The following is a 55334-nucleotide window of genomic DNA, read 5'->3' on the forward strand; positions in this document are numbered from 1 at the left end:
CCCGCCTCGAAGGGCGTCACGATCCGGACCGTCTGGTCCGGATAGTCCTCGGCGGACTGGGCGAGAGCCGGCGCGGCCTGCAAGGCGATGAGCGATATTGCTAGCCCGGCGATATGATGGCGATATGAAAACATGACTTCCTCCCTTTATGCGTCGGGAGTTTAGTGAGCCGGTTTTGCGGGCGCAAAGCGTCATTTTCGATAGTAGTATGCGCTGGCGGCATACTGGAACCGGGCGCGCGGATGCGCGCTCTCCTGCCGCACGAGGATGTGCCAAGCTTACTTCGCCGCGCGTTCGCGCTCCCGCGCCCGCAGCGTCGCGCGAACGTGGTCCGGCGTCAGCCTGGGCGCCAGGAGCTCTATGAAATCGAAGATGAAGCGTCGGATATAGGTGTCGGTCCGCAGGGTGACGTAGCTGGTGCTGGCCTCGAAGAGATGGCTGGCATCGCGCGCGCGGAGCGCCCTGTCGTGCGTCGGGTCGAAGGCGTCGGTCGCCATGACGGCGATGCCGAGGCCCATCTCGACATAGGTCTTCCCCACGTCGGCATCCACGGCGTTGAAGAGGATCATCGGCGAGATCCCCTTCTTCTCGAACGCATCGAGGATCTTCCATCGGCCGCTGCGATGCGGATCGTGCGCGATCATCGGATATTTGGCGATGGCCTCGAGCGTCAGGGTCTTGACCCGGAAGATGGGGTGGCCTTTCGGCGCGATCAGGCTGCGCGTTATCTGATAGCAGGGCATCCGCAGGAGGCTCGGAAAGGGCCGCATGGTCTCCGTGCCGACGGCGATGTCGGCCTTGCCGGTCTCGACCGCCTCGCAGATCTCCGTCGGGTTGCCCTGCAACAGACCGATGCGCACCAGCGGATGGCGCTGGACGAAGCTCTTGATGACGCGCGGCAGGATATATCGGGCGTGCGTATGGGTCGTGGCGATCGTCAGCGTCCCGCCTTCCTGGGCGCCGTAGTCCTCGCGGATGTTCTTCAGGCTCTGGACTTCGTTGAGGATGCGCTGGGCGATCTCGACGACCTCGCGGCCCGGATCCGTCAGGCCGGTCACGCGGTTCCGGCTGCGCTGGAAGATCGAGAAGCCGAGTTCGAGCTCCAGCTCCTGGATCTGCTTGCTCATGCCCGGCTGGGAGGTATTCAGCGCCTCGGCGGCGGCCGAGATATGGTTGCCCTGCCGGTTGACCTCAACGACATATCGGAGTTGGCGAAGCTGTACCATGGGCGTGTCCTGCGGTGATGACCTCACGCCCAGTCTATGCGGCCCGCACCGGCGTCGTCATGAAAAATATGGGGCTTTTCACAGGACGCCGGCCGCCTTCCGTCAACCCTCCTCGATCGCCTGGTCCTTCTGCTGGCGAACCAGCGGAACCACCATCAGCGCCATGAGGCCGAACGCGATCGCCAGGAAGACGGCGCTGAGGGGCGAGGTGACGAAGACCTCGGGATTTCCGTGGGATTGCAGCAGGGCGCGACGGAAGTTCTCCTCGATCATCGGCCCGAGCAGGAAGCCGAGGATGAACGGCGCCGGCTCGCAGTCCAGCTTGAGGAAGATGTAGCCGAGCAGCCCGAAGAAGGCGGCGAAGGCGACGTCGCTGGCGCTCATGTTGACCGTGTAGATGCCGATGCAGGAGAACACGAGGATGAGCGGATAGAGCCAGCGATAGGGCACCTTCAGGAAGGAGACCCAGAGCCCGACCAGCGGCAGGTTGAGGATGACGAGCATGACATTGCCGATCCACATACTGGCGACCAGCCCCCAGAACAGGCTGGGATGCGAGGTCATCACCTGTGGTCCGGGCGTGATGCCGTGGATCATCAGCGCCCCGAGGAGCAGGGCCATGGTCGCGCTACTGGGAATGCCGAGGGTCAGCGTCGGGATGAAGTGCGTCTGCGCGGCCGCATTGTTGGCCGATTCCGGCCCGGCCACCCCTTCGATCGCGCCCTTGCCGAAGCGGGACGGATCCTTGCTGAGCTTCCTTTCGAGCGCGTAGGACGCGAAGGAGGCGATGGTCTGCCCCGTTCCCGGCAGGACGCCGAGGATGGAGCCGATGCCGGTGCCGCGCAGGATCGGCTTCCACGAGGCCTTCAGGTCCTCCCGCGTCGGCATGAGGTTGGTCACGCGCGCCGTCAGGACATCGCGCTGCAGCGAGACGCCGAGATTGACGACGATCTCCGAGAAGGCGAAGAGGCCGGCGGCGACGACGACGAAGTCGAAGCCCTCGGCAAGGCCGTCCATGCCGAAGGTGAAGCGGTCAATGCCGGAATTGACGTCCGTTCCCGCCAGGCCGAAGACCGCGCCGCAGAACGCCATGCCCATGCCCTTGACCAGGGAGCCGCGCACGAGGGCGGACGAACAGATCAGCGCCATGAACATGAGGGAGAAGTACTCCGCCGCGCCAAACTTAAGCGCCACGGCGCCGAGCGGCGGCCCGACGAAGGCGATGAGCAGCGTGCCGATGCAGCCGGCGACGACCGAGCCGATGGCGGCGATGGCCAAGGCCGGCCCCGCCCGCCCCTGCCGCGCCATCTGGTATCCGTCGATGCAGGTGACGGCCGAGGAGGATTCCCCCGGCAGATTGACCAGGATCGCGGTGGTCGAGCCGCCATAGGCGGCACCGTAGTAGATGCCGGCGAGCATGATCATCGCCCCCTCGGGCGGAAGGCCGAAGGTCAGCGGCAACAGCACGGCGATCGTCACCAGCGGCCCGACGCCCGGCAGGACGCCGATGAAGGTGCCGAGCAGCACGCCGGCGAAGCAATAGGCAAGGTTCATCGGCGACAGGGCGACACCGAAACCCAGCGAAAGATGCTGAAGGAGTTCCATCACCAGGGCCTCAGCTTGAGGGGAATGTTCAGTCCGTAGACGAAGATGCCCACCGCGATCAGCGTCATCGCAAGAACCATGACGGCGAGTTCGCGCATGCTGCCCTCCCGTCCCGCCAGGCGGCTGATCAGGACGAGCGCCACGACCGCGACGATGAGACCGCGCGACTCGATGAGCAGGCTGAAGACGAAGACGGCGGCAAGGATGAAGGCGAGCGGCCGGATTTCCCAGCTCGTCACGCTTTCGGAAGCCTCCGGATGAAGCGTCGAGCGGACGACCATCGTCAGGCCGATGAGCGTCATGATGGTTCCGAGGATCGCCGGGAAGTAGCCGGGGCCCATGTTGCCGGCCGTTCCCATGTCGTAGCTCTGCCCCAGCACGATGGTTCCAAGCCCGATCGCGCCGAAAAGGGCGCCGCTCAGGAAATCTTTTGTGATGTGAAGCTTCATTCTTCCTCCCCGTCCCGTGACATCGCGATGCCGGGGCGTCCTCCCGCCCGGCGCTGCTGTCACAGGCGCCTTTTCCGCATTCCGCAGCGAGCCTTCGCCGCCACGGACGATCTCAACTCGCTTTCGCCTTCACCGCTGCACGAACGGATTGGCCGACGGCGCACCGTAGTTCATCCAGACGCTCTTGACCTGCAGGTATTCCTTGATCATCTCCGCACCGTTCTCCCGGCCCACCCCGCTCTGGCGATAACCGCCGAAGGGCGACATGTAGCTGGTCGCGCGATAGGTGTTCACCCAGACGGTGCCGGCCTTCAATGCCTCCGTCATGCGCACCGCCCGGCCGATATCCCTTGTCCAGACCCCGGCCGCAAGCCCGTACATCGTGTCATTGGCGATCCGCACGGCATCGGCCTCGTCCTTGAAGCGGATGACGGAGAGGATCGGGCCGAACACCTCCTCCTGCGCGATGCGCATCGTGTTGCGCACGTCCTTGAAGATGGTCGGCTCGACGAACCAGCCGTCGCCGCATTCGGGACGCCTGCCCGGCTCGCCGCCCATCACCAGCGTCGCCCCCTCGCCGAGGGCGACGTCGATATAGTTCAGCACCTTCTCGTATTGCGGCCTGGTCGTGACGGGGCCGACCTGCGTCTCCATCTTAGCGGGGTCACCCATGCGGGCCGCCTTTACCGTCTCGACGAGGCGGTCGAGGAAGGCGTCGTGGATGGAATCCTCCACCAGGAGGCGGGAGCCTGCGAGACAGGTCTGGCCGGTGGCCGCGAAGATACCCGCGATGGCACCGTTCACCGCCTCGTCCAGATCGGCATCCGCGAATACGATGTTCGGCGATTTCCCGCCGAGTTCCATCGTCACATGCTTCATGGTCTGCGCTGCCGCGGCATAGATGCGCTTCCCGGTCGCGTCCGATCCGGTGAAGGCGACCTTGGCGACCTTCGGATGCTCCACGAGGGGCGTGCCGACCTCGTTGCCGAAGCCCGTGACGACGTTGACGAGGCCGCCCGGCGCGCCGGCCTCCTCGATGATCTTCACGAATTCCAGGACGGAGGCGGAGGTGAATTCGGACGGCTTGATGACAACGGCATTGCCGGCCGCGAGCGCCGGCGCCAGCTTCCACGCCGTCAGCATGAGCGGCGAGTTCCACGGCGTGATGATCGCCACGACGCCGAGCGGCTCGTAGCGCGTGTAGTTGAGATAGCCGCGTTTATCGAGCGGGATGACGGAGCCTTCCACCTTGTCGGCGAGCCCGCCGTAGTAGTGGTACCAGTTCGGCATGTAGCGCATCTGCGCCAGCATCTCGGCCATCAGCTTGCCGTTGTCGCGCACCTCGATGGCGGCGAGATGCTCGGCGCGCTGCGCGGCGAGGTCGCCGATGCGGCGCAGCAGCGCGCCCCGCTCGCTGGCCGTGCTCGAAGCCCAGGGGCCGGCGGTCACGGCCGCGTGGGCGGCTTCGACGGCCCTGTCCACGTCCACAGTGTTGCCGCGCGCGACCCGTGCCCAGGGCTTACCGGTGAAGGGGTTGTACGTATCGAGCCATTCGTCGCCATCGGGATCGACGAACCTGCCGTCTATGTAGTGCTGAAAATCCTGCATTCCGGTCTCTCCCGTCATCGTCATACACCCGGCTCGTTCGGCGAAGCCCACTTCGCGTGCTCCGACACCGTGCCCTTGAGAAGCCTGTCGATATCGAGCGCGCCGTGGGCCGGGTCGGGCAGCAGTTCGTTCAGCGTGCCGTTCTCCATCGACAGGGCCTCCGCGCGCTCGCGCTGCAGCGCCCTGGCGAGGACCTGCTCGGCCAGCAGGCGCGGCACGACGGCGATGCCGTCGTCATCGCCCACCACGATATCGCCGGGCGAAACGATGACCCCGCCGACCTCAACCGGGACATTGATTGAGCCGGGTGTGTTCTTCTGCGGCGCGCGCGGCGACACGCCCCGGGAAAAGACGGGAAACCGGTCGCGGCGCAGCAGCGCCACGTCGCGCACCGTCCCGCTCGCGACGACGCCGACGCCGCCCCGGCCGCGCACCTGCAGGGCGCTGCGATGGCCGAAACAGCCGCTTTCGGAATCGCCGGCATCGATGACGAGCACGTCGCCCGGCTGCATCATCTGCACCGCCTTGTGCGTCATGATGTTGTCGCCGGGAAAGCAAAGCACCGTGAAGGCGGATCCCACCAGGGCGATATTCTCGAAGATCGGCCGGATATCGGCCTTCATCGCGCCATGGCGGCCCATCGCATCGCTCAGGGTGGACGTCGGCACACCCTTGAACCTGTCGATCAAGCCGGACGGCGCCCGCTGGAAATCATGATAGATATGGCCATACATGGCCTTCTCCCCTTAAAAGTTCTTCATGCCGTCCGCTCAGGCCCGCTCCGCCACGAGCGTTTCGCGAACACCATCAAGAAAAGCCCGCGCCGGACCGGCGACGAACGCCTTCACGTGAACGTTGACCCAGCGCAACCCCAGGCGGCGATAGTGCTCGACCATGTGCAGATCGCCCTGAACATTCATCCCTGCCACGCGTCCGGCCCGCTCTATCGTGCCGATGGCATCTTCGACCGCCTGCCGCACCTTCGGATGGTCGGGCTGCCCCTTGAGGCCCATCGATTGGGCAAGGTCCAGCGCGCCGATGTAGAAGACGTCGACGGCCTCGGACATCAGCATCCTCGGCAAATTGACGAGGGCGGCTTTCGATTCGATCATCGCCACGAGCAGCGTCTTGCCGTGGTCGCCTTCCCATTGCGTGATGCCACGGGCGATTGCCGCCAGTCCGGCGGGCGTATCCACATGCGGCGCCTGGATGCCATCGACGCCACAGCTCAGGTATCGGTTGATCAACCCGATCTCATGGGACCAGGGGCGCACGATGGACGCCATTCCCGATGCGCGCGCCGCCCGGGCCAGATCCTCAACCGCCTGGAAGTCCGTGCCGGCATGTTCGCAATCGATGAAAACCGCATCGAAGCCGAGGCCGCCGACGAACTCAACGAGGCGCGGGGTCGGAAAATCCGTGTTACAGACCGCGACCGTTCCGCCGCCCTTCAATCGGTTTTTCAGATCGTGGCTCATCGGCTTGCCCTGGCCAGATTCGCGGTCGTCGCACTTTCCGCAACGAAGCGCGCGAATTCCGTATGATCGGCATTGGGTCCGTTCCAGGCGCGCGCTTCCTCCCACAGGTCAAGGCAGGCACGGCCGAGGGTGGCGGGAACCTCGCAGGCGTCGGCCACGTCCATGGCCAGCTTGAGGTCCTTGACCATCAGTTCAAGCGCGAAGCCGGAATCATAGGCATGGTTGAGAACGTACTGCTTGAACTTGTTCTCGGTGCTGTTGTTTCGCCCGGTCGAGGCGTTGAGCACATCGATGACGACCTCGCCATCGATGCCGAAGCGTTCTGCGACGAGGAGCGCTTCGGCCACCGCCGCCAGACCGGCGGCCGAAACGTAGTTGTTGAGGACCTTGATCGCGTGACCCGAACCCAGCGGCCCGATGTGGAAACGCTTTCCCATGGTCGCAAGAAGCGGATCGAGGCGGTCGGCCAGCGCGCGGTCGCCACCCACCATGATCGACAGCGTCGCAGCGATGGCGCCCTTCATGCCCCCGGAGACGGGCGCGTCGAGCAGGCCGATTCCGAACACACCGAGATCCTCTCCGAGTGCGCGCGTGCCCACCGGTGCGGACGAGCTCATGTCGACGATCGCCGTGTCCGCCCGCATGCCCCGCACCAGACAGTCGCTCCCGGCACCGTCGCCGAGCGCGACGTTGCGCACGATCCTGCCGTCCGGCAGCATCAGCACCACCACATCCGATCGCTCGCCAAGCTCGGCGAGCGAGCGGGCGCTGCCGCATCCGTGCTCCGTGGCGAAAGCGTCCGCCTTCTCACGATCCACGTCATAGATCGTAACCTGCCAGCCGCCGGCAATCTGATTGGCCGCCATAGGCCGGCCCATGTTTCCGATGCCGACGAAACCAACCCTCGTCGTGCCCTTTGAAGCGGTCACCACAGTCCTCCCTTTATAAGTCCTTGCCAGCGGGCCAGCGCCGGAACTACATGGCCGATACCTTCGCCGTCCTGACGCTTTCCCTGGTCGCCCGCGCCGCGATGGCGGCGTTGCGCCCCGCGATGCGGCCGAAGACCGCGCCACTCATGAGGCCCGTCGCACCCGGATAGTTGAAGTAGAAGAGGCCCCCGACCAGTTCGCCAGCCACATAGAGGCCGGGGATCGGCCGTTCGCCACCGTCGATCGCCTGTGCGTCGGTGGAGATGCGCAACCCGCCGAAGGTGAAGGTGATGCCGCAGGTCACGGCATAGGCTTCGAACGGGCCGGTCTCGATGGGGTTCGCCCAGTTGGACTTGGGAATGTCCAGGCCTTCGGTGCGCCGCCCGTCCTTCACGGTGGGGTCGAAGGGCACGTCGCGCGTGATCGACGCATTGTAGTCGCGCACCGTCTTGAGGAAGGTCTCCCGGTCGACATCTCCCATCCTGTCGACCAGCTCCTCCAGCGTATCGGCGACCACGCGGGTCACGCGGCGGGTCTTGTATTCCGGCCGCAGGAGATGAACGACGGTCGAGTCGAAGATCTGCCAGGCGAACTGGCCGGGCTGTTCGAGAATGACCTTGCCGTATTTCGCATAGGTGTAGTTGCGGATATCCGCACCCTCGTCCAGGAACCGCTTGCCGGCCGCATTCACCATGATCGACCAGGGATAGCTGTCGCGCTCATAGTCACCGGTGACGGAGAGGTCGCCGAAGTCCTCGGCATAGCGCTCCCAGCCGACGGCATGGCAGCCGGACCAGTTGCCCTTGGGCTGTGCGCCGACCTTCAGCGCCATGTCGAGCCCGTCGCCGGTGTTGAACTTGCTGCCCCGCACCTTGGCGAGGTCCCAGCCCGGGCCGAGATACTTGGTGCGCCATTCACTGTTCGCCTCGAAACCGCCGCAGGCCAGCACCACCGACTTCGCCCGAACCTGTTGCGTCACGCCGTCCAGCTTGACGACAACGCCCTCGACGCCGGCATCCGAGCTGATGAGCTCGCGGGCCCACGCATTGTAGCGCACGTCGATGCCCGCCTTCTTCACAGCCGCGTAGAGCGAGTCGACAAGCCCCTGCCCGCCGCCCCAGGCCGCAAGCGTCGCGCCGCCCCAGAACTTGAACTTTCCATCGACCTTGAAGGACTGGCGGCCGAACTGCGGATAGAACTTCACCCCCTGCTTCACCATCCAGTGCATCGTGGCATTGCTCTGGCGGACGAGAATCTCGCAGAGATCGGGGTCGGTACGGTTGTGCGTGATGCGCGCCATGTCGTCGAAGAACATGTCCTCCGTATAGCTGCCGAAATCGCTGTCCATTTCCTCGGGCGTGAGATCGGGGGAGAGGGCCCGGATGTCGTCCGAGCCCGTATAGGCAAAGCGCATCAGGCCTTCGGTATAGGAACTGTTCCCGCCACGCTCCTCCTCCGAAGCCCGCTCAAGAACGAGCACGCTGCCGGCGCCATTCTCCCGCGCCGACAAGGCTGCGCACAGCGCTGCGTTGCCTCCTCCAACAATCACAACGTCATACTCGATCTCACTCATCGGCCGCTCCATAACTCCATCCTCGAACTTTCGTGCTGGCTCCTTCCTAGCAAAGTCGTTGAGCGAATTATCAGACTATCTGGTGCTTCTAGTATTCCGCACCGACATACTGGAGATGACCTTCCGTGATCATGTGCAAACGATGCGACCGCTCCGGATCGCAAGGGCGTTATCCTTTGCTGCTGCAGCGGCAATGAGGTCGGAAGGACGACGGGGCAGACATGGAATACGATCGTCAGATTCCCATTGACAATCGATATCTCAAATATATCCTAAAAATATATTTTATGAGGGAGCACCCTTTGAAACCCTTCTCCGCCGGCAGGATGCGTCTCAGCGACGTCGCCTATCACGGCCTGCGCAACGCCATCATCAAGGCGGATCTGCTCCCGGGTTCGCCGATCGACGAGAAGGAATGCATGGAGCAGCTCGCCGTCGGCCGGACACCGCTGCGGGAAGCGCTGCAACGGCTGGCGCAGGAGGACCTGCTGCTTGCGGTTCCCCAGCGCGGCTATTTCGTTTCCTCCACGTCGGCCACCGATTTCTTCCAGCTCCAGGAGTTCCGCCTCCAGGCAGAAGTCTGGGCCGCGCGGCTGGCGGCGACGCGCATCAGCGACGTCCAGCTCGATCGCCTCGCCGCGCTTATCGAGGAAGCACGCGCGGGCGTCGAGGCACGCCGCATGGAGATCGAATGGCATCTCGGCATCGACGAGGAGATGCACAAGCTGATCGCCGAGGCCTCCGGCAATGCCTATCTCGCGCAGGCGCTGACGCGTCTCTACGCCCTTTCGGTCCGCAGCCTTTACGTGTCGCGCATGCCGGTGGCGCTGCTCTTCGAGGATCTGAAGGACATGGTGGTGATCCACGAAGCGCTTGCGAGCCGCGATCCCGACAGGGCCGAAGCGGCGATGCGGGCGCACCTTTCCGTCAGCGCGACCAACCTCATCCGGCCGGTGGAGCCGGTCCGCCACAACCGCGTGGAGGTGGGGAAATGACCGCCGCGCGCCGAGGCAACCTCGTGACGCTGGCGCTTCTCGCCCCGTCCCTCCTCAGCGCGGTCCTTCTCCTGGTCATCCCGATCCTGATCGTCATCGCCTTTTCCTTCGCCGAGCAGGATACCTATGGCGGCGCCAGGTTCGGCTTCACATTGACGAGCTACCGCGAGCTCTTCCAGACGATCTACCTGCCGATCTTCACGAATTCGCTCCAGCTTGCGGCGGTCTCGACCATCGTCTGCCTGCTGGTCGGCTATCCGATCGCCTATTTCATCGCGTTGCGCGCCGGGCGCTATGCCGGCCTCCTGCTCGCGTTGCTCCTCATCCCGTTCTGGATCGATTTCATCGTGCGCATGTCGGCCTGGATGGTTCTGCTCGGCCGCGGCGGCACGATCAACAGCGCGCTTCTCGGCCTCGGCCTGATCGAACAGCCGATCCGTATGATCGGCACCTATCCCGCCGTGCTGGTCGGCATGCTCTACGCCTTCCTGCCGACGACGGTCCTGCCGATCCACGCCGCGCTGAACGGCCTCGACAAACGCCTTCTGGAAGCCGCCGACGATCTCGGCGCGACGCCGCTGCAATCCTTCTGGCGCGTCACCTTCCCCCTGTCGCTGCCCGGCGTCATGGCGGCGATCCTCTTCGTCTTCGTGCCGGCCATGGGCGTCTACGCCATCCCCGTCCTGCTCGGCGGCGGCAAGAGCATCATCCTCGGCAACCTCATCGTCCAGCTCTTTCTCGACTTCCGCAACATCCCGCTCGGCGCTGCCGTCTCCGTGGTGCTGCTCGCCATCTCCTCGGTCATCATCGTCTGCTACATGCGCGTGCTACGCTCGGTCGAGGAGGCACGGGCATGAGGAAGGTGCTCGCCCTCTACGTTCCCGCCGCCACGGTCGTCGGCTATATCTTCCTCTTCGCGCCGCTCATCGTGCTGGTGGTCTACGCCTTCAACGCCGGCCGCTCGACGGTGGTCTGGGAGGGCTTCTCGCTCGCCTGGTTTACGGAAGCGCTGCGCGACCGCAGCCTCCGGGCCGGCTTGCAGGTGAGCGTCATCGTCGCGATCGCCTCGGCGGCGCTTGCGACCGTCATCGGCGCAAGCGCGGCACTCGCCGTTGTTAAGCGGCCCTTCGCCGGCAAAAGCCTGTTCTCCACGCTGGTCATCGCCCCGCTCGTGCTGCCGGAAATCGTGCTCGCCGTCGGCCTGCTCGTCGCGACCGTCTGGACCGGCATTCCGCTCGGCTACGGCACGCTGATCGCCGGCCATGTGCTGGTGTCGATCCCCTTCAGCTTCCTCATCGTGCGCGCCGCGGCCTCCGGCCTCGATCCCCGCCTCGATGAAGCCGCCGCCGACCTCGGCGCCAACGGCAGCCAGGCCTTCCTGCGGGTGACGCTGCCGCTCCTTGCGCCCGCCATCCTCTCGGCCTTCCTGCTCTGCGCGGTGATCTCCTTCGACAATTTCGTCGTCTCGACCTTCGTCTCCGGGGTCGGTTCCACGCCGCTGCCGATCCAGATCTACGCCATGCTGAAGACCGGCCTCACGCCGAAGATCAACGCGCTCGGCGCCATGCTGATCGCCGTCAACGTCATCGTCATCCTGGTCGTCATGGGCCGCTATCTCAAGACGATCCGCAAACAATCATAACCACCAACCAAAATGGGGAATGCGACAATGAAAAACTGGAGAAGCCTGCTTACATCGGTCAGCCTGATCGCCTTCGCATCGGGAGCCTCGGCCGCCGAACTCAACATCTACGCCTGGTCCGGCGAAGTGCCGCAGGAAATCGTCGACGACTTTGCGAAGGAGACCGGCATCACCGTGACCTTCGACACCTACGATTCCAACGAGACGATGATGGCCAAGCTCTCGGCCGGCGCGAGCGGCTACGACCTCATCGAGCCGAGCCAGTACACCGTGCAGGTGCTCGCCAAGCAGGGCCTGCTGCAAGAACTCGACCACGCGAAGATCCCGAACCTCGGCAATCTCGGCGCGCCGTTCAAGGAAGTCTCTTACGATCCCGGCCAGAAATGGTCCGTGCCCTATATCTGGGGCACGACCGGCTTCGCCTACAACGAGGACTGCGTGAAGACCCCGCCGACGAGCTGGAAGGCACTGTGGGACCCGCAGTATGAAGGCCGCATCTACATGCTCGACAACATGCTGGCGGCCTATATCGCCGGTCTCCAGGTGAACGGCTTCAAGGCCGGCACCACCACGCCGGCGGAAATCGAGAAGGCGACGCAGTCGCTGATCGAGCAGAAGAAGGTGCTCGGCGGCTACAACAGCACCAATTTCGGCGACCTCGTCGCCTCGGGCGAGGCCTGCATCGTGCAGGGCTGGAACGGCAACATCGCCCAGGTGATGGCGACCAATCCCAAGGTCAAATATGTCGTGCCGGATGAGGGCGGCTCGATGTGGATCGACGGCTTCGCCATTCCGAAATCGGCGAAGAATGTCGAGGAAGCCTACAGGTTCATCGACTACATCATGCGCCCCGAGGTCGCCGCAAAGGCCGCGAATCTCTCCAAGTCGGCGACCGTGATCGACAAGGCCAAGGAGCTGTTGCCGAAGGAAGTGGTGGAGAACACCGCCATCTATCCGCCGGAAGACAAGCTGATGAAAGCGGACTTCATCCTCGATGTGGGCGACGCGACGAAACTCTACCAGGACGGCTGGACCAAGGTGAAGACCGCCCAGTAACGCGCCGGCGGCCGGATGCGGACCTCCGGCCGCCCCTTCTTCCCTCATGAGCTGCGAATGATATGCCGCCTGACACCATGACAGAGACGGCCGGCGCAAGCCGCGCCGCCATCGAGCTGATCGATATCCGCAAGGCCTTCGGCTCCGCCGGCGGCGAAACGACCTATGCGGTCGACCGGATGAGCCTCGCCATCAGGGCGGGCGAGTTCTTCACCTTCCTCGGCCCCTCCGGCTGCGGCAAGACGACGACGCTGCGCATGATCGCCGGCTTCGAGGAGCCCACGTCCGGGCGCCTGCTTTTGGATGGCAAGGAGGTGACCGGCGTTCCGGCCCACCAGCGCAACGTCAACACCGTGTTCCAGAGCTATGCGCTCTTCCCGCACCTGAATGTCGGCGAGAATGTCGGCTTTGGCCTCTCGGTGAAGGGTGTCGCGAAGGACGAGATCCGCCAGCGCGTCAAGGCCGCGCTCGAAAGCGTGCACATGGCCCACGCCATCGACCGCAAGCCTTCGGCGCTTTCCGGCGGCCAGCAGCAGCGGGTGGCGCTCGCCCGCGCGCTGATCAACCGCCCCTCCGTGCTGCTGCTCGACGAGCCCTTCGGTGCACTCGATCTGAAGCTGCGACGGGAGATGCAGATGGAGGTGAAGGAGATGCAGCGCAAGCTGGGCATCACCTTCATCTTCGTCACCCACGACCAGGAAGAGGCGCTGACCATGTCGGACCGCATCGCGGTCATGAACAACGGCGTCGTCCAGCAGGTCGGAGGACCGGCCGATATCTACGAGCGCCCCGCCAACCGCTTCACCGCCGGCTTCATCGGCGACATGAACCTCATCGATGCGCGCGTCATCGCACATGACAGCGACCGGCTTACCGTGGACGCTGCGGGCGGCCGGTTCGACCTCCCCAGCACCCTGCCGCTGCAGCCGGGCGATCCGTGCACGCTCGCCATCCGCCCGGAGGCGCTGCATTTCGTCGAAGGGGAGGCCGGTGGCAGGGTCCGCTTTTCCGGTGCGGTGAGCGAGGCCGTCTATATCGGCACGGACACCGTCTACGGCCTGACGCTCGCCGACGGCGCACGCCTTAACGCCCGCGTCCGCAACGGTGACGGCCAGCCCATGCCGCGAACCGGCGCGCCGGGCACGCTCGCCTGCGCGCCCTCCGCCATCAGACTTCTCACGCAATAGGACCTTTCTGCACCATGTCGATCAAATCCTACCGGATCGCCGACCCTGCGCCGCAGCTCGATACCGGCCTCCTCGCCCGTTTCGCCCGCGTCGAGGCGGCGACCGTCGGCCACTACCTGCATGACCGCTTCATGCGCAACGACCTTCGCCCGCTGATCGACGGCGTGCGGGTGGCGGGCACGGCGCAGACGGTGTCGATCCCCGGCTCCGACTCCACCCTGCTCTACCACGCGATGGACCGGGTGCGGCCGGGAGACATCCTGGTGATCGACCGGGCGGGCGACGAGCGCCATGCCGCCTGGGGCGGCTTCATGGCGGCGGTCGCGAAGGAGCGCGGCCTTGCCGGTGTCATCGTCGACGGCATGATCACCGATCCGGCGGCGATCCGCGAGGCCGGCGTGCCGACCTGGGCGCGCGGCGTCTCGCCCATCACCACGAAGCTGCTCAATCTCGGCGGCGGCTACAATATTCCGGTCTCCTGCGGCGGCGTCACCGTCAATCCGGGCGACGCGGTCCTTGCCGACGACTGCGGCATCCTCGTCCTTCCGCCCGCCGAGGTGGCGGGCATTTCGGATATCGCGCTCGCCGACCAGGAGGACGAAGGAACCTGGGTGGCCCGCATCCGTGCCGGAGCCAAGCTGCAGGATCTCGTCGATATCGCCGGCATGATCACCGAACGGCAAGAGAAGGATGGAGCCGCCCATGGCTGACATATTGAAGAATCTCGCCGTCTGGCTCTCGACCCCGCATCAGGCGATGATCGAGATCGCCCATGACATCGGCTATCGCCATGTCGTCCTCGACATCGAGCACGGTCTCTTCGACCTCGAAGCGATGGACCGCATTATCGCACTCGGCAAGGCGCTCGGCATGACCATGCACGCCAAGGTGCTGGGACCCGAAGCGATCCCGATCCAGCAGGCGCTCGACATGGGGGCCGACAGCGTCATCATCCCCCATATCGGCGATGCCGGGCACGCGCGCCGCGTCACCGCCTCCGCCAAGTACCCGACGCTCGGCACGCGCAGCTTTTCCGGCACCCGCCCCGCCCGCTACGGCGGTGTGAAGCCGGACTATTACGACAACGAGAACGCCAAGACCCGCTGCTATCCGATGATCGAATCCGCCGCAGCGCTACAGGATGTCGAGGCAATCCTGGCGCTCCCGACGGTGGACGGCCTCTTCGTCGGCCCAAGCGACCTCTCGCTCGATTCCGGCCGCGGTGCCTACCGCAACACGGACGCCGACAAGGCCGATCTCAAAAAGATCGCGGACGCCGCAGCAAAAGCGGGGAAACCCTGGATCATGCCCGCCTGGTCGCGGGCCGAGCGTGCCTTCGCGCAAGACCTTGGCGCGAGCCTGATGGTCGTGGCCGACGAGTACGGCTCGATCTGGATGGGCCTCGAAGACGCCGCCAAACCCTGACATCGATTTTCCGAACGGACACTTGCCATGAACGAGACCATTTCCTGCGGCAGCCGCCTGATGCAGATCCTGAAGGCCTATGGCGTCGACACCGTCTTCGGCATGCCGGGCGTGCACACGCTCGAAGCCTATCGCGGCATGGAGGCCGCCGGAATCCGCCATATCGGCGTGCGCCACGAACAGGGCGCCGGCTTCATGGCCGACGGCTATGCCCGAATGTCGGGCAAGCCGGGCGTCTGCATCCTGATCTCCGGCCCCGGCGTCACCAATGCCGCAACGCCGATCGGCCAGGCCTATTCCGACAGCGTGCCGATGCTCGTCATCACCTCCGTCGCCGCCAACAAGGATCTCGGCATGGGCCGCGGCACGCTGCACGAGATCACCGACCAGTCCGCCGTCACCCGTCCCCTCACCGCCTTCTCCGAAACGGCGGGCAGCCCCGAACAGGTGCGCGAATACATCGCCCGCGCCTTCGCGCTCTTCGACAGCGGCCGCCCGCGCCCCGTCCATCTCTCCATCCCGCTCGATGTCTTCAAGGCGCCGGACGACAAGCCGGCGAGCCGACGCACCACCGCCCGCCGCCGCGCGCCCGACGCCGCGCAGGTCGAGGCCGCCGCCGCCATCCTCGATGCCGCCAAACGGCCGGTGATCCTTGCCGGCGGCGGCGCGGTCTCGGCCGCCGCCGAGGTCAAGGCGCTGGCGGAGAAGATCGGCGCGGCGGTGGTTCCCACCATCGCGGCCAAGGGCATCCTGCCCGACGACCATCCGCTTGCGCTGGAGGTGACGGTTGACCGCGGCGCGACCCAGGCTTTCGTGCGCGAGGCGGACGCCGTGCTGCTCGTCGGCACCGAGCTTGCGGAACCCGACATCTGGCTCGACGGCCCGCTGCCCATGGACGGCAGGCTGATCCGCATCGACATCGACCCGGCGACGCTGGTGCGCGACTACGACGTGGACGTCGCCATGGAGGCGGATTCGAAACTGGCGCTGGCGGCCATCGCCGAAAAGGTCGCGCCGGCCGAGGGCTTCAGGAATTCCAACGCCATCGCCGAACTGCGCGCCGCCGAACGCAACGCGCTGACGCCGCTCGAACAGAAGCATGTGCGCGTGCTCGACAGCCTGCGCAACGCCATACCCGACGACGGCGTCGTCTATACCGACATGACGCAGCTCGCCTACACCGGCTACGCCTTCTATCGCAGCGCCCTGCCGCGCACCTGGCATTTCCCGGCCGGTTTCGGCACGCTGGGCTATGCCCTGCCCGCGGCGATCGGCGGCAAGATCGCAAGCCCCAAGACGCCCGTCGCCGCCATCGTCGGCGACGGCGGCTTCCAGTTCACGCTTCAGGAACTCGGCACGGCGGTGGAGAACAGGCTGCCGCTCGCCATCATCCTGTGGAACAATGACAGCCTCGCCCAGATCCGCGACGGCATGCTCGCCCGCGACATCCCGACCATCGGCGTCAACCAGCACAATCCGGATTTCGTGAAGCTCGCCGAGGCCTATGGCTGCCAGACCGCCGAGCCGAAGAGCTTCGAGGAACTGGAAGCCGCGGTAAGGATCGCCTTCACTGCAGACGGCCCGACGGTCATCCATCTGCGCGAGAATGCTCCTTTCTTGAATGCAGGCTAGTCGCCTGGATCAGCGGCGCGAGTGCTCTGCCCCCCGAAACCTCAAGGGAATTCGGGGATCAGGTCAACCGGCCGGAACCAAACCGCCGACCATAGTACGCCAGCGGCCAAGCGGCTCAAGAGGTGCAGACCCTTGAGATCGAGGAGCCGCCGGGACGAGGATTCGCGTGGGTTTGACCCGGCGCATGGTCTACGCAACCGTTGATGGCATGGCAGGCACGCTCGAACATGTCGGAAACCGGAACAGCGAAAAACCACCGGCGGACCGCTGCCATTCCCGGTCAGGTCGCGTTGCCCTTGCACCGTACGGCGGCGCCACCAGCGGCCTTGAGCTCATCGATCGAGGCAATGCCCATCAGGGCGAGGCTGATCGAGATTTCCCGTGTCAGGATCGCGATCACCTCGGCGACGCCGGCCTCGCCTGCCGCCGCAAGGCCGTAGGCATAAGCCCGGCCGAGCATCACGCCATCGGCGCCGAGGCCGACCGCCTTGAGGATATCAGTGCCGCGGCGGATGCCGCCGTCCAGCATGAGGCAGAAATCCGGGCCGACGGCGGCCCGGATCGCCGGAAGCGCGCCGATGGTGCTCGACGCGCCGTCGAGCTGGCGGCCGCCGTGATTGGAGATCACCACCCCGTCGCAGCCAAGCGTCCGTGCGGTCACGGCATCCTCCGGCGCAAGAACGCCCTTGACGACGAGTTTTCCGGTCCAGCGCTCGCGCAGCCAGGCGATGTCCTTCCAGGACAGGGTCTTGTCGATGCGACGCGACAGGTTGGCCGCCTGTTCCAGGGCGCCGCGGCCGAAATCCGGACGGTGCTCGATCGCCCGCACCGACGGCATGCCGCCGAGCGCCACATCGGCAAGCCAGCGCGGCTTCAGCGCGAGCCGCGCCAGAAGCCCCGGCGTCACCCGTGTCAAGGAACGGAAACCGTTGCGCACATCCCGTTCGCGAATGCCGGTAATGGCCGTGTCGACCGTGACGAACAGGGTGTCGACGCCGGCCTGTTCGGCCGCCGCAAGGAACTCCTCCGAGAGCGAGCGATCCTCCAGCACATAGAGCTGGAAATGCAGCGGCCCGCCCGTCACCACGCGAAGATCGGCGAGCGAGGCGATCGAGAAGGTCGACAGGCAGAAGGGGATGCCCGCGGCATGGGCGGCGCGCACTGCCTTCTCCTCGCCGCGACCGGAATAGAGCCCGAGGAACCCGACCGGCCCCAGCATGAACGGCAGGGGATGGCGACGTCCGAGATAGGCGGTCGAAAGATCCTGCGGGCCGGCTTCCGCCAGCACGGTCTGGCGCAGGCCGAACCGGGCGAAATCCGACCGGTTCGCCCGCATGGTCTCCTCCTCGAACGATCCGCCGTCGATGTAGTCGAAGAAGATCTTCGGCAGGCGCCGGCGGGCGAGATCGCGAAAATCGTGGATATTGACCAGGACCATCTCAGCCCCTGCCGGGGTCGATCGCGTCGAGGAAGCGGGTGACCGCATCCTCCCCCGCCACCGGCTCGCTGCCGGCCATCACCGCGATGGACAGGCCGATGAGCGAGGAGACGGGATTGTGGCTCGTCGCTCCGGCACGCAGGTTCATGACAAGCGTCGGGCAGAGGAAGAGGCCGAGCCGGACGACCCGCCGCCAGTCGGCAGGCAGCATGTCCCGTGCCTTCAGGGCCGCCAGCAAGGGACGCCACAGGGCCTCGGCCTTCACCTCCAGCAGCGCCCGCCGGACCGGGCTCGGTTCGAAATCCATCGTGACGTGCAGCCGATCCCCCTCAAGACGCGCGCTGGCCTCGTACCGCTCCGCCGCCAGGGCAGGATCGTACAGCCAGAAGGGATGGGCGAGAATGTTGTGGAAGGTCGTCTTCACCTCGGCAAGAAGCGTCGGGATGTTCTCGCCGGCAAAGGCCGGGTCGAAGAAGGCAAGGCGTGCGGAACCCTCGCGCTGCTCGTACCAGACGTTGGCGTTGTGGGCATCGCCATGGGCGACGACACCGCCGGCATCCGCAAGACGCGCCGGGGCAAGCCGCTCGTGCGCGGCATCGAAAAGCGCGCCGATACCATCCTTGTATTCGACGCCATTGACGACGAAGCGGCAGCGCGAAAGCCGGTCCCAGCCGAGCGTGAGGCCGGGAAAGGCGAAGTCCTCGCCGACATAGAATCGCGAAAGCCGCCCGCCCGGATAGAGGCCAGCCGGCGGATCGATCAGGCGTTCGTAGAACAGGCGGTGGATCGGCTCGGCCGCCACCTCGGCGGCGCTCACCGGATGCAGCGTGTCGAGATAGACCTTCAGCACGGCCTCGCTCAGCGCGCGCTCGGCTTCGACGGCCCTTTCGCGCGCTTCGGCATCGTCCGTCATGTCCAAGGCCCGCAGCACGTCGGAGAAGCGCGGGTCGGTGCGGCGGCGATAGACGAGGATCTGCTCGCCCGGCAGCACCGACATCAGGAGCGGCTGGTCCACCGGGAGCCCGGCCTTGGCCAGGATGTCGGCGCGATAATATTCGCCGCTCATCGCCTCCTCACCCTCTTCCTGATGGAACTTGAAGAAGAAGGCGCCATCATCGGTCTCGAAGAAACCGTTCAGCGAATTGAGGCTGTACTGGTCGTGGTTGATCGCCACGTTGCGTGCCTCGACCGCGAAGAGATCGCGCAGCAGGTCGGCCAGAAGCCGCTCCGCCCCCCCGCCCCCGGCTTTCGCGAGCGTCCTGATTTCCGCCGTGCGGCTGGTGGGCTGGGTCATGGCATTCTTTCCGGATGGACGAGGATCATTTGCTGCCGTGCAGGTAGCGGCTGCCGAGCGAATAGCGGCTGCCGACATAGGTCAGCGTGTTGACGGTGGCGACGACCTGCCCCGTCCAGGTCTTGCGGTGCAGGACGAGGCAGCAGTCGCCGGGGCGGATCTGCAGGAGGCGTGCATTGTCCTCGCCCGCCGGCAGCGCGCTGATGAGGTGTTCGACCTCGGTCAGCGGCGTTGCGGTCTGGAGGTAATCATATGTGGCCGCGACGCTGAAATCCTGCTCGACATAGCCGGAGACGAGGTCCGGATTGACATAGCGCTCCTCGAGCTGGACGGGCAGGTCGTTCTCGAAATGGATCACCACGGAATGATCGACAGGCCTCAGGGTCTCGAACTCGAAAGCGAGCAGCAGCTCAGGCTCCGGCCGCCTGATGCGCTCGAGCACGACCACCTCGGCCCGGTGGCGGCTGCCGCGCGCCTTGATCTCGGTGATGATGTTGCTGATCTCGATCAGCGTCGATTGCGGCTTCGGCGGCGCGACGAAGGTGCCAACGCCCTGGATGCGGCGCAGGTGCCCCTCCGAGGTGAGCTCCCGCAACGCCCGGTGCACGGTCATGCGCGAGACGCCGAGCGTGGAGACAAGCTCGTTTTCCGAGGGAAGCCGGCTGTTGCGGCTCCATTTGCCGCTGCCGATATTGCCGAGGACGAAATCCTTGACCTTCTCGTAAAGCGGCGATGCGGAATCCGAAAGCGTGTTCATGGTTCACTGTCTCCACCGGCAGGCAGGGCCGGCATCCGGAATGACGCGGCGGCTAGTCCGCCACCGCGACGATCGTCTTCAGTGCGCGGCTTTCGCCCCGCAAAAGCCGCTCATAGGCTGCCGGCACCGCGTCGAGCCCCGGCAGGACCTCGATCAGCTGCTCAAGCGCCGGGGCGAGTTCGGGAAGCAGTCCGACCGCCTCGGCCAGTTCGTCCGCAAAGGCATGGCAACCGATCAGCGCGATTTCCCGCTCGACGAGAAGGTTGGGGTCGAGATCGAGCTTGCCGTGGCCGATGCCGACGAGGGCAAGCGCGCCACCGCCCGAGAGGAGGTCAAGCGTCCCCGCAATGGCCCGGATGCTGCCGGTCGCGTCGAGTGCGTAGCACAGGCGCCGGCCGGAAAGCGCCGCATCGAGGGCCTCCCGTTCGAGAGCGACCACCGTGCCGCCCGCAACAACCTTCACCAGCGCAGCCTTCTCTGGGTTGAGATCGGCGAGGAGGAGCGGGCCGTCATGAAGGCGCGAGAGAAGCAGCGCGCTCAGCCCGCCGATCGTGCCGCAGCCGACGACGAGCACCGGTTCGCCGGCCGGGGCGGCCAGCCGGCGCACGGCATGCAGCGCCACCGCCGGCGGTTCGGCCATCGCGGCGACATGCGGCGAAAGCGTCGGATCGTGGCGCAACACGAGCCGCGCGGGCAGTTGCACCGCCTCGGCAAAACCGCCGTCGCAGACCTCGCCGACGAAGCCGAGAGCCTCGCAGACATTGGCGCGGCCGCTGCGGCAGGCCGCGCAGGTGCCGCATCCGACGCGGGAATCCGCACAGACCACATCCCCGACGGCGACATGGCTAACGCCCTCGCCGACCGCCGTCACGCGGCCGCAGAATTCATGCCCCGCCGTCGAGGGCCGGCGGGTGATCCACTGGCCGGTGCGGTAGTTGTGAAGGTCGGAGCCGCAGATGCCGGCGGCTCTGACAGCGAGATTGACGAAGCCGGCGGGCGGCGCGGAGAGCGGGGCCACCGCCTCCACCCGCAGGTCCTTCGCATCGTGGAGCCGCACCGCCTTCATGGTCTCAGCCGCCCTTCTTCAGGTAGGTCTGGCGCAGCGGCGACACGGCCAGCGCATGGGACGAGAAGCCCTCGTAAACCGCCAGATTGTGCGAGTGCCGGGCGAATTCCGGATAGGCCGGCGCGGTGACGTAGCCGATCGAGCTGCGCTTGACGAAGTCGGTGACGGAGAGCGGACCGAAGGTGCGGGCCCAGCGGCTCGTCGGCAGGACGGCGTTCGGCCCGAGCGAGAAATTGGCGATGCTCACCGGCGTATGCGTGCCCATCAGGATTTCCGATGCCTCGGTGATATGGCCGAGATGGATGAAGGGGTCTTCCGAGAGAAGCTCGAGATGCTCCGGCGCATAGGCGTTGACGAAAGCGTAGCTCTCCTCGATCGAGCTCGTCAGTACGATGCCGCCCGTCCTGCCGGTGAGCACAGCCTTGGAGAAGGCGACGCGCTGCTCCGACATGCGCGACCAGTGGTCCGGCAGGGCGGCAAGCGCTTCTTCCGCGACGCGGCGGCTGTGGGTGACGAGATAGGCCGAGGAATCCGGACCGTGCTCGGCCTCGATCAGGAGGTCGAGCGCGGCGAGGCCTCCATGCACTGTTTCGTCGGCAAGGATCATCACCTCGGAGGGGCCGGCCGGAAGGCCGGTATCGATGACGCCGGCCAGCGAGCGCTTGGCCGCGACCACCCATGGACTGCCCGGCCCGACGATCTTCAGCGCCGGTTTGACGGTCTCGGTGCCATAGGCGACCGCCGCCACCGCCTGCGCGCCGCCGACCTTGTAGACGGTCTCCACGCCGGCGAGGCGCGCGGCGACCAGCGTCGCGGCATCGACGGAGCCATCCGGCGCCGGCGGCGTGACGATGGCAAGGTTCGGCACGCCGGCAACGACCGCGGGGACGGAGGTCATCATCGTCACCGACGGGAAGGAGCCCTTGCCGCGCGGCACGTAGAGCGCCACCGACCGGATGGGCGTGAAGCGGTCGCCGGCAAAGGCACCGGGCCGGATCTCCTTCAGCCACATGGCTTCCGGCTTCTGCTCCTCATGGAAGGTGCGGATGTTGTCGATGCCGAACTGGATCGATTCGACGACGCTCGCATCGACCAGCTTGAAGGCCGCGTCGAATTCCGCTTCGGTGACCTTGAGGTTGGCCTCGGTCACGGCGGCCCTGTCGAGCTCGCGGCCGAAACGCGCCAGCGCCTTGTCGCCCTCGGTGCGCACGGCCTCCAGGATCGGCGCGACCTTCTCGATGAAACTCGAAATATCGGTCTCCGACCGGCGCAGGAGGGCCGCCTTCTCTTCGGCGTTGAGCTTGGAATACTCGTAGAAAGACACTGATGTCATCGTCTTGTCCTTGATGTCTGACCCCTCAAGGGCCGAAGGGTCATTTCGATTTCAGGAAGATGTCGAGGCCGACCAGACGATCGAGCAGAGCGATCACGAAGGCGGCGCAGGCGATGAAGACCACCGAGATGGCGGCAAGGTCCGGCGTGATGATCGACCGGATGGAATTGTAGATCTGCACCGGCAGCGTGACGCTCCGGGCGTCGACGAGCAGAAGGCTGACCAGGAACTCGTTGAGCGCGAGGATGAACATCAGGAGCGAGCCGGTGATGACGCCCGGCAGCACCGCCGGCAGCGTGATGTAGAGGAAGCGCTGCAGGGGCGGCGCGCCGCAATTGGCCGCGGCCAGTTCCAGGTCGGGCGACAGGTTGCTGGCACTCGCGGTCACGGCCCAGATCATGAACGGCAGGTTGATGACGCAGCAGGCGATGCCGACGGGCCAGAGCTTGCCGAGCACGCCCGCATTGCCGAACACCAGCATCAGGCCGATGCCGGAGCCGATCAGGGGAATGGTGAAGGGCAAGAGCAGGTAGATCTGGATGGAGCGGGCGAAGCGCACGCGGTATTTCGCAAGCGCGATGCCGGCGAGCGTGCCGACGGGAATGGCGACAACCGTGCAGATCGTGGCGACGATCAGCGAGCGCACGAAAGCCTGCCTAAGATCGCTCGCCTGCGCAATCGCGCCGTACCATTTCAGCGACAGCCCGTCCGGCGGGAAGGTGATGATGTTGCCGGCGGTGAACGAGGCGCCGAGCACCACGACGGTGGGCGCGGACAGCATGAGGAGCGCGGCGATGACGAAGGTCCACAGGACGACGGACTTGCTGCGGCTGCCGGTCATTTGCGCGTCTCCCCCATGGCGAGCGTGCCCGCGCCGAACAGCATGAAGACGACGCCGACGAGGATGGAGCCGACGGCGACGAGCATCAGCGACAGCGTCGCACCGAGGCCCTGGTCGGAGGTGCGGAAGAACTGGTCGTAGATCGCGTTGGCGATGAAATCCTGCGTGCCGCCGCCGAGGATGGCGGGGATGGCGAAGTCCGTGAGCGACAGCGTGACGACCACGAGGCCGGCGCCGACCAGCCCCGGGCGGGACAAAGGCAGCACGACATGGCGGAAGGTGCGCACCCAGCCGGCGCCGAGCGAGGCGGCCGCGGCCTCCAGCTCGTTCGGGATCGCCGTCAGCGCCGGAGCCAGCATCAGCACCGCGAAAGGCAGCATGTATTGCACGAGGCCGAACAGCACTGCCGGATAGTTGTAGAGCAGCCGCATGGGCGGCACGCCGACGAGCCCCAGCGCCTCGTTGACCATGCCCTGGTTACCGAGGATGATGAGCCAGCCATAGGCGCGCACGACCTGGCCGATGAAGAACGGCAGGAACAGGGCGACCAGCAGGAACTTGCGCAGCGCCGAAGAGGGCGTTCGCACCATTAGGTAGGCATAGGGGAAGGCGAAGAGCAGCGTTACTGCGGTGACGATCAGCGAGCCCATCAGGCTGCGGCCGGCGACCGTCGCGAAGAAATTCTCCGTCAGCACGCGCTGGTAATTGGCGAGCGTGTAGTCCTCCGACATCAGGAACGTGTTGGTATCGAGCACCCTCAGGCTGGTATCACCGATCTGCACGAGGCCGAGCACCAAAAGCCCCACCAGAACGACCGCTGGCAAGAGCATGAGATAGGGCAAGCCCCGCTGGAAACTCGATAGCCAGACGGCCGCCGCAAGGCGTTCGAGCATATCCATGACACGCCATGTCACGGGATATGCGGCACGGGGAGCGCGCATGAACCGATCCTCTTAACGAAAGGAGACGGCCCGCCGCCAAAATGCCGCGGCGGGCAGGCAGGGCCTCAGCCCTGCATGATTTCCTTGAACTTGGCGAACCACTGGCTCTCGTTTTCGACCTGCACCTTGGACGAGATGCGGATGAGGTGCTTGAAGGCCTCTTCCGTCACCGGATAGGACGGATCGTCAACGAGGTCGGCCGGAGGGGTAAGACCGGGCACGACACCGGGCAGGCCGAGACCGTCGAGCCAGACCTGCTGGGCTTCCTTGGTCAGCGCATGGTTGATGTACTGCTTGGCCCAGTAGAGTTCGTTTTCCGGCAGGCCCTTCGGGATCCACAGGCCGTCCGTATCGAACTTCGCGCCCTCCTCCGGCACCACCCAGGCCAGCTCGATGCCGTTCTTCTTGGCTTCGCGCGCATTGGTGGAGATGGTGCAGGCGGCGTCGATCTCACCCTTCTGGAACCAGGTGGTGAAATCCGGGTCCTCGCCGAGCAGCGGCTGCTGCTCCTTGATCTTCGAGATGAAATCCCAGGCCGGCTGCATGTTGCCGGGGATATCCTCCAGCTTGCCGCCGCCGGCGACCTGGGCTGGGAAGTGGAAGCCGATGCCGTCGTTATAGAGCGCGATGCGGCCCTTGAGCTTGGGATCGAGCAGGTCCTTCCAGGACTTCGGCGCACCGTTCGGGAACGCCGAAGGGCGATAGGCCAGCACGTAGACATAGCCGTAGGTGTTGACGATCGGATAGCCGTCGAGCCCGACGGGCTTGGCAAGCTCGGTGGTGCCCTTGAGGTTCGGCAGGTCCGACAGATCCTCCGTCACGCCGCGCAGCGCCGACTTGGTGGCGTTGGTGGTCGTGTCCCAGTTCACATGGATCGGCGGCACGCGCTTCTGGGCGACGGCCGCCCACACTTTCGGCTGGATCTCGTTGTCTTCGGTCAGGTCATGGCGAACCGCAATGCCGGTTGCCTTGGTGAAGCTGTCGGAAACGCCCGCCTTCAGCGCGTCCACCCAACTGCCACCCCAGGCGCGGACGATGATTTCGGCCGGCTTTTCGGGCTCCTGGGCAAAGGCACGGCTGACGCCGAGCGTCGAAAGACCTGCGGACGCACCCGCCGCGGCCATCGATGCCAGCAGCGTGCGGCGGCGGATCTGCATGGAAGAAAGTTTATCATGCGACATTACGCGTTCTCCTCTGGCTTAGCCTTCGTTGGTTATTTTGGAAAGACATGCATGTCCCTTGCATTCCAGCCGAGGCGAACCGCGTCACCCGGGCCGAATTGCAGGTGGGATTCGGGATCGTGGTCGAAGACGCGCATCAGTACGTCGCCGAGTTGCGGAACCCGGATTTCATAGACGACGCGCTCGCCTTCGAAGATGCAGTCGACGACGAGACCGTCGACCACCGTTTCGAGGCCGTCGAGATGACCATCCTTCGGCGCGACGCGGATCTGTTCGGCGCGCACCGCGCCGGCACAGGGTTTGCCGCCGGCAAGCGTCGCGTCAGCCGCCAGGCCGGCAAGATGCAGGCCATTGGCCTCGATCGTCGCACGCGACCCGGCAAGCTCGACCACCCTGCCCTCAACGAAATTGGTGACGCCGATGAAATTGGCGACGAAGGCGTTCGAGGGCGCGCGATAGGCATCCACCGGACGCGCCTTCTGCTGGATCGAGCCACCGTTCATGACGATGATCTCGTCGGAAACGACCAGCGCCTCGCGCTGGTCATGCGTGACGTTGATCGTCGTCACGCCGAGCTCCTTCTGGATGCGGCGGAATTCCAGCTGCATCTCCTCGCGCAGCTTGCGATCGAGCGCGGCGAGCGGCTCGTCGAGCAGCAGGAGGTCCGGCTCGAACACCAGGGCGCGGGCAATCGCCACGCGCTGCTGCTGCCCACCGGAAAGCTCGTTGATGCGCCGGTTGCCGTAACCGCCGAGACGGACGAGATCGAGATAGCGCTCCACCTTCTCCGGAATGCGGCGGGCATCGTGGCGGCGCATCTTCAGCGGGAAGGCGACATTCTCGGCGGCCGTCATGTGCGGGAAAAGCGCCAGCTTCTGGAACACCATGCCGATGGCCCGGCCATGTGGCGGCACAGCGCTGACGGGCTGGCCGTTGATGAAAATCTCGCCGCCGGTCGGGCGATCGAAACCGGCAATCATGCGCAGCAAGGTCGTCTTGCCGGATCCCGAGGGGCCGAGGATCGTCAGGAAACGGCCTTTCGGCAGGTCGAAGGATGCGCTCTTCACAGCATGGACATTGCCGAAGACCATGCTGACGTCCTTGACGGAAACGGCAATCCGGTCGCGCGGCTCCACCGCGGGCTGCTCGGCATCGACAACGCCCATGGCATTCCCCTGTATTGCCCTACCGGCGACACGGGACCGCTGGAAGGCTTCCTCTTGTCACTGCGGCCACGGGCGGGCGGCCGAGCATCTCACGTAGTTGTCTATACATATGCATACAAGTTCCGTCAACCACACTTGCGTATTTTTTGCACCGCAAAGACGGATGATTAAATATTGTGCAGCTGCGAAAAATAACTTCTGTGGCCCGCCTTAAAGCGGCATGACCAATGCTGGGCGCTGCCGCGTTCAGATCGAGGCAAGGTAACCGCCATCGACCGGAATGCAATGGCCGGTGACGTAGGCGGCGGCATCGCTGCACAGGAAGACGGCGACGCCGCCGATATCGCCTTCGCTACCGAAGCGGCGCTGCGGGATCTTGTCCAGCATCCGCATCTGCCAGTCCTCGTTCTGGTAGAACGCCTCTGTCATCGCCGTGCGGAAGTAGCCGGGCGCGATCGCGTTGACGCGGATGTTGTGCGGCGCCCATTCCGTGGCGAGAGCCCGCGTCACGCCGAGAAGGCCCGACTTCGACGCACCATAGGGTACCGCCGTTGGAATGCCGACATAGGAGGTCAGCGAGCAGAGATTGACGATCGCGCCGCCGGCGGCGTCAGCCATGATGCGGCCGGCCGCCTGCGCACAGAAGAAGGCGCCCTTCAGGTTCGTCGAGAGGATCGATTCCCAAAGCGCCTCGTCAACATCGAAGGACGGGCGGACATCTTCAAAGCCAGCATTGTTGACGAGGATGTCGAGACCGCCGAGCGCATCAGCCGCGGCGTTCGTCACGGCCGTGCACGCCTCCACGTCGCGCACATCCTGCGCAAGCTCCACGCAGCGCCGGCCGGCCTTCTCCACCAGCGCCCGGGTCTCGGCCAGCCCGTCGAGCGACCGCGCCGTGATCGCCACGTCCGCGCCCGCCTCGGCAAGCGCCACAGCAATCGCCTGGCCGATTCCGCGACTGGCCCCGGTGACGAGCGCACGGCGACTGGAGAGATCGAAGACCGGACGGTTCATGGCGACACCTCGATTGACTTCCCGGCGAATGACAGCACTTCCACAAGAAAATGTCTATACATATATACAGATCAAAATTCCCGGCGTATGAATGCGGCATGGCAAACCGATCGCATGGAGCCGCAAAATGGCAGACCCTTCAAGCCTGATCCGCGAAGAAATCCGCTCTATCCAGCCCTACAATGCGGGGCTGACGCTCGAAGAGGTGCGGGCGACATATCAGGTGGAGACCATCGCCAAGCTCGGCTCCAACGAGAACCCCCTCGGCCCCTCCCCGGCACTGCGACGGCTGTTTTCCGACATCGGCGAACTTGCCCGGCTCTATCCCGATCCGCAAGGCCGCGCCCTGTGCACCCGGCTCGCCACCAGCTTCGACGTCGATAGCCGGCAGGTCATCCTCGGCAACGGTTCGGAGGACCTGATCGGCGTCATCTGCCGCTCGGTCGTGCGCCCCGGCGACACGGTGGCGACGCTCTACCCCTCCTTCCCGCTGCATGAAGACTATACGGCACTGATGGGCGGCCGGATCGAGCGCGTGCCGGTGACGCAGGACCTGACCATCGACATGGCGGCGCTCCTTGCCACCGTGGCCCGCAAGCCGCGCATGTTGATGTTCTCCAACCCCATGAACCCGGTTGGCTGCTGGCTGACGCCGGACGATCTGGCAGAGCTCATCGCCGCACTCGACGCTCAGACGCTGCTGGTCGTTGACGAGGCCTATGCCGAATATGCCGCCGGCGACGACTACCGGTCGGCGATCGGCATGCTGAGGGGCAAGGACATCCCGTGGGTGGTGCTGCGCACCTTCTCCAAGGCCTATGGCCTCGCGGGACTCCGCATCGGCTACGGCATCGTCAGCGGTGGTGGCCTCTGCGATTTCTTCAACCGCGTGCGTACCCCGTTCAACACCAACGCCATCGCCCAGGCCTCTGCGGTCGCAGCTCTCGACGATCCGGACCATCTGGCGCAATCGGTAAACGCCGCCATCGAGGAACGCGAACGCATGAAGACAGCCCTCGCCGCCACCGGCTATCGGTCAGCGCCGTCGAAAGGTAACTTCCTGTTCGTCGATGTCGGGCAGAACGCAACGGACCTGGCCGCGGCGCTGCTCGAGCGCGGGGTCATCGTCAAGCCCTGGAAACAGCCCGGCTTCAAGAGGTTCATCCGCGTCAGCATCGGCACGCGAGAGGAGAACGACCATTTCCTGCGCGCGCTCCGGGATGTGGAGGGCAGGGGCGAAACACCCCGCCGACGCTGAACGGATCTCCTTTTCCGCTAAAGCTTCCCCGACGAGGGTGACGCGCGACACGCCATGCGGTGGGCTATTCACGGCCCTGGATGCCCGCCTCCTCGTCAGCCGTCAGCGGATCCGACACGCCGAGCGCATCGAGGTAAGCGTCAACGCTTTGAAGCGCGGCGTCGGATGCCGGCGCATAGGCATTGCCGCCGCTCCGTTCGACGGTGAGCTCCACTGTCCAGCCCGTTCCGCGGTCGCAGCCGATCCCGGTCAGCGATGCACGCGCCCCGCCGATATCGAAGCTGCGGCAGATTCCGCCCTCGATCCGATAGGTGGCGAGCGTCTCGAAGCGTGCACTCTCGCCTGAAAGGGAAATCGAGCGCTGCTCTCCCGACCGGGTGGCCGAAAGCGCTTCGGCGATTGCGGCGCGGCCGAGGGGATCGTCACTGCCGGCGCCCGTCCGGCCGGCGAGATAACCGGCTCCCCCGACGACAAGCAGGAGAGAGGCGGCAAGCGGCAGGGCGAATCGGGCCCGGATCCGGCTCCGTAACGGAACCACATTGTCGCGGCGGCCGAGCACCGCCTCGATCAGTGCCTGGGGCAGCTCCTCCCGCCGCGCATCGCCGAACGCTTCGCGCAGCAAGGTGCGGCTGCCGCGAAACAGCTTGGCACGGGCGGCAAGGGCGGCATCGGCGGCAAGCGCCCGCTCGATGGCCGCGCGGGTGGTCTCGTCGGTCTCGCCATCGACAAACGCCATCAGCATCTCGTCCGTCACCTTTCCTGTCATGACCGTTCTCCACCTGCCCGCGCGGGGACATCGCCTTCCATAGCCGCGACCAGCGCCACACGCGCACGCGCCAGCCGGCTCATCACCGTGCCGATCGGAACATCCAGCATTTCAGCGGCCTCCCGATAGGTCAGGTCCTCGACGCATACGAGCAGAAGCACGGCGCGCTGTTCGTCCGGCAGGGAATCGGCGACGCGCCGGACCTCCGCAAGCGCAAGACGCGCCTCGACCACCCTTCGGCCATCTTCCGCCGGCAAGGCCATCTCGGCGCCGCCGTCGTCGATCAGCATGTCGGGCCGGCTGCGGCGCATCGTGTCGACCCAATGGTTACGCATGATACGGAAGAGCCACGCATCGAGCCGCGTGCCGGGCGTCCAGCTTTCGCGATGCCGCAACGCCTTCTCGCACGCCGCCTGTACGAGATCGTCGGCTGCATCGCGAGAACGCGTCAGGGTGCGCGCGAGGCCCCGAAGCCTCGGCAGCAGCGCCACGATGTCATATCCGAAATCCGCCATACACTATCCGTCCTCGCCCAAGAACGCCGAAGACACCACCCTTATTCCAGCCGCGCATGAAAATTTCCCCTGTCTGGAATAGAGGTGAGCCTGCGACGTTTTCGTCTCTATTGTCGAATTCAGGAGCCTCGATATGGGAAAAGACGATGGAAACCGGCACGGCGCAGCGGAACTGACCAGGCGCCGCATGCTGCAAAGGCTGGGCATCGCCACCGGGCTTGCCTATGCCGCGCCGGCCCTCCTGGGACTCGGTTCCGCGCGAGCATCCTCCTCCGGGGGCAGCTCCTCCGGCGGGCGCGCCTCGCGCGGCGGGGGCTCGGGGAGAAGCTCTCCCCGGCCGCGACGGCAGCGCCCGCGTGCTCGCAGGCCCCGCCCGGAGATCGTCGTCGCCGCGCCCTCGCCGGCCGCGATCGACCTCATCGCCGCGCAGGGATATGGCCTCGTCGCCCGTGACCGGCTCGGTCTGCTCGACACGGAGATCACCCGCTTCACGCTGCCGCAGAACCGCACGATCGAACAGGCCCGCACCGAAATCCTCCAGCTCGTTCCATCCGCCCTTGTCGACCCGAACCATATCTACCGGACCAACGAGCTTGCCTGCGGCAGGGACGGATGCGCCGCCTTCGGCATGATCGGCTGGAAGGAGGCCCCGCACGCCTGCCCCGTCGACATCACCATCGGCATGGTCGATACCGGCGTGAACACCGGGCACGAGGCGCTCGCAGGAACGGTTCTCCAGCGTGTCTCGGTCGTCGATCCGAAGAGGCGCCCGTCCTCGCGCACGCACGGCACCGCCATCGCGGTGCTGCTTGCCGGCCGCGCGGCGTCGCGGACCCCCGGCTTGCTTTCCGGTGCCCGCCTCGTCGCGGTCGATGCGTTCCACAGCGACGCCAGGGGGCAGGATGCAGCGGACGTCTTCGACATCGCGCGTGCGCTGGATCGTATTGCGGCAAGCAAGGCCCGTGTCGTCAATCTGAGCTTTGCCGGCCCGGCCAATCTGGTGCTGGAACGGGTCGTGCGCGCCCTTGTCGAACGCGACGTGGTGCTCGTCGCCGCCGCCGGCAACTCGGGGCCGCGGGCGGACCCGCTCTACCCCGCGGCCTATCCCGGCGTCGTCGCGGTGACCGCGGTCGACAGCCGCCTGCGCGCCTATCGTCGGGCGGCGGCCGGCGAGCATATCGATTTCGCCGCCCCGGGCGTGCGCGTCTGGGCGGCGGCCTCGGTGCGTGGCGGGCGTTTCCGTTCGGGCACGTCCTATGCGGCGCCCTTCGTGTCGGCCGCCCTTGCCGCCGCCCGCGCGGCCGATCCACAGGCATCGGGCCGGGAGATCGTGGACAGACTTGCCGCCGGGGCCATGGACCTCGGTCGCGGCGGCCGCGACACGACCTTCGGCTGGGGGCTCGTGCAGGCGCCCGCAGTCTGCGCCATGCCGCCGGCGGATATCCTGCCGGCAGTCGAAGCGCAGCCATAAAAATTCGATGCGGCATGGAATAGGTGGTGCGTCGCCTGCGTTTGCCCTGCCGAAGTTCCCTGGATGGGAGCTTTTCCAACCAGGAAAGGAGCTGACCATGTCGATCGAAGATACCAAGCCAGGCGGCCTGTCGCGCCGCGCGATGTTGACGAGACTGGGACTGGCGGCCGCCACTGCCTATATGGCGCCCGCCATGCTCAAGCTGGATGAGGCCCATGCTTCCTCCGGGAGGAGCGGCGGCAGCCGGGGAAGCGGAGGCCGCGGCAGCGGTCGCAGGAGCAGCGGCCGAGGCGGCGGCGGAAGCTACAGCGGCGTCCGCAGGCGCAGGACCACCCGGCGCCGCACGATCTTCACCTGAACGCATAACCGGGCGGAGCGGCCTTTCCGCTCCGCCCCGCTTGACGATTGCACGGAGCGGAACCATGCGCCTCGCATTCGAGGGACTGAAGGCCAACATCGACGTGCCGGATCATCCGGCGTTTCTCGCCGCGCTGAAAGCCGCCGCGATCGACTGGCCGTTTCACCGCGTCGAAACCGACGAGGAGCCGATCGCCCGCATCATCGCCAGGGGCACCTCGCTCGTCGTCCACCACCCCGAGGAGGAGCCGGTCCCGACGACGCCGGTCGCCGCGGCCTGCGACGTGATGGTGAGTCTGGCCGGCGCGCTCGTGACGGAAAATCCGCACCGCCTCTGCCTCCACGGCGCGGCCGCCCTTTTCGCCGGCCGGCTGCTCGTCTTCCCCGGCCATTCCCATGCCGGCAAGAGCACCCTGACCGCAAGGCTGGCGGCGGACGGACACACGGTCTTCGGCGACGACATCGTACCGCTCGACGAGCGAGGCGACGGTGTCGCGCTGGGCGTCGCCCCACGCCTGCGGCTGCCTCTGCCGGCTTCGGCCACGCCGGCCTTTCGCGATTTCGTCATGCGGCACGCGGGCGCCTCCGACGGGCGCTACCACTATCTCGCCCTGCCCGAGGGCCGGCTCGCACGCAAGGGAACGACCGCCCCCATCGGCGCGATCGTCCTGCTCGACCGCCAGCTGCAAGGCCCCGCCGAACTCCGCGCGGCGCCGCGCAGCCTCGCCCTGAAGCTGCTGGCCCGCCAGAACGTTTCCTATGCCGAGGACGCCCGCCCCCTGCTTGCCCAGATGAGCGCACTCGTGCAGAGGCTGCCCTGCTATGTGCTTGCCTATGCCGATCTCGAGGTGGCCGCAGAACAGCTCGCATCGGCTTTCGGCCGCTGGCCGGCGGCCCCGCAGCGCCTCCCGCTTGCCGATCCCGACGCGCTTTCCAGGCGGCTGCTGCAGCACGATCCCCTGGCGGAGGCGGATATCGAGGTCGACCAGGACCTGTCATGCGAACCCTACCGGCCGGGAATGCGCCTCGTCCGGAATCCAGACGTGACGATGCACGAGGTCGAAGGCGAAGCCTTTCTGGCCGGCGTCGATCACACGGCGGCGATCAACAACCTCAATCCCGTCGCGCTCGGCATCTGGAACCTCATGATATATCCGGTCGATGAGGCGGAGGCCGCGCATGTCCTCTCGGACGCCTTCCCCGAAACGGATCCGCACGTCATCGCGCGCGACGTAAGCGCCCTGTTTCAAAGCCTCCACGACTCGCGCTTTGCCATCGAAGCGACTGACGCTCACCCCAAGCAGGGTATCCGCTCGTAGCTGTTCGGCCGCCTACCCGATTTCAAGAATTCCTTGAGGTCAGATAGGTTTTGGCGATTTCCCGCAAACGGGCGCTTCCAAAGCTCGATCCATGACCACCATGGACGACTTCCAGATCAAGCTGCAGCAGGCGTTCCATGCTCGCCTTGTAGGCCTCGATGTCGCATCCGGGCAGATCGTCTACAAGACTTCCCTCGTAGATCGCGTCTCCGCTGAAGAATATCCCCGTCTTCTGATCGAGGAGGCCTATCGATCCCGGGGAGTGACCGGGAAGATGCAGGACCGTGTAGCAGGCGTCGCCGATGTCGATGATGTCATTTTCGGCCAGGATCGTGGTCAGCGGCGCTGGTGAAATTGTATAGGCTTCAGGCCTAGTGCCCATCGGCGGAACCTGCGCGAGAACATCCGATTGCATGCGAAAATACGGGGCCAGCGTGTCGGCGTCGAGCATATGCGCGAAGGCTTCGGCCTCAGCTTCATGACCCAACCGGTTCTCGAACTCGTGAAACGAGCCGACGTGATCGACATGGATGTGTGTCGCCACGGCAAGGACGGGTTTGCCGGGGGGAATGGTCAGCACGCTTGCAAGGTTACCGAGGCCCATGCCGAAATCAATGACGAGATCGGCGTCACGGCCGACAACGTGGAACATGTTGGCCCGAAAGAAGGGGTGGACATGCGGTTCGTATATCCGGGTCAGCCGAGCCGAGATCGCTTCCGTTGAAAACCAGTCAGCGTTGTTCATGGCGATCTCGCTCAATGCAGCAGCTTGCCGAGAAAGCGCCGCGTGCGTTCATGTGTCGGCGCCGAAAACAGCATGTCCGGCTTGTTGCGCTCGATGATCTGGCCACCGTCCATGAAAACCACTTCGCTGGCCACTTCGCGCGCAAAATTCATTTCGTGGGTGACGCACACCATCGTCATGCCGTCGGCGGCAAGCGAAATCATCGTGTCCAGCACTTCCTTGACCATTTCGGGATCGAGCGCCGAGGTGGGCTCGTCGAACAGCATGATGCTCGGGTTCATGCAGAGGGCCCGCGCGATGGCGACGCGCTGCTGCTGGCCGCCCGAGAGCTGGCCCGGATATTTGTCTGCTTTTTCCGGGATATGCACACGTTCCAGATATTTCATGGCGATCTCGGTCGCCTGCTTTTTCGGCAGCTTGCGCACCCAGCGCTGGGCGACCGTGCAGTTTTCGAGAACCGTCAGGTGCGGAAACAGATTGAAGTGCTGAAACACCATGCCGACGTCGCTTCGAACGCGGTCGATGCGCTTGAGCTGGTTGGTGAGCTCGATGCCGTTGACGATGATCGAGCCTTCCTGGTGAACCTCGAGACGGTTCATGCAGCGGATCAGCGTCGATTTGCCGGAGCCGGAGGGTCCGCAGATCACGATGCGCTCGCCCTTGTTCACCGTAAGGTCGATGCCCTTCAGGACCTGGAAAGCGCCATACCATTTGCTGACGCCAGCCACCTCGATCGCGGCCTTGTGCGGAAGATCGGTCTTCGTTTGCGTGTTCATGTCCAACTCGTGGGTGAAGCGGGGATCAGCGATAGCCGCGTGACAGCACATGCTCGATGCGGTTCTGCGCGAGCGTCAGCACCGAGACGATGACGAGGTAGTAGACGAGCGCGGCGCCGTACCATTCGAGGAAGCGGAAGCTCGTCGCGATGGCGAACTGCGAAACGGTCATCAGTTCCTTGAGCGAGATCACGGTCGCAAGCGACGTGGTCTTCAGGAGGGAAATGAATTCGTTCATCAGCGCGGGAACCGCGATCCGGAGCGCCTGCGGCATGGTGATGACCAGAAAGATCTGCCAGCGATGCATGCCGAGGGCCGCCGCCCCTTCCCGCTGGCCCGGGCCGACGGCGGCAAAGGCGCTGCGCAGGATTTCCGCCAGATAGGCGATCTGGATGAGCGACAGTGCCAGGAACGCCGCGACGAAAGGCGTGAACCAGCCGGCGCGGAAGATCTCCGAAATCTGCGGCAGGCCGTTCCAGACGAAGAGCAACACGAGCAGGGCCGGCGCGCCGCGGAAGAGCCAGACATAGAGCGTCACCAGCCACCGGACCGCCGGCCGCGGGGAGCCCGCCATGGAGCCAAGCCCCATGCCGAGCACCAAGGACACGGCCATGACACAAACGGAAAGGCCGATCGTCAGGAGCGCCCCCTTGAAAAGGGGGGCGCTGAAGATCGCGTGCAGGAAGAGGTCGAGCTGGAACAATGCTGAACCGTCCTGTCGTCAGTTGACGTCATGGGAAACGTCGGTCGCCGTTTCCGGCAGGTTCCATTTCTGGAGCAGCGCCTTCATCTCGCCGCTTGCCTGCAGGGCCTCGATCGCTTCCTTCAGCATCTGGCGGTCGCCATCGCTCTTTCTAAGATAGATGCCATAGTTCTCGCTCTCCTCATAGGTGTAGGGAATGCTCAGGCGGCCCGGCACCTGAAGCATGCGATAGGCGGCCGTCGTATCCTGCGTGATGGTGGCGGTCGCGCGGCCGACGAGGATCTGCTCGATCACGCCGGATGCCGAAGGATAGGTCTGCGCCTGGATCGGCGCCTTGCCGGCGGCCTCGAGCTCCGCATTGAGGTCGGCGACGATCTTTTCATAGGACGTGCCGGCCTCGATCGCCATCACCTTGCCGCTGACATCGGCGGGGACCTTGGTCTGCGTGTCGCTCGCCGCGGTGACCAACACGATATGCGAGCTGAAATAGGGGATGCCGTCGTATTTCTCCAGGCGGGCGGGCGTGATCAGGATACCGCTCGCGACAAGGTCGCAGCGCTTCGAATCGAGCGAGGGGAGCAAACCCTTGAAGTCGCCGACGATATATTCGGCCTTGGCGCCCCACCGCTTGGCGATCGCGTCCATGACGTCGATCTCGAAGCCGATGAGGTCCTTGTCGCCGGGGTTCTCGTAATATTCCATCGGCGGGAATTCGCCGCTGGTGCAGACCTTCAAGACGCCGCCCGATACGAAGTCGGGTTTCTGGTCCGCGGCAAGACCGGCGCTTGCGCCAAAAATAGCTGCCAGCATGGTGCCGGCGAGAAGAGACGGTTTCATTCCCAGTCGTGCAGTCTTCATTGTCGTGTTCCCTTGTTTTGGCTTCTTGGATGGATGTTTTGTTAAGTCGTATATGAACGTTCCTTGCAGACAAGCTAAATATTTTCGCTGAAAAAACTCAGAAAAACTAAACGATAGTCGTGAGGATCTGCCCGTACATGTCCGTGTCGAAGGCCGGAAGGATCAACGGTTCGACATGTCCGTCCCGGCGGGCAGTAAGGACGTATTGCATCATCGCTTCATTGCTCGGCATCTCGAAAACCTGCACGAAATCATAGGGGCCGAGCAGGGCGTAGAAGGCGATCGAGCGGCCGCCGAGCGCCGCCACGCGATCCTCGCTGACCTTGCGGCGCTTGGCGCTGTCGGTCAGCTCGGTGAGCCCCTTTTGCGTCAGGCGCATCAGGGAAACGTATTTCTGGTTCGCAGGCACCCCACTCATTTCGCAGCGGTTCCAAGCTTCTTCAGGCCTTCAAGAACCGCGGCCGTGTCGGCGAGCGCGCCGAAAATGCCGTTCTCGACGGTGACCATGTGAAGAGCCGCCTCATGGGCGTATTGATCGCCGCTGGCGCAGGCATCGGAGATCGTCAGGCATTGGAAGTTGCGGTCGCAGGCCTCCCGCAGCGTGGTGTGGACGCAGACATCCGTGGTGCAGCCGGAAAACAGGAGATGCGTGATGCCCTGCGCGCGCAGGACATGCTCGAAGTCCGTATGGGTGAAGGCGCTGTTGCAGGTTTTGTCGACGATGATGTCCTCCGGACGCACATCCAGTTCGGGAACGATCTGGAAGCCGGGGCTGGACCGCAGCAGCGCGGTCGTCCCCTCAAGCCCGGAGCGCTTCCGGCGCCATTTCTCATAAGGGGTCATGTCCGCGAGATCTTCGCGATAGCCCTGCCGCGTGTGGATGATCCGAACCCCCGCACCCCGGCAGGCGGCAATCAGCCGGTTGACCGCGGGAAGGATTGCGCGGAGCGGCGCCGGGTCATAGCCCTGCCGGGCGAAATAGCCCGTCGTCGAGAGGAAATCCTCCTGCAGGTCGATGACGATGAGCGCGGTCTTTTCCGCCTCCAGATTGCCGTCATAGGGAAAATCGAATGGCTTTGCCGAAATCATGAACGTTCTCCTCTTTGTCGTTGGATAACACTCTTAACAGTTTGGAAAAATCAATTTATAATCACCGATATCGTTCTGTTATTATAAACAATAAACCGGACCTTCGATGAGTCGCCTGCCCCCGTATCTGCAATATCTGCCGGCCTTCGAGGCAACGGCGCGCCTCGGCGGGGTCCGGCATGCGGCCGAGGAACTGAACCTCAGCCCGAGCGCGATTTCCCTGCAACTGAAGAAGCTCAGCGAAGCCACGGGGATCGTGCTGTTTCAGAAAGCGGGCCGGAATGTCGCGCTGACCCAGGCGGGCAAGGACTTTTCGCAGGCCGTTGCCATATCGCTCGGTCAACTCGACACGGCGACGCGCGCCTCGCGGAAAATCACCGCCGGCGACCAGCCCGCCGCGCTGTCGGTCTCCGTGCCGACCGCACTCGGCATCGCCTGGCTGACAGCGGCCATCGTCGACTTCGCCCAGTCGAACGGCATAGCCAGCCTGACGATCAACGAGGCCATCACCGCCGCGGACGTTGACTGGGACAAGAACGACCTCGCCATCGTCTACGACAACCCGCCGTTTACCGGAAAATACTGGCGGTCGCTCAGCGAAGTCAGGCTCTGCGCCGTCTGCTCGCCGACGCTGTTCCCCCGGCTCGACCTGCGCAACCGCGACAGGAAGCTGAGTTCGGTCGTCCTGCTGCATGAGGACGATGGCGGCGAATGGGCGAAGTGGTCCGTCGCCGCGCGGATCGGCCTTGAGGGCAACATTCGGGTGCGGGTGAATTCAGTGGCGCAGGCGATCGCATCTGCCGTTCAAGGCCGCGGCGTGGCGCTGGTCTCGGACGTCCTGACGCGGAACTATCTGAGCGAGGGCCGGCTCATTCAGCCGTTTTCGACGACCATCAACGCGGCGCGGGAATATTACATCGTCTGTCCCGTGGATCGGGCGGGCGATCCGGTCCTGCGCGCGCTTGCCGATCGCGTGATCGAGCAGTTGCGCCCCGGACGCGACCAGAATGCCTGATCATCAAGTCCCCGATTGAGGAACGAAACCGATGGTGCTGCCTCCCCTTCATGCATTCCGCGTCTTCGAGAGCGTCGCGCGGCTCGGCAATGTCAGCGCGGCGGCGGCGGAACTGCATGTGACGCCGGGCGCCGTCAGCCAGCAGATTCGCGCGTTGCAGACGGCGCTCGGTGTCGACCTGTTTCAAAAGCGCGGACGCCAACTGGCCCTGACCCGCAGCGGAAGCCAGCTCCAGCGCTCGGTGGCGAGCGCGATGGACGCGATCCAGACCGGCGTGCGCCAGCTTTCGGTGCAAAGATATGGCGACGCCGGCAGGCGAACCCTGACCATCTCCATCCCGCAGGTTCATGGCGTCACCTGGCTCGCCACCCGGCTTTTCACCTTCATGGCCGACATCCCGAACTTCCAGTTGAAGGTCGTCACGTCCAGCCACTTTCCCGGCGTCGACTGGCGCAAGACGGATGTTGCGATCGTCTATGGGGCGCCGCCGTGGCCAGGTTTCTGGTGGCGCCTGCTGCACGGCATCCGCATGACGCCCGTCTGCAGCCCGCAGCTCCTGCGCGGGCCGAACGCCATCCGCCAGCCATCCGACCTCGCCTATCACCGGCTGCTTCACGAGGATGACGGATCGCAATGGCGTCGCTGGCAGGCGGAGGCGGGCATTGCCTATGCCGGCGAAGCGGACGTCTATTTCGACGACTTCGGCATCGTCCTTCAGGCTGCACGGGATGGTTTCGGCGTCGCGCTCAGCGACGAAGTCGTTTCCGCCCGCGATCTCGACGAAGGCCGGCTGGTACAGCCGCTGCAACTCAGCGTACCGGCTCTTCACAATTATTATTGCATCTGCCCGGAAGCAAAGCGGGAAACTGCCGAGGTCAGCTATTTCATCAACTGGCTGATCGAGGAAGCGACGACACCTTGAAGCCCCAGCGGCGGCGATAGAAAATTCCCGCGGGTTTGGCGTTGACGGGATTCTTACCAAAACCTGAGAACTCCGGGTGCTCGACAGCCGGACGATCTGGAGGCGGCCCGCGGCAGGCGTGCCAGGCGATCGTCACATCCGCCTGCGTGCCGACCTCCTGCATGCAGGCCTAATAGCGGGTATGACTATAGCTTGAGTACCTCCCCCTTGCGGCCGGCCTCTGCGAGTATCGGCTTGTGGGCCATATTCCGCATATTCGAGGAAATTCTCGTCGAGATAGGCGCTAGTCAGCGGCACGCCGGATAATTCCCGGACCTATCTCGCAGCAGCTGAATACCTATTAATTTGCATGCACATGCATAGATATTGACTTATTCCGCCAGCTTTAATATGCATGCACATGCAAGTAAATAAACCGGTGCACGAAGCTCTGCCCACCAGGCGCAGGCCATCAAGCCCAACCAGTGATGAAAGGAAAACACGATGAGCTGGCTATATCTTGGAGTAGCCGTGATCTTTGAGATCGCGGTCGCAATCAGCGCAGGCAATGCGAAGGGATTCACGCGGCTTGGGTGGACTATCGTCACCCTTGTCAGCGGCGCAATCGCCACTTTCTTCCTCAGTCTTGCACTTCTTACCTTCGACGTTGGCGTTGGTTACGCCATCTGGACCTCCGTTGCGGGCGTCGGGATCGTCGTCCTGGGTGCGCTGTTCTTCGGCCAGCAACTCAACCTGAAAAAGATACTCGGGATCGCCCTCGTCATCGGAGGCGTCGTTGGCCTGCGCCTCAGCGGCGCAGCGTAGAGAACCGTCGCCCTTAAATTCCCATCCGACCTGAAAGGAACTTGACATGACGACTACGGATGAAAACCACCAAAGCAGCGGGCGCGCATGGATCATGTTGATGCTCGCAAGCGCCTTTGAAATCGGATATGCGCTCAGCGTCGGGGGCAGCCAGGCGTTTACCGTCCTGAGCTGGTCGGCGGCCGCTTTGGTGTTCTTCCTGCTCACACTTTACTTCCTTAGCGCCGCCTTGCGGACCATCGACGTGGGGATCGGCTATGCGGTATGGGCAGGCATCGGCTCCGTGGGCGCGGCTGTCTTCGGGAGCATCCTGCTCGACCAGCCGCTCACGCTGGGCCAGGCATTCTGGCTGGCAGTCATCATCGCCGGTATCGTCTGGCTGAAGCTCGCCGACAGCGCAAAGCTCCAGGGTCGAGCCTGATGGCAGCCGATCGTTCGACCCGCGACAAGCAGCTCATGGAGGAGGCAGTCGCCTTCTCCGTGAAATCCTGTCCACGACGGTGGCATTCCATTCACCGCCTTCGCGGTTGACTAGGATGACGTGATTTTTTAGGTGAGGCGCCAGTTGCGACTGGAAGCATTTCAATCATACCCGCGCTTGGGTTCGGCGATCGCGGCATGTATCTCTTCTTTGCCGATAGTCCGCAAATCCGACGGTCGCCTGCCATGAGCAAGATCGCCATCTTGAAGGGCTTGCCCCCACGCTTGGCATTTCGCTTATGGCTGCGCGTATCATGGCGACGCACATTCCTTGAGTCGGCGGTTGCATGGACATACATATGAAGAATGCCCCACTGATTGCTCGAAAGGAGTCTACGCCGGTCATGTCCAAGAGAAGCGATTCATGGCTCAAGCTGATTCATGTCGTAGCCAACGTCGAAGCGGAGCTGGGCAAGGTTTTGCAAGAACAGCACGGGCTTGGCCTGTCGGAATATCGTGCGCTCCAGATATTGTCACGATCGGCCAAATCCGAACTTCGAATGCAGGAGTTGGCCACGCATCTGCATCTGAACCAGAGTTCGGTTTCGCGAATGGTCGAGCGTCTGGAGCGCGGCGCGCTCACCATTCGCGATCTTTGCCCGGACGACAAGCGCGGGGTCTACACGGTCCTGACCGAAAAAGGGCGTTCACGCTTCGAAAGCGCTCAGCCCGACTACGAGGCGACGCTGGCCGCCGCGCTCAAGGACCACGGCTTCGAGGAAACACTGTCAGCAAAACTTCTGAAGACAGAATAGCCGCCGGCTCCGTTGTCAGCCATTCGCGCTGCAGGTTCCCTATATGTGAACTTCCAGTAGCTGCCATATAGGCCGAACCGAGAAGGCTGGAGTTACCGAGCCGCGAACGCCTGCCATTCGTGCCATATGGGATTGGCGGCCTGCGCTTGCATATCGGTGTCGAGGAACTGCGTATAGCGCGTGAAGCCGGCAATGCCCTTGGGATAGGTCTCGATGATCGCGTTGATCTTGTCGATCGGCCGGAAGAACACGCCTACCACGAGCAGGAAGCCGACGAAGCCGCCTCGTCGGGCGGCGACTTGCTCGCCTGCGGGAGCGGACAGGTGGAACAGTAGTCGAGCCTGTCGACGAGATAGCGGATGCAGCAGATACGCTGGCGCCGCCCGAAACAGCGTGGTAGCGCACGGGCGCGTGAATGGGGTTGGAGCGCCCGTCAACAAGGCGCCGTTTCCCCATGAGGGCGAGCGCATCCGCGATGGACGCACATGCCAGCGGGCTTAGCAACAATACCTTGTCCACCGCACGTGACTTGCCTCCTTATCATGTTATCGTGAAGAGGTTCGGGCCGCACACCTGCCGTTGGGAACATGTTTTCGACGTTCATTTCTCCTCGCACCATCACCGTTTTCAAATTGGCCGACCTACACAACCTTCCCTTGCCGACACTGCGCACCTTCGAGGTGGCGGCACGCCACCAGAGCCTCGCGAAGGCTGCGGCAGAGCTGCACCTGACGGACAGCGCGGTGAGCCATCAGATCCGCCGGCTGGAAGAGGCGCTCGGCTGCGAGCTCTTCGTCAAGGCCGGACGCGGCGTGGTGCTGACGGATGCGGGCAGGATCCTCGCCAAGACGGTGTCCGCCGCGCTCCAGGAGATTCTTGCCGCCACGATGCGCCTTGCCGACGCAAGCCAGGTCGGCGGCCGGCTCGATGTCGCCTGTCCGCCGATGTTCGCCAATACCTGGCTCGCCCGGCACATCAGCGACTTCTGCCAGGACCATCCGTCGATCGAATGCCACATCCGCCTGGTCGAGAACCAGCGAGTGCACGAGCTCGGCGACATCGACGTCGGCATTTCCTTCGGCCCAGGCGGCTGGGCGGATCGCTGGTCCGCCCTCCTCGCCCATGTCAATGTCACGCCGGTGTGCAGCCCGCTGCTGTTCGAGCGCATCGGCGGGACGATCACCCGGCCCGCCGACCTGCGCCATTGCCTCCTGCTTCACTGGGACGACGGCTCGGAATGGCGGCGGTGGTTCTCCGAGGCCGGCGAAACCGACTTCGACCAGCAGGCCCGGCACCTCTATTGCAGCGACCTCGGCATGGCGATCGATCTCGCGATCCACGGCACCGGGGTGGCGCTGGTGAGCGATACGCTCTCGGCCTCCGATCTCAAGCGGGGCGTCCTGATCAAGCCCTTCTCGTTTTCCATCGACGCCTTCGGCGGCTGGCACGTCGTCTGCAACAATGCGAGCCTTCGCCGCTCGGCGACCCGCCTCTTCCTGCGCTGGCTGCTTGCCCGTTTCGGCCGCGACGCCGCATGGGAAACCCTGCCCTGACAGGGGTTTCCGGGAAAGCTGACTGAGATTCACAAATCATTCCATCGTCTTCGGCCCATGCCCCGGACGAATTCGCAATACATGATTTCACGTCATGTATCGGGTGAAGAATCGTCATTTGCGCAAAACGGCGCCATGTCCCTAGATGGCAAAAGAAATGAGCAGAAGAGCGGTCCGAGCCGCCTTGCCGAAAGGGAACCGATGCTGAAACTCAGCGCGACAGACATCCACAAGTCCTACGGTGCGCACGAGGTGCTGAAGGGCGTCTCGCTCCAGGCCGAGGCGGGCGACGTGATCAGCGTTATCGGTGCCAGCGGCTCCGGCAAGAGCACGTTCCTGCGCTGCATCAACTTCCTGGAGCGCCCGAGTGCCGGCACCGTCGCCATCGACGGCGAGGTGCTGGCGACCGTCCGGGACCGCGACGGCATGCTGCGGGCCAGCGACCGGCACCAGTTGCGCCGCATCCGCAGCAAGCTCGCCATGGTCTTCCAGAACTTCTGCCTCTGGTCGCACATGTCCGTGCTTTCGAACGTGGTCGAGGCTCCGGTCAGCGTCCTCGGGCTCTCGCGGAAGGAAGCGGTCGAGCGGGCGAAGGCCAACCTCTCCAAGGTGGGCCTCAACTACGAGGTTCTGGAAAGGTATCCCTCGCATCTTTCCGGCGGCCAGCAGCAGCGCGTGGCAGTCGCCCGCGCCCTCAGCATGGATCCGGACGTGATGCTGTTCGACGAGCCGACCTCCGCGCTGGACCCCGAACTCGTGAGCGAGGTGCTGCGCGTCATGCAGGCACTCGCCGAGGAAGGGCGTACGATGATCGTCGTCACCCACGAGATGGGCTTCGCCCGCCACGCGTCGAGCCGCGTCGTCTTCCTCCACCTCGGACGGGTGGAGGAGGAAGGCGCGCCGGACGCGATCTTCACCCGGGCGAGCAGCCCGCGGCTGCAGCAGTTCCTGGCCGGCCGGCTGAAGCACTGATCAGGCGCCGGTCCCGACGGCCGGGCCGGGGCCGCAAACCCTGCCGAACCAACAAGAACGATCAACCCCAGAGGACAGAAGAATGAAGGCTACGCTCAAGACCCTTTTTGCCACCGCGATCATGGCTGCCGCGCTCACGGCGGCACAGGCGGCCGAACAGATCGACATTGCCACCGACGCCACCTTCCCGCCCTTCGAATACATCGATTCCGAAGGCAAGCTCGTCGGCTACGACATCGAGCTGATGGAAGCGATCTGCGAGGCGGCCGCGCTCGACTGCAACATCTTCAACGCCGCCTGGGACGGCATGATTCCCGGCCTGATCGACGGCAAGTACGACGCGCTGATCTCGCAGCTCACCGTCACGGAGAAGCGCCGCCAGGTCATCGCCTTCAGCGACATCTACGATCGCCCCATCTTCCGCTTCGTGGCGAAGAAGGGCGCCGCCTTCGACTTCACGCCCGAGGGGCTCGCCGGCAAGACGATCGCCGTGCAGACCGGCACGCCGATGGACGCCTACGTCACCAGCCATTTTCCGACGGCCAGCATCAAGCGCTACGACACGGGCAGCGCACCCTATCTCGAGCTGACGGCCGGCCGCGCCGACCTGCACATCAGCTACCAAGCCCAGATCATCCACGGCTTCCTGAAGAACGACGCCGGCAAGGACTTCGAACTCGTCGGGCCGCAGCTCACCGGCGCGGACGCGGAGGAATTCGGCGAGGGCGTGGCGATCGCCATCAACAAGAAGAACGCCGAGCTCGTCGAGAAGGTGAACAAGGGGCTCGCCGCCATCCGCGAGAACGGCAAGCTCGACGCCATCAACGCCAAATATTTCGGCGAATGACCGGCATGGTCGGTGCATTCACCGCGACGATACTGGCGGCAGGGTGGACGACCCTGCTGCTGGCCGTCGCCTCTCTCGCCGTGGCGACGGTTCTCGGCATGGCCGCGGCCTTCGCCAAGCTTTCCGGCAACCGGCTGCTGCGGAGCGCTGCCTCGCTCTATACCTTCGTCGTGCGCGGAATTCCCGATCTCGTGGTCATGCTGCTGATCTACTACAGCCTGCCCGCGCTTCTCAACCAGTGGATCGACGCGATGGGCATCGACGCGCGCATCGAGTTTCCGCCGATTATCGCCGGCATCGCGACGCTCGGGCTGATCTTCGGCGCCTACATGACCGAGACCTTCAAGACGGCCCTGCAGAACATTCCGAGAGGCCAGATCGAGGCCGCGATCGCCTACGGCCTCACGCGCCGCCGCATGTTCGCCTGCATCATCCTGCCGCAGCTCGTGCGCCTCGCCCTGCCCGGCTTCACCAACAACTGGCTGGTGCTCGCAAAGGCGACGGCACTGGTGTCGCTGATCGGCCTCCAGGACGTCATGTTCCGCGCGAAGGGCGCGGCGGAAGCGACCGGCATGCCCTTCACCTTCTATCTGGTTGCCGCCGGCTTCTACCTTCTCGTCACCATCCTCTCCCTCCTGCTTCTCGGGCTCGCTGCCCGCCGCTTCGAGATCGGCCTTCGGGAGCTCGCGCCGTGAACTGGACCGTCATCGCCGAAAACCTTCCCCTCTATGCCGAAGGGGCGAAGCTGACGCTGTTCCTCGCCTTCGCGTCGCTTGCGATCTCCTTCATGCTCGCCGTGCCGCTCGCCTTCCTGCGCAACAGCCGGGTTACGGCGGTGCGCTATACGGTCCTCTTCTATACGCTGGTCTTCCGCGGCACGCCGCTTCTGGTACAGTTGTTCCTCGTCTATTTCGGCCTCGCCCAGTTCGAGCTGATCCGCACGAGCATCCTCTGGCCGTGGCTTTCGAGCCCGATGGTCTGCGTGCTCCTCACCTTCGTGCTCAACACGACCGCCTACACGACGGAAATCTTCGCGGGGGGACTGCGCCACATCCCCGTCGGCGAGATCGAGGCCGCGCGCGCCTACGGCATGTCGCGCCGCACGCAGGCCTTGCGCATCCTCATCCCCGCCATGCTCACCCGCTCCCTGCCGCTCTATGGCAACGAGATGATCATGATGCTGCACGCAACCTCGCTCGCCAGCACCGTGACGCTGCTGGAGACCACCGGCGTCGCGCGCATGATCACCCTCACCGACTACATCCAGTTCGAGCCCTACGTGACCGCCGCGGCGATCTATCTCGCCCTGACCTTCGTGCTGGTCTCGGGCTTCCAGGTCGTCCAGCGCCGCTGGGCCGGCTATCTCGAAAACCGGATCGGCTGAGCGCCACACGGCGCGGCCCGTCCCCTCATCCAGCCCGCTTCCCGGCCGAAGGCCGCAACACAGGAGGACAATCCATGAATGAAAAGCCTGACCTCGGCGCGCTCTTCGGCGCGGCGGCCGAGACCACGACCTTCCTCGGCCTTGCGGCCTGCCCGGACCTCGACGCACTCTCGGCGCCGGTGGCGCTGATCGGCGCGCCCTGCGCCACGCCCTATGCCTCGGTGGGCGCCTATTGCCGCAACGCGCCGGATGCGCTGCGCCGGGCCACGGGATCGCTGACGGCCAATGTCGACCGCCACGATTTCGATCACGGCGGCCCCGTCTTCCCCGTGCCGGACCTGCGGCCGGTCGATTGCGGCAACCTGCCCTTCGACGAGGCCGACACCGCCGGCAATCGCGCGCACATCGCCGAGGCTGTGTCGAAGGTGCTGGCCCGTGGCGCCGTACCGGTGCTGCTGGGTGGCGACGATTCCATCCCGATCCCGATGATCGAGGCGATCGGCGCTACCGCCAGCGGACGGAAGTTCACGATCCTGCAGATCGACGCCCATATCGACTGGCGCGAGATGCACATGGGCGAGCGGCTGGGCCTGTCCTCCACCATGCGGCGGGCTTCCGAAATGCCGCATGTCGAGCGCATCGTCCAGGTCGGCGCACGCGGCATCGGCTCGGCGGCGACCGGCGACTACGAGGATGCGCTCGCCTGGGGCGTCAGCTTCGTGACTGCCTACGACCTGCACCGCAACGGCGTCGACGCCGCGCTCGATCTCATCCCCGAAGGCAGCGACATCATCATCTGCATCGATGCCGACGCGCTCGATCCCGCGCTCGTTCCGGGCGTCATCGGCCGCGCGCCGGGCGGCCTCAGCTATTATCAGGCCGTCGACCTCATCAAGGGGGCAGCGAAGCGCGGCCGCATCGCCGCCATGGATTTCGTGGAGTTCATGCCCGAGCGGGACGTCGACGGGATCGGCGCGCTCACCTTCGCCCGCCTGATCACCACGGCGCTCGGCGTCCTCGTCCGCCAGGCGGCATAATCCCGCTGCGAGGCCTGCCAAGACATTCCGGCAGGCCTTGCGTCTCCTATGCCCGCGGGGTCGGGTGATGACGGCCAGCGTGAGCGGACCGAGCCACCGGCGCGCTCCACGGCCGGAATGGCGAGCGTGGCGAGCGCCATCCTCGATCTGCCGGTTGGTCAGCCCGACGATGCTGCGACCGAGCGCTCGAGTCTTATATAACCCCTGCGGCGCATGGGCTGCTGAATGCATCCTCCGCAGCGCGGCGGAGAACGCGGCCTCCCCCGGGAATCAGCCTGCCAGCTGCTGGCGTATGGCCCTGACGGCGGCAAGGGCTGTCCGGGTCCGTGCCGTGCTGACGAATTCCGGCCAGCTCGACAGGATGACCGCCGCGAAATCCGCTGCCGGGTCGATATAGATCAGCTGCCCGAAGACGCCGCGGGCCATATAGGCGCCGCGGGCGGTGTCCTCGATCCAGAACTGGTTGTGATAGGCGCCGGCGGGAAGGACGTCTTGATAGATGCCGCCGAAGAGCGCGGGATCGGCCTTGAAGCGCGTTGCGGCGATCCAGTCGGCCGGCACGATGCGCCGGCCGTCGATCTCCCCGCTGCGCAGATGCAGCAGGGCGAAGCGCGCATAGTCGCGCAGCGTGGCGTTGAAGCCGCCGTCGCCGAGGGCGTAGCCGGCAGCGTCCACGGTGAAGCAGGCGTCCTCCTCCGCCCCCATCGGCGCCCACAATTCACGGCTGACGAGCTCGGCCAGCGGCGTGGCGGCCGCACGCTGCAGCACGAAGGAAAGGACGTCCGTCTCGATCGAGCGGTAGCGGAAGGAGGCGCCGTGCGGGCACTCCAGGTCTTTCAGCGAGAGGATCAGATCCCAGACGTGCAGCGGCCAGTCCGGGCTCTGGCGGTCCTTCCAGCCGCTGGCGGCATCCAGCAGCGCCATGTGGGAATCGAGCGCGGTATAGGTCTCATCGAAGACCACGCCGCTGGTCATGTCCAGCACATGCTGGACGGTCGCGCCGCGATAGGCCGTCGCCTCCAGCTCCGGCAGGTAGTGCGTCAGCGGCGCGGCGGGATCGACGCGGCCCCGGCCGATCAGGATGCCCGCCACCGTGCCGACGACCGACTTGGCGACCGATTGCGACAGGTGCAGGGTGTGAGGCGCCATGCCGTTCAGGTAGCGCTCGGCAACGACCTTCCCGCCATGGAGGACGAGAAGGCCGTCGGTAAAGCTCTCGGCGAGGAAGCCGGCGATGGTGCCCTGCCGCCCGTCCGCCTCGAAGGCGATGGCGTCGATATCCTGCGGATCGGCCGGCAGCACGCTCGCCGGCCCCGCGCCGCGCCACACCCTTGCGGTCGGCAGCATCTCGCGGATGTGCTGGAAGGTCCAGCGGTTCCAGGGCGCGCGGTCCCAGTCTTGCCGGGGAATGGGGGGCTTGCCCGGTGCGAGGGGATCGCGGAACGGCGGCATGACGGTCATGAGGGATCTCGCTTTCGGTTGGGAACGGGCGCGCGTTCAATCGGTGCGGCGCAGGTAGCTGCCGCCGACGAACTCCCCGAACAGGCTGCCCATGTCGCTCATCATGGCGAAGTTGGCCTTCGCCTTCGGGCCGAGCCTGGTGGCGACGGCGTCGATCATCAGGTTGAGCACGACGCTGAGGCTTGCCGTGGAATCCCAGAAGGTCTTCACATGCGTATGGGCCTCGAAGGCGAAGCGCGTATAGGCGAAGGCCCAGTGGCTGAACTTGTCGGTGACGACGACGAGCGGCATCTCCATCGCCTTCAGCTTTTCCGCCAGCTTGATGCCGCGCGTGGCATAGGAGGCCGTATCCACGAAGACGACGGCGCTGTGCCTCGGATCCGCATTGAGGATCTCGCCGAACGTGCCGGAGGCATTGTCGATGAAGATGACGTTGGAGCGGGCCCACAGCAGGCGGCTGGCGAAGTCCATCGCCAGCCCCTTCGAGGCCTGGAAGCCGACGACATAGACGGTGCGGGCCTTGACGAGCAGGTTCGCCGCCTCCTCCCAGACCTCGGTGGTGGTCAGCGCATAGGCCTTGACGATGGCGTCGAGCTCCAGCCGCAGGCTCTCCTGCAGCATCTGCTGGCGGCCCTCGCGCATCTGGAAGCGCGCCATGTAGTCGTCGATCTCGCTGTCCTTCTCGGCGACGGCGACGCGCAGCCGCTTCTTGAGGTCGCGCAGGTTCTCGAAGCCGAGGCCGCGCACGAAGCGCGTGACGGTCATCTCGCTGACGCCGACGGCCTGCGCGATGCTGCTGCCGGTCTCGAACGGCAGGATCTGGATATTGTCGAGGATATAGGCCGCAAGGCTCTGCTCGGAGGGCGAGAAGCCGGCCATGCGGTCGCGCAGGATCGCCTCGATGTCGATCTTCTCCTCAACGCCGTTCGATCCTGCGGCATGCTTGCCGCCTCGCGCCTTCGCCACGGTCACAGTCCCCTAGAAATTGCCGGCATGCGTCGCCGGATGCCCCTGCCCCCAGATACCGGAGGCACCGCCTATGTCTTCCTCGATTTGCCGCGCCGCCGCAAGCAGCAGGTCTTCCCGGCCGAAGCGCGCCACGAGCTGGATGCCGATCGGCAGGCCATCGCCGCTGCGCCCGAGCGGCAGGGAGATCGCGGGCTGCCCCGTCGCGTTGAAGAGCGCCGTGAACGTCTCCTTGGGCGCGAGGTCGTCGAAGACGCCGTCCGCGTCGATGCCGGCCCGGTTGGGATCGAAGGTGCCGATCGGCTCCGGCGCGATGGCGCTGGTCGGGGTCAGGAGCAGGTCGTAGCCGGCAAGGAAGCGGCCGACCTGCCGCGTCACGCGGTCATAGACGGCAAGGGCCTCGATGAGTTCCGCGCCGCCGATGCCGCAGCCCCAGCGATAAAGGGCATGGACGCTCGGGCCGAGCGCGTCTTCCAACCTGCGGCCCCTGTGGCGGGCCATGGCCGGCATGTGCGCGGCGGCATCCGCGGCCCAGATGACCTTCTGGGCGTGGAGGAAGGCGGGATAGTCGAAATCGGGTGAGGCCTCCTCGACATGATGGCCGAGGGAGGCCAGCCGCTCGGCCGCCGCTCGCGTCGCCGCGGCGACCTCCGGATCGAGCCGGACGCCGGACCAGGCTGTCGTGCACAGCGCGATCCGCAACGCGCGCGGCGTGCATTGTATGGCCTCCAGATAGGTTCCGGCGGGCGCGGCGATCTCGTAGCCGTCGCCGGCGTCGGGACCGTGGCAGAGGTCGAGCAGTGCGGCGGTATCGCGCACGGAGCGGGTCAGCATGAAGGCCGTCGCCAGCCCGAGAAGCGGGGCATTGGCGTTCGGGGAGCCGGTGACCCGGCCGCGCGAGGGTTTCAGGCCGATCAGGCCGCAGAAGGCGGCGGGATTGCGGATCGATCCGCCGCCGTCGCTGCCCTGCGCGAAGGGCACGATACCGGCCGCGACGGCGGCGGCCGCCCCGCCGCTCGACCCGGCGACGCCGCGTTCCAGGTTCCAGGGATTGCGCGTCGCCCCGTAGAGCGGCGATTCCGTCGCCGCCGGCACGCCGAACTCCGAACTCGTCGTGCGCCCGGCATTCACCAGTCCGCCGTTGCGCAGGCGCGTCCAGTAGACCGCGTCATGGGCGGCGCGGAACCCCTGCGCAAGGCGGCTGCCGAATTCCGCCGGCCGCCCCGCCTCGACCGGAAAGTCCTTGGTGAGGGTGGGAATGCCGCCGAAGGGCGTGGCGGACGCCGTCTCCGGCAGGCTTTCCAGCGCGTCCGGATAAAGCTCGATGACGGCGTTCAGCGCGGGATTGACCGCCGCCACGGCCGCCGCGACGCATCGGCCGAGCTGCCGCGGGGTGATCTCGCCCCTGGCCAGCAGGCGGGCGAGGCTGGTGCCGTCATGGGATACGTATTCGTCAAGTCGCATGGGTCTATACCGGTTGTGAGATCGTGCCTGTCTGGGCGGGCAGCCGGGTGAGCGAGCCGACCAGCGCCTGCGTATAGGGATGCTGCGGCCTCGACAGCACCTGCTGCGCCACGCCCTGCTCCACGACGCGCCCGGCCTTGAAGACATAGACGCGCTGGCAAAGGCTGCTGACGACGGAGAGGTCGTGCGAGATGTAGATGAGCGTCAGCGACCGCTCGCGCTGCAGCCGCACCAGAAGCTCCAGGATCTGCGCCTGCGTCGTGACATCGAGCGCGGAGGTGATCTCGTCGGCGATGAGCAGCTGCGGCTTCAGCGCGAGCGCGCGGGCAAGGCCGACACGCTGGCATTGCCCGCCCGAGAGCTGGCGCGGCTTGCGGTCGTAGAGGCTCGCCGGCAGCTCCACCATCTCCAGCAGCGCCTCGGCCTCCTTCTGCGCCGTTTTCCGGTCGGCAAGGCCATGCCGCCAGATCGGTTCGGCAACCGCCTCGCCGATCGTCAGGCGCGGGTTGAGGGAATCGTACGGGTTCTGGAACACCATCTGCACGCGGCGGCGGAACGCCGTCAGCGCATCGCCGGAGAGCGCACCGATATCCTGCCCGCCGAGGCGGATCGCCCCGCCGCCCGGCGTGTTGAGGCGGATGATCGAGCGGGCGAGCGTGCTCTTGCCGGAACCGCTTTCGCCGACGATGCCGACCGTCTCGCCGGCGCCGATCTCAAGGTCGATCCCGTCGAGCGCCTTGAAGGCACCGCCACCGCCGAGCCCGCCGAGCAGGCCCCCGCCCGTGGAGAAGGACACCGAGAGCTTTTCCACGCTGAGCAGCGGCTTGCCGCCGTCCGGCCCGTCCGCCGTGCCGTAGGTCTTGCGGCCCGGCTGGGATTCGATCAGCAGCTTCGTATAGGGATGGCGCGGCCGGTTGATGACGTCATCGATGGCTCCCTGCTCCACCACCTCGCCGTTGCGCATCACCACCACCTGGGAGCAAATGTCCGCGACCACGCCGAGATCGTGCGAGATCAGGATCATCGCCAGCCCGGTCCTGCGGTTGAGGTCCTTGAGCAGGTGCAGGATGCGGGCCTGCACCGTGACGTCGAGCGCGGTGGTCGGCTCGTCCGCGATCAGCAGCTTCGGCCGGCAGCCGATCGCCGCGGCGATCATCGCGCGCTGCTTCATGCCGCCGGAAAATTCATGCGGATAGGAGCGCGCGCGCTTTTCCGGCTCGCGGATACCGACATCGTCAAGCAGCGCGACAGCGCGCTTGAGGCCTTCGCGCCGGGTGATGCCGAGATGGCGGACCATCGGCGCGGCCACCTGCTCGCCGATGCGGCGCAGCGGGTCGAGATGGGACGCCGGGTTCTGGAAGATCATGCCGATGTCGCGGCCGCGAATGGCGCACAGCTCGTCCTCGCCGAGCGCCAGCAGGTCCCGCCCTTCGAGCGTCACGCTGCCTTCAGCGCGGGCGGCGGCGGCCAGCAGGCGCATCACCGCGCGGCAGGTCACGGATTTGCCCGAGCCGCTTTCCCCGACGATACCGAGGATTTCGCCCGGCCGGAGCGCGAACGAGACGTTCTTCACCGCCGCAAATTCGCCGAAGCTGACGGAGAGGTCCTTTACCTCCAGCAGCGGCGGCGTGCCGTTCCTGAGCCAGCTCATGCCGTCACTCCCCTGCGCTGCAGCTGTCCCAGCCCGTCGCCGAGCAGGGCGAAGCCGAGGCCGAGGGAAATCGCGGCAAGGCCTGGGAAGAGGCAGATCCACCAGGCCTGCTGCACGAAGGCCTGCCCGTCGGCGATCATGACGCCCCATTCGGCAAGCGGCGGCTGCGCGCCCATGCCGAGGAAGCCGAAGCTTGCGCCGGCCAGCATCACCAACACCGCATCGCTCACCGCATAGGCGATGACCGGGCCGATCGCGTTGGGCAGCACATGATGGGCGAGGATGGCGGCCGGCGGATAACCGAGGCATCTGGCCGCCTGGATATATTCGCTTTCGCGGATCGTCAGCACCTGCGCGCGCACCAGCCGCGCATAGCTGACCCAGCCGACCAGCGTCAGCGCCAGGATGAAGTTCAGAAGGCCGGGACCGAGCACGCCGACGATGGCGAGAACCAGCACGAAGAAGGGGAAGGCGACGGTCAGGTCGTAGATGCGCATGAACACGGTATCGACCAGCCCGCCGAAATAGCCGCTCAGAAGACCGATGGTCGTGCCGATCACCAGCGGCGGCAGCACCCCCGCCACGCACAAGAGCAGATCGACGCGGCTTGCGAAGAGAACCCGCGAGAAGACGTCGCGGCCGACCTGGTCCGTGCCGAACCAATGGGCGGCGCTCGGTGGCGAAAGCATGTTCAGGATGTCGATGGCGTCGGGATCGTAGGGCGCGATCACCGGGGCCGCCAGCGCCAGCACCAGCCATCCGCCGAGGATGGCGAGCGCCACCAGCATGACGGGCGTGACCGTGCGGACGGAGGGGGCGGTAATTGCCGGAGCGGGTGTGTCAGCCATGGGCGGTCTCCTCAAAGCCGGACGCGCGGATCGATGAAGGCGGTCAACAGGTCCACCGTCAGCGTGATCAGGACGGTCGAGACCGCGAAGACCAGCGTCAGGCCCTGCACGACGTAGTAGTCGCGGCCGAGCAGCGCGTTGACCATCAGTGTGCCGAGGCCCGGCACCGCATAGACGGTCTCGACGATGACCGCGCCGCCGATCATGAAGGCCACCATCACCCCGAGCAGGTTGAGCGTCGGCAGCACGGCATTGGGCAGCATGGTCTGCCAGAAGATCTGCCGCTCCGTCGCGCCCTGCGCCCGCGCGGCCGTGACGAAGTCGGCGGCGGTCTTCTCGATCAGGGCGGCGCGCAGGCTCTGCGTCAGCACCGGCACCAGCCAGATCGCGGTAGAGACCGCGGGCAGGAAGAGGTGGTGCAGGTGCCCGGTGAAGCCGACGCCGTAGCCCGAAACAGGGAACCAGCCGAGGCTGACGCCGAAGAAGCGCGACATCATGATGCCCAACCAGAACACCGGGATGGTGAGGCCGGCGATCCCGACGAGGCGGATGATCTGGTCGGCGATGCCGCCCGGCCGGCGAGCGCCGAGGATGGCCAGCGCGACCGTCGGCGGGATGGCGAGGCAAAGGACATAGGCGGTCAGGAACAGCGTCGGCCACATGAACTGTTCGATGAGCTGGATGACCGGCCGCTGGAAGCGCAGCGACAGGCCGATATCTCCCGAGAGGAGATTGGCGAGATAGGTCAGGAACTGGCGCCAGAGCGGCAGGTCGAGCCCGTATTGCGAGCGGATCGCCGCCACGGTCTCGGCGCTCGCCCTTTCCCCGGCGAGAAGCCGCGCGGGATCGCCGGGGGCCATGTGCACGAGAAGGAAGGTCACGAGGCTGATGCCGGCGAGCACGCCGATAAGTTGCAGCAGGCGCCGCACAAGGAGCTGCAGAAGGGGCAATCCGGTTCTCCGCTTCGGGCGTGAAGGGCGCGCCCCGCTTGTGGGGCGCGCTTGAGGCGGTTTACTGGCCGATGGACGTCTCTTCGAGCGTCCACTGCAGCGAAGGGGTCAGCTTGAGCCCTTCGATACGCCTGGAATAGGCGACCGCGTTCGGCGCGTAGTAGAGCGGGATCTGCGCCACCTCCTCGGTGGTGATCCTCTGGATCTCCTTGTAGACCTCCGCGCGTCTGGCCGGATCGGCCTCGCGGGTGCCCTCCTCCACGAGTTCATCCACCTTCGGGTTGGTGTAGAAGGTGTTGTAGGAATTCGAGCCGCAGGTGCCGCACACCGCCCAGCGGACGGCAAGGTCGGGATCGGGGGTCTCGTTGTACCACCAGTTGGCCGCCGCGTCGTAGTCGCCCTTGCCGGTGGCATCCCACCAGGCGCCGCCGTCGACATTGACGATCACAGGCTTCAGGCCGATGGCCTGCCACTGGGCCTGGATCAGCAGCGCCGTCTGCTGCGAGGGCGCGTCGGCGGCCGCCAGGATCTT

At 65.5% G+C, this 55334-nt stretch carries 58 protein-coding genes (2 of these 58 running past the window's edge); 23 read left to right on the forward strand and 35 right to left on the reverse strand.

Annotation, left to right across the window (positions count from 1 at the left end):
* The 9 genes from AABF56_RS29225 to tcuA all read right to left on the reverse strand — a co-directional run.
* Positions 1 to 134 carry the 5' end (the start) of a Bug family tripartite tricarboxylate transporter substrate binding protein gene (locus tag AABF56_RS29225; protein ID WP_272808573.1) on the reverse strand. 865 nt of this gene lie to the left of the window's left edge, so 134 of the gene's 999 nt are visible here — the first part of the coding sequence; it begins with the start codon at positions 132 to 134; the stop codon falls past the left edge of the window.
* A 144-nt stretch (positions 135 to 278) separates the two neighbouring features.
* A complete protein-coding gene (locus AABF56_RS29230; protein WP_272808572.1) occupies positions 279 to 1226 on the reverse strand; it encodes a LysR substrate-binding domain-containing protein in 948 nt (315 codons plus the stop codon).
* Between the two features lie 102 nt (positions 1227 to 1328).
* The gene (locus AABF56_RS29235; protein ID WP_272808767.1) at positions 1329 to 2831 is read right to left on the reverse strand and encodes a tripartite tricarboxylate transporter permease; all 1503 of its coding nucleotides are present in this window, start codon (positions 2829 to 2831) and stop codon (positions 1329 to 1331) included.
* Positions 2831 to 3280, reverse strand: a complete 450-nt coding sequence (locus AABF56_RS29240; protein ID WP_244768599.1) for a tripartite tricarboxylate transporter TctB family protein — start codon at positions 3278 to 3280, stop codon at positions 2831 to 2833. Before AABF56_RS29240 ends, AABF56_RS29235 begins: the two co-directional genes overlap by 1 nt.
* Positions 3281 to 3409: 129 nt before the next feature.
* Positions 3410 to 4888, reverse strand: coding sequence for an aldehyde dehydrogenase (locus AABF56_RS29245; protein ID WP_272808571.1), 1479 nt, complete (start codon positions 4886 to 4888; stop codon positions 3410 to 3412).
* 20 nt (positions 4889 to 4908) lie between these two features.
* On the reverse strand, positions 4909 to 5622 hold the full coding sequence (locus tag AABF56_RS29250) for a 4-carboxy-4-hydroxy-2-oxoadipate aldolase/oxaloacetate decarboxylase (RefSeq protein WP_272808570.1): 714 nt from the start codon (positions 5620 to 5622) through the stop codon (positions 4909 to 4911).
* Between the two features lie 36 nt (positions 5623 to 5658).
* A complete protein-coding gene (locus tag AABF56_RS29255) occupies positions 5659 to 6366 on the reverse strand; it encodes an HpcH/HpaI aldolase family protein (RefSeq protein WP_272808569.1) in 708 nt (235 codons plus the stop codon).
* Positions 6363 to 7295, reverse strand: coding sequence for an NAD(P)-dependent oxidoreductase (locus AABF56_RS29260; protein ID WP_272808568.1), 933 nt, complete (start codon positions 7293 to 7295; stop codon positions 6363 to 6365). The genes AABF56_RS29255 and AABF56_RS29260 overlap by 4 nt, the downstream gene beginning before the upstream one ends.
* Before the next feature lie 46 nt (positions 7296 to 7341).
* Positions 7342 to 8868 carry an FAD-dependent tricarballylate dehydrogenase TcuA gene (gene tcuA / locus AABF56_RS29265; RefSeq protein WP_272808567.1) on the reverse strand — a complete coding sequence of 509 codons (1527 nt, stop codon included), beginning with the start codon at positions 8866 to 8868 and terminating at the stop codon, positions 7342 to 7344.
* 302 nt (positions 8869 to 9170) lie between these two features.
* Between tcuA and AABF56_RS29270 the strand changes: the two genes are divergently transcribed.
* The 8 genes from AABF56_RS29270 (at position 9171) to AABF56_RS29305 (ending at position 16805) form a co-directional block, all read left to right on the forward strand.
* Positions 9171 to 9863 (forward strand): GntR family transcriptional regulator, encoded by a 693-nt coding sequence (locus AABF56_RS29270; RefSeq protein WP_272808566.1) that lies wholly within the window; start codon positions 9171 to 9173, stop codon positions 9861 to 9863.
* Positions 9860 to 10720: an ABC transporter permease gene (locus AABF56_RS29275; protein WP_272808565.1), complete on the forward strand. Its 861-nt coding sequence runs from the start codon at positions 9860 to 9862 to the stop codon at positions 10718 to 10720. Before AABF56_RS29270 ends, AABF56_RS29275 begins: the two co-directional genes overlap by 4 nt.
* A complete protein-coding gene (locus tag AABF56_RS29280; protein ID WP_272808564.1) occupies positions 10717 to 11505 on the forward strand; it encodes an ABC transporter permease in 789 nt (262 codons plus the stop codon). Before AABF56_RS29275 ends, AABF56_RS29280 begins: the two co-directional genes overlap by 4 nt.
* Positions 11506 to 11532: 27 nt before the next feature.
* The gene (locus AABF56_RS29285; RefSeq protein ID WP_272808563.1) at positions 11533 to 12561 is read left to right on the forward strand and encodes an ABC transporter substrate-binding protein; all 1029 of its coding nucleotides are present in this window, start codon (positions 11533 to 11535) and stop codon (positions 12559 to 12561) included.
* A 77-nt stretch (positions 12562 to 12638) separates the two neighbouring features.
* A complete protein-coding gene (locus AABF56_RS29290) occupies positions 12639 to 13748 on the forward strand; it encodes an ABC transporter ATP-binding protein (protein ID WP_272808562.1) in 1110 nt (369 codons plus the stop codon).
* A 14-nt stretch (positions 13749 to 13762) separates the two neighbouring features.
* On the forward strand, positions 13763 to 14458 hold the full coding sequence (locus AABF56_RS29295; protein WP_272808561.1) for an RraA family protein: 696 nt from the start codon (positions 13763 to 13765) through the stop codon (positions 14456 to 14458).
* The gene (locus AABF56_RS29300) at positions 14451 to 15173 is read left to right on the forward strand and encodes an HpcH/HpaI aldolase family protein (RefSeq protein WP_244768587.1); all 723 of its coding nucleotides are present in this window, start codon (positions 14451 to 14453) and stop codon (positions 15171 to 15173) included. The genes AABF56_RS29295 and AABF56_RS29300 overlap by 8 nt, the downstream gene beginning before the upstream one ends.
* A gap of 27 nt (positions 15174 to 15200) precedes the next feature.
* Complete coding sequence (locus tag AABF56_RS29305; protein WP_272808560.1) at positions 15201 to 16805, forward strand: 5-guanidino-2-oxopentanoate decarboxylase; 1605 nt, start codon at positions 15201 to 15203, stop codon at positions 16803 to 16805.
* 280 nt (positions 16806 to 17085) lie between these two features.
* Here the strand turns inward: AABF56_RS29305 and AABF56_RS29310 are convergent, their stop codons facing one another.
* The 10 genes from AABF56_RS29310 to AABF56_RS29355 form a co-directional block, all read right to left on the reverse strand.
* A complete protein-coding gene (locus AABF56_RS29310; RefSeq protein WP_272808559.1) occupies positions 17086 to 18243 on the reverse strand; it encodes an alpha-hydroxy acid oxidase in 1158 nt (385 codons plus the stop codon).
* 1 nt (position 18244) lies between these two features.
* Entirely contained in the window at positions 18245 to 19537 is a 1293-nt protein-coding gene (locus AABF56_RS29315; RefSeq protein ID WP_272808558.1) for a hypothetical protein, read from the reverse strand.
* Positions 19538 to 19562: 25 nt separating this feature from the next.
* The gene (hutC, locus tag AABF56_RS29320; protein ID WP_272808557.1) at positions 19563 to 20294 is read right to left on the reverse strand and encodes a histidine utilization repressor; all 732 of its coding nucleotides are present in this window, start codon (positions 20292 to 20294) and stop codon (positions 19563 to 19565) included.
* Between the two features lie 52 nt (positions 20295 to 20346).
* Complete coding sequence (locus AABF56_RS29325) at positions 20347 to 21360, reverse strand: zinc-dependent alcohol dehydrogenase (protein ID WP_272808556.1); 1014 nt, start codon at positions 21358 to 21360, stop codon at positions 20347 to 20349.
* Positions 21361 to 21364: 4 nt separating this feature from the next.
* Positions 21365 to 22693 carry a histidinol dehydrogenase gene (hisD, locus tag AABF56_RS29330; RefSeq protein WP_272808555.1) on the reverse strand — a complete coding sequence of 443 codons (1329 nt, stop codon included), beginning with the start codon at positions 22691 to 22693 and terminating at the stop codon, positions 21365 to 21367.
* A 40-nt stretch (positions 22694 to 22733) separates the two neighbouring features.
* Entirely contained in the window at positions 22734 to 23534 is an 801-nt protein-coding gene (locus AABF56_RS29335) for an ABC transporter permease (protein WP_064333826.1), read from the reverse strand.
* Positions 23531 to 24475, reverse strand: coding sequence for an ABC transporter permease (locus tag AABF56_RS29340; RefSeq protein ID WP_272808554.1), 945 nt, complete (start codon positions 24473 to 24475; stop codon positions 23531 to 23533). The genes AABF56_RS29335 and AABF56_RS29340 overlap by 4 nt, the downstream gene beginning before the upstream one ends.
* Positions 24476 to 24540: 65 nt before the next feature.
* On the reverse strand, positions 24541 to 25656 hold the full coding sequence (locus AABF56_RS29345) for an ABC transporter substrate-binding protein (RefSeq protein ID WP_272808553.1): 1116 nt from the start codon (positions 25654 to 25656) through the stop codon (positions 24541 to 24543).
* Positions 25657 to 25688: 32 nt separating this feature from the next.
* Positions 25689 to 26822, reverse strand: a complete 1134-nt coding sequence (locus AABF56_RS29350) for an ABC transporter ATP-binding protein (RefSeq protein ID WP_272808552.1) — start codon at positions 26820 to 26822, stop codon at positions 25689 to 25691.
* Between the two features lie 246 nt (positions 26823 to 27068).
* A complete protein-coding gene (locus AABF56_RS29355) occupies positions 27069 to 27836 on the reverse strand; it encodes an SDR family NAD(P)-dependent oxidoreductase (RefSeq protein WP_272808551.1) in 768 nt (255 codons plus the stop codon).
* 127 nt (positions 27837 to 27963) lie between these two features.
* On the opposite strand from AABF56_RS29355, the gene AABF56_RS29360 reads away from it, so the two are divergent.
* Entirely contained in the window at positions 27964 to 29094 is a 1131-nt protein-coding gene (locus tag AABF56_RS29360; RefSeq protein ID WP_272808550.1) for a histidinol-phosphate transaminase, read from the forward strand.
* Positions 29095 to 29158: 64 nt separating this feature from the next.
* On the opposite strand, the gene AABF56_RS29365 is transcribed toward AABF56_RS29360, so the two are convergent.
* Both AABF56_RS29365 and AABF56_RS29370 read right to left on the reverse strand, forming a co-directional pair.
* Entirely contained in the window at positions 29159 to 29860 is a 702-nt protein-coding gene (locus AABF56_RS29365; RefSeq protein ID WP_272808549.1) for an anti-sigma factor family protein, read from the reverse strand.
* Positions 29857 to 30375 carry an RNA polymerase sigma factor gene (locus tag AABF56_RS29370; RefSeq protein ID WP_272808548.1) on the reverse strand — a complete coding sequence of 173 codons (519 nt, stop codon included), beginning with the start codon at positions 30373 to 30375 and terminating at the stop codon, positions 29857 to 29859. Before AABF56_RS29370 ends, AABF56_RS29365 begins: the two co-directional genes overlap by 4 nt.
* A gap of 133 nt (positions 30376 to 30508) precedes the next feature.
* Between AABF56_RS29370 and AABF56_RS29375 the strand changes: the two genes are divergently transcribed.
* From AABF56_RS29375 to AABF56_RS29385, 3 genes are all read left to right on the forward strand, one after another.
* On the forward strand, positions 30509 to 31846 hold the full coding sequence (locus tag AABF56_RS29375) for a S8 family serine peptidase (protein WP_272808547.1): 1338 nt from the start codon (positions 30509 to 30511) through the stop codon (positions 31844 to 31846).
* 97 nt (positions 31847 to 31943) lie between these two features.
* Positions 31944 to 32204 (forward strand): hypothetical protein, encoded by a 261-nt coding sequence (locus AABF56_RS29380; RefSeq protein WP_272808546.1) that lies wholly within the window; start codon positions 31944 to 31946, stop codon positions 32202 to 32204.
* A gap of 64 nt (positions 32205 to 32268) precedes the next feature.
* Positions 32269 to 33522 carry a PqqD family protein gene (locus AABF56_RS29385; protein WP_272808545.1) on the forward strand — a complete coding sequence of 418 codons (1254 nt, stop codon included), beginning with the start codon at positions 32269 to 32271 and terminating at the stop codon, positions 33520 to 33522.
* A 22-nt stretch (positions 33523 to 33544) separates the two neighbouring features.
* Here the strand turns inward: AABF56_RS29385 and AABF56_RS29390 are convergent, their stop codons facing one another.
* The 6 genes from AABF56_RS29390 to AABF56_RS29415 all read right to left on the reverse strand — a co-directional run bounded on the left by AABF56_RS29390 (position 33545) and on the right by AABF56_RS29415 (position 37693).
* Positions 33545 to 34267: an MBL fold metallo-hydrolase gene (locus AABF56_RS29390; protein WP_272808544.1), complete on the reverse strand. Its 723-nt coding sequence runs from the start codon at positions 34265 to 34267 to the stop codon at positions 33545 to 33547.
* Between the two features lie 11 nt (positions 34268 to 34278).
* Entirely contained in the window at positions 34279 to 35094 is an 816-nt protein-coding gene (locus AABF56_RS29395; protein ID WP_443021244.1) for an amino acid ABC transporter ATP-binding protein, read from the reverse strand.
* Complete coding sequence (locus tag AABF56_RS29400; RefSeq protein WP_244768569.1) at positions 35069 to 35746, reverse strand: amino acid ABC transporter permease; 678 nt, start codon at positions 35744 to 35746, stop codon at positions 35069 to 35071. Before AABF56_RS29400 ends, AABF56_RS29395 begins: the two co-directional genes overlap by 26 nt.
* A gap of 18 nt (positions 35747 to 35764) precedes the next feature.
* Complete coding sequence (locus tag AABF56_RS29405; RefSeq protein ID WP_272808542.1) at positions 35765 to 36583, reverse strand: transporter substrate-binding domain-containing protein; 819 nt, start codon at positions 36581 to 36583, stop codon at positions 35765 to 35767.
* A gap of 127 nt (positions 36584 to 36710) precedes the next feature.
* Complete coding sequence (locus tag AABF56_RS29410) at positions 36711 to 36983, reverse strand: GYD domain-containing protein (RefSeq protein ID WP_272808541.1); 273 nt, start codon at positions 36981 to 36983, stop codon at positions 36711 to 36713.
* Positions 36984 to 37018: 35 nt separating this feature from the next.
* On the reverse strand, positions 37019 to 37693 hold the full coding sequence (locus AABF56_RS29415) for a cysteine hydrolase family protein (RefSeq protein ID WP_272808540.1): 675 nt from the start codon (positions 37691 to 37693) through the stop codon (positions 37019 to 37021).
* Positions 37694 to 37799: 106 nt separating this feature from the next.
* Here AABF56_RS29415 and AABF56_RS29420 point away from each other — a divergent pair, with 106 nt between their 5' ends.
* From AABF56_RS29420 to AABF56_RS29440, 5 genes are all read left to right on the forward strand, one after another.
* On the forward strand, positions 37800 to 38708 hold the full coding sequence (locus AABF56_RS29420) for a LysR substrate-binding domain-containing protein (RefSeq protein WP_272808539.1): 909 nt from the start codon (positions 37800 to 37802) through the stop codon (positions 38706 to 38708).
* A 31-nt stretch (positions 38709 to 38739) separates the two neighbouring features.
* On the forward strand, positions 38740 to 39630 hold the full coding sequence (locus AABF56_RS29425) for a LysR substrate-binding domain-containing protein (protein ID WP_272808538.1): 891 nt from the start codon (positions 38740 to 38742) through the stop codon (positions 39628 to 39630).
* Between the two features lie 483 nt (positions 39631 to 40113).
* Entirely contained in the window at positions 40114 to 40434 is a 321-nt protein-coding gene (locus AABF56_RS29430; RefSeq protein ID WP_244768563.1) for a DMT family transporter, read from the forward strand.
* 46 nt (positions 40435 to 40480) lie between these two features.
* Positions 40481 to 40855, forward strand: a complete 375-nt coding sequence (locus AABF56_RS29435) for a DMT family transporter (RefSeq protein ID WP_244768562.1) — start codon at positions 40481 to 40483, stop codon at positions 40853 to 40855.
* Positions 40856 to 41258: 403 nt separating this feature from the next.
* Positions 41259 to 41669, forward strand: a complete 411-nt coding sequence (locus tag AABF56_RS29440) for a MarR family winged helix-turn-helix transcriptional regulator (RefSeq protein WP_244768561.1) — start codon at positions 41259 to 41261, stop codon at positions 41667 to 41669.
* A 92-nt stretch (positions 41670 to 41761) separates the two neighbouring features.
* Here AABF56_RS29440 and AABF56_RS29445 read toward each other — a convergent pair whose 3' ends face one another.
* Positions 41762 to 42109 carry a hypothetical protein gene (locus AABF56_RS29445; protein WP_272808776.1) on the reverse strand — a complete coding sequence of 116 codons (348 nt, stop codon included), beginning with the start codon at positions 42107 to 42109 and terminating at the stop codon, positions 41762 to 41764.
* Between the two features lie 216 nt (positions 42110 to 42325).
* Between AABF56_RS29445 and AABF56_RS29450 the strand changes: the two genes are divergently transcribed.
* The 6 genes from AABF56_RS29450 to AABF56_RS29475 all read left to right on the forward strand — a co-directional run bounded on the left by AABF56_RS29450 (position 42326) and on the right by AABF56_RS29475 (position 47462).
* A complete protein-coding gene (locus AABF56_RS29450; RefSeq protein WP_244768560.1) occupies positions 42326 to 43222 on the forward strand; it encodes a LysR substrate-binding domain-containing protein in 897 nt (298 codons plus the stop codon).
* A 201-nt stretch (positions 43223 to 43423) separates the two neighbouring features.
* Positions 43424 to 44194 carry an ABC transporter ATP-binding protein gene (locus AABF56_RS29455; RefSeq protein ID WP_272808537.1) on the forward strand — a complete coding sequence of 257 codons (771 nt, stop codon included), beginning with the start codon at positions 43424 to 43426 and terminating at the stop codon, positions 44192 to 44194.
* 82 nt (positions 44195 to 44276) lie between these two features.
* Entirely contained in the window at positions 44277 to 45041 is a 765-nt protein-coding gene (locus AABF56_RS29460) for a transporter substrate-binding domain-containing protein (RefSeq protein ID WP_244768558.1), read from the forward strand.
* A 5-nt stretch (positions 45042 to 45046) separates the two neighbouring features.
* Entirely contained in the window at positions 45047 to 45736 is a 690-nt protein-coding gene (locus AABF56_RS29465; RefSeq protein WP_272808536.1) for an ABC transporter permease, read from the forward strand.
* Positions 45733 to 46425: an ABC transporter permease gene (locus tag AABF56_RS29470; RefSeq protein ID WP_244768556.1), complete on the forward strand. Its 693-nt coding sequence runs from the start codon at positions 45733 to 45735 to the stop codon at positions 46423 to 46425. Before AABF56_RS29465 ends, AABF56_RS29470 begins: the two co-directional genes overlap by 4 nt.
* Before the next feature lie 74 nt (positions 46426 to 46499).
* Positions 46500 to 47462, forward strand: coding sequence for an arginase family protein (locus AABF56_RS29475; RefSeq protein WP_272808535.1), 963 nt, complete (start codon positions 46500 to 46502; stop codon positions 47460 to 47462).
* 270 nt (positions 47463 to 47732) lie between these two features.
* Here the strand turns inward: AABF56_RS29475 and AABF56_RS29480 are convergent, their stop codons facing one another.
* From AABF56_RS29480 to AABF56_RS29510, 7 genes are all read right to left on the reverse strand, one after another.
* Entirely contained in the window at positions 47733 to 48923 is a 1191-nt protein-coding gene (locus tag AABF56_RS29480) for a serine hydrolase domain-containing protein (protein WP_272808534.1), read from the reverse strand.
* 36 nt (positions 48924 to 48959) lie between these two features.
* The gene (locus AABF56_RS29485) at positions 48960 to 49889 is read right to left on the reverse strand and encodes a MurR/RpiR family transcriptional regulator (protein WP_272808533.1); all 930 of its coding nucleotides are present in this window, start codon (positions 49887 to 49889) and stop codon (positions 48960 to 48962) included.
* Between the two features lie 12 nt (positions 49890 to 49901).
* Positions 49902 to 51353: an amidase gene (locus AABF56_RS29490; protein WP_272808532.1), complete on the reverse strand. Its 1452-nt coding sequence runs from the start codon at positions 51351 to 51353 to the stop codon at positions 49902 to 49904.
* Between the two features lie 4 nt (positions 51354 to 51357).
* A complete protein-coding gene (locus AABF56_RS29495) occupies positions 51358 to 53004 on the reverse strand; it encodes a dipeptide ABC transporter ATP-binding protein (protein WP_272808531.1) in 1647 nt (548 codons plus the stop codon).
* On the reverse strand, positions 53001 to 53852 hold the full coding sequence (locus AABF56_RS29500) for an ABC transporter permease (RefSeq protein WP_272808530.1): 852 nt from the start codon (positions 53850 to 53852) through the stop codon (positions 53001 to 53003). Before AABF56_RS29500 ends, AABF56_RS29495 begins: the two co-directional genes overlap by 4 nt.
* A gap of 11 nt (positions 53853 to 53863) precedes the next feature.
* Complete coding sequence (locus AABF56_RS29505) at positions 53864 to 54802, reverse strand: ABC transporter permease (protein ID WP_244768549.1); 939 nt, start codon at positions 54800 to 54802, stop codon at positions 53864 to 53866.
* A gap of 61 nt (positions 54803 to 54863) precedes the next feature.
* On the reverse strand, positions 54864 to 55334 hold the 3' end of the coding sequence (locus AABF56_RS29510) for an ABC transporter substrate-binding protein (protein WP_272808529.1). Its footprint extends 1077 nt past the window's final position; only the last 471 of its 1548 coding nucleotides appear in the window; its start codon lies off the right edge, out of view — the gene reads right to left on this strand; its stop codon occupies positions 54864 to 54866.

The sequence above is a fragment of the Shinella sp. WSC3-e genome, assembly GCF_945994535.1.
GTDB classification, from domain to species: Bacteria; Pseudomonadota; Alphaproteobacteria; order Rhizobiales; family Rhizobiaceae; genus Shinella; species Shinella yambaruensis.

Bases quoted from the DNA above. Each gene is read 5' to 3' on its own strand.
- AABF56_RS29310 (WP_272808559.1), bottom strand. From the start codon at position 18,243: ATGGTCCTGGTCAATATCCACGATTTTCGCGATCTCGCCCGCCGGCGC.
- AABF56_RS29255 (WP_272808569.1), bottom strand. From the start codon at position 6,366: ATGAGCCACGATCTGAAAAACCGATTGAAGGGCGGCGGAACGGTCGCG.
- AABF56_RS29365 (WP_272808549.1), bottom strand. From the start codon at position 29,860: ATGACAGGAAAGGTGACGGACGAGATGCTGATGGCGTTTGTCGATGGC.
- AABF56_RS29250 (WP_272808570.1), bottom strand. From the start codon at position 5,622: ATGTATGGCCATATCTATCATGATTTCCAGCGGGCGCCGTCCGGCTTG.
- AABF56_RS29355 (WP_272808551.1), bottom strand. From the start codon at position 27,836: ATGAACCGTCCGGTCTTCGATCTCTCCAGTCGCCGTGCGCTCGTCACC.
- AABF56_RS29345 (WP_272808553.1), bottom strand. From the start codon at position 25,656: ATGTCGCATGATAAACTTTCTTCCATGCAGATCCGCCGCCGCACGCTG.
- AABF56_RS29480 (WP_272808534.1), bottom strand. From the start codon at position 48,923: ATGACCGTCATGCCGCCGTTCCGCGATCCCCTCGCACCGGGCAAGCCC.
- AABF56_RS29230 (WP_272808572.1), bottom strand. From the start codon at position 1,226: ATGGTACAGCTTCGCCAACTCCGATATGTCGTTGAGGTCAACCGGCAG.
- AABF56_RS29440 (WP_244768561.1), top strand. From the start codon at position 41,259: ATGTCCAAGAGAAGCGATTCATGGCTCAAGCTGATTCATGTCGTAGCC.
- AABF56_RS29275 (WP_272808565.1), top strand. From the start codon at position 9,860: ATGACCGCCGCGCGCCGAGGCAACCTCGTGACGCTGGCGCTTCTCGCC.
- hutC (WP_272808557.1), bottom strand. From the start codon at position 20,294: ATGAACACGCTTTCGGATTCCGCATCGCCGCTTTACGAGAAGGTCAAG.
- AABF56_RS29335 (WP_064333826.1), bottom strand. From the start codon at position 23,534: ATGACCGGCAGCCGCAGCAAGTCCGTCGTCCTGTGGACCTTCGTCATC.
- AABF56_RS29405 (WP_272808542.1), bottom strand. From the start codon at position 36,583: ATGAAACCGTCTCTTCTCGCCGGCACCATGCTGGCAGCTATTTTTGGC.
- AABF56_RS29475 (WP_272808535.1), top strand. From the start codon at position 46,500: ATGAATGAAAAGCCTGACCTCGGCGCGCTCTTCGGCGCGGCGGCCGAG.
- AABF56_RS29430 (WP_244768563.1), top strand. From the start codon at position 40,114: ATGAGCTGGCTATATCTTGGAGTAGCCGTGATCTTTGAGATCGCGGTC.
- AABF56_RS29285 (WP_272808563.1), top strand. From the start codon at position 11,533: ATGAAAAACTGGAGAAGCCTGCTTACATCGGTCAGCCTGATCGCCTTC.
- AABF56_RS29415 (WP_272808540.1), bottom strand. From the start codon at position 37,693: ATGATTTCGGCAAAGCCATTCGATTTTCCCTATGACGGCAATCTGGAG.
- AABF56_RS29435 (WP_244768562.1), top strand. From the start codon at position 40,481: ATGACGACTACGGATGAAAACCACCAAAGCAGCGGGCGCGCATGGATC.
- AABF56_RS29455 (WP_272808537.1), top strand. From the start codon at position 43,424: ATGCTGAAACTCAGCGCGACAGACATCCACAAGTCCTACGGTGCGCAC.
- AABF56_RS29350 (WP_272808552.1), bottom strand. From the start codon at position 26,822: ATGGGCGTTGTCGATGCCGAGCAGCCCGCGGTGGAGCCGCGCGACCGG.
- AABF56_RS29420 (WP_272808539.1), top strand. From the start codon at position 37,800: ATGAGTCGCCTGCCCCCGTATCTGCAATATCTGCCGGCCTTCGAGGCA.
- AABF56_RS29390 (WP_272808544.1), bottom strand. From the start codon at position 34,267: ATGAACAACGCTGACTGGTTTTCAACGGAAGCGATCTCGGCTCGGCTG.
- AABF56_RS29385 (WP_272808545.1), top strand. From the start codon at position 32,269: ATGCGCCTCGCATTCGAGGGACTGAAGGCCAACATCGACGTGCCGGAT.
- AABF56_RS29280 (WP_272808564.1), top strand. From the start codon at position 10,717: ATGAGGAAGGTGCTCGCCCTCTACGTTCCCGCCGCCACGGTCGTCGGC.
- AABF56_RS29380 (WP_272808546.1), top strand. From the start codon at position 31,944: ATGTCGATCGAAGATACCAAGCCAGGCGGCCTGTCGCGCCGCGCGATG.
- AABF56_RS29300 (WP_244768587.1), top strand. From the start codon at position 14,451: ATGGCTGACATATTGAAGAATCTCGCCGTCTGGCTCTCGACCCCGCAT.
- AABF56_RS29360 (WP_272808550.1), top strand. From the start codon at position 27,964: ATGGCAGACCCTTCAAGCCTGATCCGCGAAGAAATCCGCTCTATCCAG.
- AABF56_RS29425 (WP_272808538.1), top strand. From the start codon at position 38,740: ATGGTGCTGCCTCCCCTTCATGCATTCCGCGTCTTCGAGAGCGTCGCG.
- AABF56_RS29295 (WP_272808561.1), top strand. From the start codon at position 13,763: ATGTCGATCAAATCCTACCGGATCGCCGACCCTGCGCCGCAGCTCGAT.
- AABF56_RS29235 (WP_272808767.1), bottom strand. From the start codon at position 2,831: ATGGAACTCCTTCAGCATCTTTCGCTGGGTTTCGGTGTCGCCCTGTCG.
- AABF56_RS29340 (WP_272808554.1), bottom strand. From the start codon at position 24,475: ATGCGCGCTCCCCGTGCCGCATATCCCGTGACATGGCGTGTCATGGAT.
- tcuA (WP_272808567.1), bottom strand. From the start codon at position 8,868: ATGAGTGAGATCGAGTATGACGTTGTGATTGTTGGAGGAGGCAACGCA.
- AABF56_RS29240 (WP_244768599.1), bottom strand. From the start codon at position 3,280: ATGAAGCTTCACATCACAAAAGATTTCCTGAGCGGCGCCCTTTTCGGC.
- AABF56_RS29375 (WP_272808547.1), top strand. From the start codon at position 30,509: ATGGGAAAAGACGATGGAAACCGGCACGGCGCAGCGGAACTGACCAGG.
- hisD (WP_272808555.1), bottom strand. From the start codon at position 22,693: ATGACATCAGTGTCTTTCTACGAGTATTCCAAGCTCAACGCCGAAGAG.
- AABF56_RS29465 (WP_272808536.1), top strand. From the start codon at position 45,047: ATGGTCGGTGCATTCACCGCGACGATACTGGCGGCAGGGTGGACGACC.
- AABF56_RS29325 (WP_272808556.1), bottom strand. From the start codon at position 21,360: ATGAAGGCGGTGCGGCTCCACGATGCGAAGGACCTGCGGGTGGAGGCG.
- AABF56_RS29290 (WP_272808562.1), top strand. From the start codon at position 12,639: ATGACAGAGACGGCCGGCGCAAGCCGCGCCGCCATCGAGCTGATCGAT.
- AABF56_RS29305 (WP_272808560.1), top strand. From the start codon at position 15,201: ATGAACGAGACCATTTCCTGCGGCAGCCGCCTGATGCAGATCCTGAAG.
- AABF56_RS29245 (WP_272808571.1), bottom strand. From the start codon at position 4,888: ATGCAGGATTTTCAGCACTACATAGACGGCAGGTTCGTCGATCCCGAT.
- AABF56_RS29395 (WP_443021244.1), bottom strand. From the start codon at position 35,094: ATGTGCTGTCACGCGGCTATCGCTGATCCCCGCTTCACCCACGAGTTG.
- AABF56_RS29410 (WP_272808541.1), bottom strand. From the start codon at position 36,983: ATGCGCCTGACGCAAAAGGGGCTCACCGAGCTGACCGACAGCGCCAAG.
- AABF56_RS29490 (WP_272808532.1), bottom strand. From the start codon at position 51,353: ATGCGACTTGACGAATACGTATCCCATGACGGCACCAGCCTCGCCCGC.
- AABF56_RS29495 (WP_272808531.1), bottom strand. From the start codon at position 53,004: ATGAGCTGGCTCAGGAACGGCACGCCGCCGCTGCTGGAGGTAAAGGAC.
- AABF56_RS29370 (WP_272808548.1), bottom strand. From the start codon at position 30,375: ATGGCGGATTTCGGATATGACATCGTGGCGCTGCTGCCGAGGCTTCGG.
- AABF56_RS29315 (WP_272808558.1), bottom strand. From the start codon at position 19,537: ATGACCCAGCCCACCAGCCGCACGGCGGAAATCAGGACGCTCGCGAAA.
- AABF56_RS29460 (WP_244768558.1), top strand. From the start codon at position 44,277: ATGAAGGCTACGCTCAAGACCCTTTTTGCCACCGCGATCATGGCTGCC.
- AABF56_RS29500 (WP_272808530.1), bottom strand. From the start codon at position 53,852: ATGGCTGACACACCCGCTCCGGCAATTACCGCCCCCTCCGTCCGCACG.